At 66.1% G+C, this 56399-nt stretch carries 53 protein-coding genes and 1 pseudogene (1 of these 54 running past the window's edge); 23 read left to right on the top strand and 31 right to left on the bottom strand.

All coding sequences use genetic code 11. The annotated features are described in order from the left end of the window. From SSA01S_RS19800 to SSA01S_RS09460, 6 genes and pseudogenes are all read left to right on the top strand, one after another. Positions 1 to 1421: pseudogene (locus SSA01S_RS19800) on the top strand (helicase-related protein); the annotation flags it as partial. Positions 1422 to 1503: 82 nt separating this feature from the next. Further along, positions 1504 to 1824, top strand: a complete 321-nt coding sequence (locus SSA01S_RS09440) for a S4 domain-containing protein (RefSeq protein ID WP_170171255.1) — start codon at positions 1504 to 1506, stop codon at positions 1822 to 1824. A 29-nt stretch (positions 1825 to 1853) separates the two neighbouring features. Further along, positions 1854 to 2195 carry a ferredoxin FdxA gene (gene fdxA / locus SSA01S_RS09445; RefSeq protein ID WP_042486955.1) on the top strand — a complete coding sequence of 114 codons (342 nt, stop codon included), beginning with the start codon at positions 1854 to 1856 and terminating at the stop codon, positions 2193 to 2195. A 361-nt stretch (positions 2196 to 2556) separates the two neighbouring features. Beyond that, a complete protein-coding gene (locus tag SSA01S_RS09450) occupies positions 2557 to 3090 on the top strand; it encodes a CarD family transcriptional regulator (protein ID WP_042486954.1) in 534 nt (177 codons plus the stop codon). Between the two features lie 117 nt (positions 3091 to 3207). After that, positions 3208 to 3957, top strand: a complete 750-nt coding sequence (locus tag SSA01S_RS09455; protein ID WP_206378776.1) for a head GIN domain-containing protein — start codon at positions 3208 to 3210, stop codon at positions 3955 to 3957. Positions 3958 to 3998: 41 nt separating this feature from the next. Continuing rightward, positions 3999 to 4691, top strand: a complete 693-nt coding sequence (locus SSA01S_RS09460) for a GIN domain-containing protein (RefSeq protein WP_082795022.1) — start codon at positions 3999 to 4001, stop codon at positions 4689 to 4691. Here SSA01S_RS09460 and SSA01S_RS09465 read toward each other — a convergent pair. Beyond that, entirely contained in the window at positions 4654 to 5625 is a 972-nt protein-coding gene (locus SSA01S_RS09465) for an alpha/beta fold hydrolase (RefSeq protein WP_061780204.1), read from the bottom strand. The two genes, SSA01S_RS09460 and SSA01S_RS09465, sit on opposite strands and share 38 nt — an antisense overlap. Positions 5626 to 5744: 119 nt before the next feature. Here SSA01S_RS09465 and SSA01S_RS09470 point away from each other — a divergent pair, with 119 nt between their 5' ends. After that, complete coding sequence (locus tag SSA01S_RS09470) at positions 5745 to 8129, top strand: membrane-bound PQQ-dependent dehydrogenase, glucose/quinate/shikimate family (RefSeq protein WP_061780205.1); 2385 nt, start codon at positions 5745 to 5747, stop codon at positions 8127 to 8129. Between the two features lie 173 nt (positions 8130 to 8302). On the opposite strand, the gene SSA01S_RS09475 is transcribed toward SSA01S_RS09470, so the two are convergent. The 5 genes from SSA01S_RS09475 to SSA01S_RS09495 all read right to left on the bottom strand — a co-directional run bounded on the left by SSA01S_RS09475 (position 8303) and on the right by SSA01S_RS09495 (position 18905). Continuing rightward, positions 8303 to 9652 carry a family 43 glycosylhydrolase gene (locus SSA01S_RS09475; RefSeq protein WP_061780206.1) on the bottom strand — a complete coding sequence of 450 codons (1350 nt, stop codon included), beginning with the start codon at positions 9650 to 9652 and terminating at the stop codon, positions 8303 to 8305. Beyond that, complete coding sequence (locus SSA01S_RS09480) at positions 9652 to 11217, bottom strand: alpha-N-arabinofuranosidase (RefSeq protein WP_061780207.1); 1566 nt, start codon at positions 11215 to 11217, stop codon at positions 9652 to 9654. Before SSA01S_RS09480 ends, SSA01S_RS09475 begins: the two co-directional genes overlap by 1 nt. Before the next feature lie 56 nt (positions 11218 to 11273). After that, positions 11274 to 14468, bottom strand: coding sequence for a glycoside hydrolase family 2 TIM barrel-domain containing protein (locus tag SSA01S_RS09485; RefSeq protein ID WP_061780208.1), 3195 nt, complete (start codon positions 14466 to 14468; stop codon positions 11274 to 11276). A 27-nt stretch (positions 14469 to 14495) separates the two neighbouring features. Beyond that, complete coding sequence (locus SSA01S_RS09490; protein WP_061780209.1) at positions 14496 to 16052, bottom strand: tryptophan halogenase family protein; 1557 nt, start codon at positions 16050 to 16052, stop codon at positions 14496 to 14498. 75 nt (positions 16053 to 16127) lie between these two features. Beyond that, positions 16128 to 18905 carry a TonB-dependent receptor gene (locus tag SSA01S_RS09495; protein WP_240954511.1) on the bottom strand — a complete coding sequence of 926 codons (2778 nt, stop codon included), beginning with the start codon at positions 18903 to 18905 and terminating at the stop codon, positions 16128 to 16130. Positions 18906 to 19185: 280 nt separating this feature from the next. On the opposite strand from SSA01S_RS09495, the gene SSA01S_RS09500 reads away from it, so the two are divergent. Continuing rightward, the gene (locus SSA01S_RS09500) at positions 19186 to 20691 is read left to right on the top strand and encodes a glycoside hydrolase family 30 protein (RefSeq protein WP_061780210.1); all 1506 of its coding nucleotides are present in this window, start codon (positions 19186 to 19188) and stop codon (positions 20689 to 20691) included. Between the two features lie 30 nt (positions 20692 to 20721). Here SSA01S_RS09500 and SSA01S_RS09505 read toward each other — a convergent pair whose 3' ends face one another. From SSA01S_RS09505 to SSA01S_RS09555, 11 genes are all read right to left on the bottom strand, one after another. Beyond that, the gene (locus SSA01S_RS09505; protein WP_061780211.1) at positions 20722 to 21210 is read right to left on the bottom strand and encodes an MmcB family DNA repair protein; all 489 of its coding nucleotides are present in this window, start codon (positions 21208 to 21210) and stop codon (positions 20722 to 20724) included. Between the two features lie 86 nt (positions 21211 to 21296). Then, on the bottom strand, positions 21297 to 21914 hold the full coding sequence (locus SSA01S_RS09510) for a cell wall hydrolase (protein ID WP_240954512.1): 618 nt from the start codon (positions 21912 to 21914) through the stop codon (positions 21297 to 21299). Between the two features lie 191 nt (positions 21915 to 22105). Continuing rightward, positions 22106 to 22432 (bottom strand): DUF1491 family protein, encoded by a 327-nt coding sequence (locus SSA01S_RS09515; protein WP_061780213.1) that lies wholly within the window; start codon positions 22430 to 22432, stop codon positions 22106 to 22108. A 4-nt stretch (positions 22433 to 22436) separates the two neighbouring features. Continuing rightward, on the bottom strand, positions 22437 to 22895 hold the full coding sequence (locus SSA01S_RS09520; RefSeq protein ID WP_061780214.1) for a PaaI family thioesterase: 459 nt from the start codon (positions 22893 to 22895) through the stop codon (positions 22437 to 22439). Further along, complete coding sequence (locus SSA01S_RS09525; protein ID WP_058717315.1) at positions 22879 to 23349, bottom strand: PTS sugar transporter subunit IIA; 471 nt, start codon at positions 23347 to 23349, stop codon at positions 22879 to 22881. Before SSA01S_RS09525 ends, SSA01S_RS09520 begins: the two co-directional genes overlap by 17 nt. A gap of 64 nt (positions 23350 to 23413) precedes the next feature. Further along, positions 23414 to 24004, bottom strand: a complete 591-nt coding sequence (gene hpf / locus SSA01S_RS09530) for a ribosome hibernation-promoting factor, HPF/YfiA family (protein ID WP_042486939.1) — start codon at positions 24002 to 24004, stop codon at positions 23414 to 23416. A gap of 55 nt (positions 24005 to 24059) precedes the next feature. Then, a complete protein-coding gene (dnaQ, locus tag SSA01S_RS09535; RefSeq protein ID WP_061780215.1) occupies positions 24060 to 24755 on the bottom strand; it encodes a DNA polymerase III subunit epsilon in 696 nt (231 codons plus the stop codon). Positions 24756 to 24762: 7 nt separating this feature from the next. Beyond that, positions 24763 to 25356, bottom strand: a complete 594-nt coding sequence (coaE, locus tag SSA01S_RS09540; protein WP_061780216.1) for a dephospho-CoA kinase — start codon at positions 25354 to 25356, stop codon at positions 24763 to 24765. Further along, positions 25353 to 26165 (bottom strand): shikimate dehydrogenase, encoded by an 813-nt coding sequence (aroE, locus tag SSA01S_RS09545; RefSeq protein ID WP_061780217.1) that lies wholly within the window; start codon positions 26163 to 26165, stop codon positions 25353 to 25355. Before aroE ends, coaE begins: the two co-directional genes overlap by 4 nt. Next, positions 26165 to 26752, bottom strand: a complete 588-nt coding sequence (locus SSA01S_RS09550) for a Maf family protein (RefSeq protein ID WP_082795025.1) — start codon at positions 26750 to 26752, stop codon at positions 26165 to 26167. Before SSA01S_RS09550 ends, aroE begins: the two co-directional genes overlap by 1 nt. Then, a complete protein-coding gene (locus tag SSA01S_RS09555; protein ID WP_058717320.1) occupies positions 26749 to 27564 on the bottom strand; it encodes a pyruvate, water dikinase regulatory protein in 816 nt (271 codons plus the stop codon). Before SSA01S_RS09555 ends, SSA01S_RS09550 begins: the two co-directional genes overlap by 4 nt. A 318-nt stretch (positions 27565 to 27882) precedes the next feature. Here SSA01S_RS09555 and hemE point away from each other — a divergent pair, with 318 nt between their 5' ends. The 3 genes from hemE (at position 27883) to rho (ending at position 30907) form a co-directional block, all read left to right on the top strand. Beyond that, the gene (hemE, locus tag SSA01S_RS09560; RefSeq protein WP_061780218.1) at positions 27883 to 28905 is read left to right on the top strand and encodes a uroporphyrinogen decarboxylase; all 1023 of its coding nucleotides are present in this window, start codon (positions 27883 to 27885) and stop codon (positions 28903 to 28905) included. Next, complete coding sequence (locus SSA01S_RS09565; protein WP_061780219.1) at positions 28902 to 29363, top strand: CopD family protein; 462 nt, start codon at positions 28902 to 28904, stop codon at positions 29361 to 29363. Before hemE ends, SSA01S_RS09565 begins: the two co-directional genes overlap by 4 nt. Before the next feature lie 287 nt (positions 29364 to 29650). Further along, on the top strand, positions 29651 to 30907 hold the full coding sequence (gene rho, locus SSA01S_RS09570; protein WP_042486922.1) for a transcription termination factor Rho: 1257 nt from the start codon (positions 29651 to 29653) through the stop codon (positions 30905 to 30907). A gap of 258 nt (positions 30908 to 31165) precedes the next feature. Here the strand turns inward: rho and SSA01S_RS09575 are convergent, their stop codons facing one another. Continuing rightward, on the bottom strand, positions 31166 to 31660 hold the full coding sequence (locus SSA01S_RS09575) for an outer membrane protein assembly factor BamE (protein WP_082795027.1): 495 nt from the start codon (positions 31658 to 31660) through the stop codon (positions 31166 to 31168). A gap of 142 nt (positions 31661 to 31802) precedes the next feature. On the opposite strand from SSA01S_RS09575, the gene SSA01S_RS09580 reads away from it, so the two are divergent. Next, complete coding sequence (locus SSA01S_RS09580; protein WP_061780220.1) at positions 31803 to 32336, top strand: ubiquinol-cytochrome C chaperone family protein; 534 nt, start codon at positions 31803 to 31805, stop codon at positions 32334 to 32336. Further along, on the top strand, positions 32333 to 32860 hold the full coding sequence (locus SSA01S_RS09585; RefSeq protein WP_061780221.1) for a YceD family protein: 528 nt from the start codon (positions 32333 to 32335) through the stop codon (positions 32858 to 32860). Before SSA01S_RS09580 ends, SSA01S_RS09585 begins: the two co-directional genes overlap by 4 nt. Before the next feature lie 66 nt (positions 32861 to 32926). Here SSA01S_RS09585 and SSA01S_RS09590 read toward each other — a convergent pair whose 3' ends face one another. Both SSA01S_RS09590 and SSA01S_RS09595 read right to left on the bottom strand, forming a co-directional pair. Further along, complete coding sequence (locus tag SSA01S_RS09590; protein ID WP_061780222.1) at positions 32927 to 33460, bottom strand: SixA phosphatase family protein; 534 nt, start codon at positions 33458 to 33460, stop codon at positions 32927 to 32929. Then, positions 33457 to 36198, bottom strand: a complete 2742-nt coding sequence (locus tag SSA01S_RS09595) for an ATP-dependent DNA helicase (protein ID WP_061780223.1) — start codon at positions 36196 to 36198, stop codon at positions 33457 to 33459. The genes SSA01S_RS09590 and SSA01S_RS09595 overlap by 4 nt, the downstream gene beginning before the upstream one ends. A gap of 326 nt (positions 36199 to 36524) precedes the next feature. On the opposite strand from SSA01S_RS09595, the gene SSA01S_RS09600 reads away from it, so the two are divergent. Then, positions 36525 to 38099, top strand: coding sequence for a lysine--tRNA ligase (locus SSA01S_RS09600; protein ID WP_061780224.1), 1575 nt, complete (start codon positions 36525 to 36527; stop codon positions 38097 to 38099). A 106-nt stretch (positions 38100 to 38205) separates the two neighbouring features. Here SSA01S_RS09600 and SSA01S_RS09605 read toward each other — a convergent pair whose 3' ends face one another. Then, complete coding sequence (locus tag SSA01S_RS09605; RefSeq protein WP_061780225.1) at positions 38206 to 38907, bottom strand: dienelactone hydrolase family protein; 702 nt, start codon at positions 38905 to 38907, stop codon at positions 38206 to 38208. A 70-nt stretch (positions 38908 to 38977) separates the two neighbouring features. On the opposite strand from SSA01S_RS09605, the gene SSA01S_RS09610 reads away from it, so the two are divergent. The 6 genes from SSA01S_RS09610 to SSA01S_RS09635 all read left to right on the top strand — a co-directional run bounded on the left by SSA01S_RS09610 (position 38978) and on the right by SSA01S_RS09635 (position 44736). After that, a complete protein-coding gene (locus tag SSA01S_RS09610; RefSeq protein ID WP_042486898.1) occupies positions 38978 to 39202 on the top strand; it encodes a DUF6489 family protein in 225 nt (74 codons plus the stop codon). Between the two features lie 8 nt (positions 39203 to 39210). Then, the gene (gene mnmE / locus SSA01S_RS09615) at positions 39211 to 40497 is read left to right on the top strand and encodes a tRNA uridine-5-carboxymethylaminomethyl(34) synthesis GTPase MnmE (RefSeq protein ID WP_061780226.1); all 1287 of its coding nucleotides are present in this window, start codon (positions 39211 to 39213) and stop codon (positions 40495 to 40497) included. Between the two features lie 81 nt (positions 40498 to 40578). After that, positions 40579 to 42414, top strand: coding sequence for a tRNA uridine-5-carboxymethylaminomethyl(34) synthesis enzyme MnmG (mnmG, locus tag SSA01S_RS09620; protein ID WP_061780227.1), 1836 nt, complete (start codon positions 40579 to 40581; stop codon positions 42412 to 42414). Continuing rightward, positions 42411 to 43025, top strand: coding sequence for a 16S rRNA (guanine(527)-N(7))-methyltransferase RsmG (gene rsmG, locus SSA01S_RS09625; RefSeq protein ID WP_061780228.1), 615 nt, complete (start codon positions 42411 to 42413; stop codon positions 43023 to 43025). The genes mnmG and rsmG overlap by 4 nt, the downstream gene beginning before the upstream one ends. Next, the gene (locus tag SSA01S_RS09630) at positions 43022 to 43816 is read left to right on the top strand and encodes a ParA family protein (RefSeq protein WP_061780229.1); all 795 of its coding nucleotides are present in this window, start codon (positions 43022 to 43024) and stop codon (positions 43814 to 43816) included. The genes rsmG and SSA01S_RS09630 overlap by 4 nt, the downstream gene beginning before the upstream one ends. Next, positions 43813 to 44736 (top strand): ParB/RepB/Spo0J family partition protein, encoded by a 924-nt coding sequence (locus SSA01S_RS09635; protein WP_058715273.1) that lies wholly within the window; start codon positions 43813 to 43815, stop codon positions 44734 to 44736. Before SSA01S_RS09630 ends, SSA01S_RS09635 begins: the two co-directional genes overlap by 4 nt. Before the next feature lie 86 nt (positions 44737 to 44822). Here the strand turns inward: SSA01S_RS09635 and holA are convergent, their stop codons facing one another. The 4 genes from holA to SSA01S_RS09655 are packed head-to-tail and all read right to left on the bottom strand — an operon-like array spanning position 44823 to position 49331. After that, entirely contained in the window at positions 44823 to 45842 is a 1020-nt protein-coding gene (gene holA / locus SSA01S_RS09640) for a DNA polymerase III subunit delta (RefSeq protein WP_061780230.1), read from the bottom strand. 13 nt (positions 45843 to 45855) lie between these two features. After that, on the bottom strand, positions 45856 to 46383 hold the full coding sequence (lptE, locus tag SSA01S_RS09645) for an LPS assembly lipoprotein LptE (protein ID WP_061780231.1): 528 nt from the start codon (positions 46381 to 46383) through the stop codon (positions 45856 to 45858). After that, positions 46380 to 48881, bottom strand: coding sequence for a leucine--tRNA ligase (leuS, locus tag SSA01S_RS09650; RefSeq protein WP_061780232.1), 2502 nt, complete (start codon positions 48879 to 48881; stop codon positions 46380 to 46382). Before leuS ends, lptE begins: the two co-directional genes overlap by 4 nt. Before the next feature lie 12 nt (positions 48882 to 48893). Then, complete coding sequence (locus SSA01S_RS09655) at positions 48894 to 49331, bottom strand: DUF3576 domain-containing protein (RefSeq protein WP_061780243.1); 438 nt, start codon at positions 49329 to 49331, stop codon at positions 48894 to 48896. A gap of 242 nt (positions 49332 to 49573) precedes the next feature. Between SSA01S_RS09655 and SSA01S_RS09660 the strand changes: the two genes are divergently transcribed. Beyond that, positions 49574 to 50284, top strand: coding sequence for a hypothetical protein (locus SSA01S_RS09660; protein ID WP_244885651.1), 711 nt, complete (start codon positions 49574 to 49576; stop codon positions 50282 to 50284). Positions 50285 to 50312: 28 nt separating this feature from the next. Here the strand turns inward: SSA01S_RS09660 and SSA01S_RS09665 are convergent, their stop codons facing one another. Both SSA01S_RS09665 and SSA01S_RS19095 read right to left on the bottom strand, forming a co-directional pair. Further along, positions 50313 to 50801 (bottom strand): COG3650 family protein, encoded by a 489-nt coding sequence (locus SSA01S_RS09665; RefSeq protein ID WP_061780233.1) that lies wholly within the window; start codon positions 50799 to 50801, stop codon positions 50313 to 50315. After that, entirely contained in the window at positions 50789 to 51382 is a 594-nt protein-coding gene (locus SSA01S_RS19095) for a thiamine phosphate synthase (protein WP_334316365.1), read from the bottom strand. Before SSA01S_RS19095 ends, SSA01S_RS09665 begins: the two co-directional genes overlap by 13 nt. 22 nt (positions 51383 to 51404) lie before the next feature. On the opposite strand from SSA01S_RS19095, the gene SSA01S_RS09670 reads away from it, so the two are divergent. After that, positions 51405 to 52064 carry a YggS family pyridoxal phosphate-dependent enzyme gene (locus SSA01S_RS09670; protein WP_061780234.1) on the top strand — a complete coding sequence of 220 codons (660 nt, stop codon included), beginning with the start codon at positions 51405 to 51407 and terminating at the stop codon, positions 52062 to 52064. After that, positions 52061 to 52729 (top strand): HAD family hydrolase, encoded by a 669-nt coding sequence (locus SSA01S_RS09675; protein WP_061780235.1) that lies wholly within the window; start codon positions 52061 to 52063, stop codon positions 52727 to 52729. The genes SSA01S_RS09670 and SSA01S_RS09675 overlap by 4 nt, the downstream gene beginning before the upstream one ends. Positions 52730 to 52766: 37 nt before the next feature. Here the strand turns inward: SSA01S_RS09675 and ribA are convergent, their stop codons facing one another. The 4 genes from ribA to SSA01S_RS09695 form a co-directional block, all read right to left on the bottom strand. Beyond that, entirely contained in the window at positions 52767 to 53819 is a 1053-nt protein-coding gene (ribA, locus tag SSA01S_RS09680; RefSeq protein WP_061780236.1) for a GTP cyclohydrolase II, read from the bottom strand. Continuing rightward, positions 53816 to 54598: an exodeoxyribonuclease III gene (locus tag SSA01S_RS09685; protein ID WP_061780237.1), complete on the bottom strand. Its 783-nt coding sequence runs from the start codon at positions 54596 to 54598 to the stop codon at positions 53816 to 53818. The genes ribA and SSA01S_RS09685 overlap by 4 nt, the downstream gene beginning before the upstream one ends. Positions 54599 to 54986: 388 nt before the next feature. Next, on the bottom strand, positions 54987 to 55619 hold the full coding sequence (locus SSA01S_RS09690) for a LolA family protein (RefSeq protein WP_419836523.1): 633 nt from the start codon (positions 55617 to 55619) through the stop codon (positions 54987 to 54989). A gap of 65 nt (positions 55620 to 55684) precedes the next feature. Next, positions 55685 to 56399: the 3' portion of a carbohydrate porin gene (locus tag SSA01S_RS09695; protein ID WP_061780238.1), read on the bottom strand. It continues 686 nt past the right edge of the window; 715 of the gene's 1401 nt are visible here — the last part of the coding sequence; its start codon lies beyond the right edge, outside the window; the stop codon is at positions 55685 to 55687.

Genomic DNA, 56399 nt, shown 5'->3' on the forward strand with positions numbered 1-56399 from the left:
CCGCCATGGTCGCGCGGCTTTGGGCGGCGTGCGGCATTCCCGATTTCCGCAAGGTCGGCATCGACCCCCATGCCCGCTTCGTCTCGCGCGTGTTCGGCCATTTGTCCGAAGGGCTGGGCCATGTCCCGCACCAATGGTTCGCCGACGAGATCGCGCGGCTCGACACCATGGCGGGCGATGTCGAGACGCTGGCGGGCCGCCTCTCCGCGATCCGTAGCTGGGCCTATATCGCCCAGCGCGCCGACTGGCTGGCCGATCCGAAACACTGGGCGGAGCGGACGCGCGAGATCGAGGAGCGGCTGTCCGACGGCCTCCATGCCAGCCTGACCCAGCGTTTCGTCGACAAGCGGACGACCGCGCTGATCCGCCGCATCGGTGCGGATGCAGGCGCGCTGCCCGTCACCATCGGGCCGGAGGGTGAGGTGCTGGTCGAAGACCACCCGATCGGCCGGCTGGAAGGATTCCGCTTCACCGTCGAGTCGGGCGCGCGGGCCAATGACAAGCGCCTGCTGCTCGCCGCAGCCGAAAAGCGGCTGGGCACCGAACGCGCCCGCCGGGCTGAGGCACTGATCGCCGCTGCGCAGGAGGCGATCACGCTCCACGAGGACCGGCTGGTCTGGGACGGGCATGGCGTGGCCAGGCTGGTGGCGGGGCCCTCGCTGGGGCGGCCGGTCGTGCGGCTGGAGCGCGACCTCGACTGTCTGACCCCGCCGATGCGCGAGCGGGTGAAGGCGCGGCTGGAGACCTGGCTGGCGCGTTCGCTCGACCGGCAGGTGCCCGCGCTCGTCCGGCTGGCGGGACTGGCGCGCGAGGCCAAGGCGTCGCCTGCGATCCGCGCTGTCGCCGCCGCGCTGGAGGATGCGGGCGCCATCGCGCCGCGCCAGCCGCTGCGCCTGATGATCGACGCGCTGTCGCCTGAGGAGCGGCGGCGGTTGCGGGGCTTGGGCATCACCATCGGCACGCTCGATGTCTTCGATCCCCGGCTGCTCAAGCCCGGCGCGGCGGGTTGGCGGCGCACGCTGATGACGCTGTGGGGCCAGAGCCCGGCGCTGCCCCGGCCGGGCGCGACCATCCTGAAGCGCGACGAACCGGGACGGACCGTCGCCTCGGGCTTCCGCCCGCTGGGCGATCAGGCGGTGCGCATCGATCTGGTCGAGAGGATCGCGCGGGCGACGCATGATGCGCGGGGCGGGCGCGAGCCGTTCACCCCCGACGCGGCGCTCGCCACCTCGATCGGGCTGGAGGCGGCGACGCTCGACCGGCTGATGGGCGATCTCGGTTTCCGCAAGGTTCGTGCCGCAGAGGACGAGGCCCCGCGCTGGATCTGGCGCGGCCGTCCCCCCGCCCGCCCCGCTCCGCGTGTCGAGGCGCGACCGGGCAACGCCTTCGCCGCGCTCGCCGACTGGGGGCGGACATCGTGACGATAACTCACGGCCACCCCCATGAAGGCCGGGGTGATGGAAGATTGACGGATTTCTCCCATAGAAAGGAACGCTCCCGCCCATGACCACCCGCGCCTCTTCCCCTGAGTCGATGCGGCTCGACCGTTTCCTCTGGTGGGCGCGGATCGCCAAGTCGCGGGAGCGGGCGCAGGAAATGGCGCGCGACGGGCATTTCCGCATGGACGGCCGGGCGATCGACCGGGCCCATGCCCCGGTCAGGGTGGGCAGCATCCTGACCTTCGCACAAGCCGGAGATGTCCGCGTCCTGCGCGTGGAATCGCTGCCCCTCCGGCGCGGACCGCCCGCCGAAGGGCGCGCCTGTTACTGCGATCTGGTCACTTCTCCGGTTTCGGACGTTGACGGATCGCCATACGCGGCATAGCAGCACGCGTTCGTACCTTGGGAGTTGTCATGACCTACGTCGTCACCGATGCCTGCATTCGCTGCAAGTATATGGACTGTGTCGAGGTGTGTCCCGTCGACTGCTTCTATGAGGGCGAGAATATGCTCGTCATCAACCCGTCCGAATGCATCGACTGTGGCGTGTGCGAGCCGGAATGCCCGGCCGAGGCGATCCTGCCCGACACCGAAAGCGGTCTGGAGCAGTGGCTGGAGCTGAACAACACCTTCTCCGCCCAGTGGCCCAACGTCACCCGCAAGCTGGACCAGACGCCGCCCGACGCCGATGCGATGAAGGGCGTCGAGAACAAGTACGACCAGTTCTTCAGCCCGGAACCCGGCAAGGGGGACTGACCCCGATCATTCCTCCCCTTTAAGGGGAGGGAGACCAGCGAAGCTGGTGGAGGGGTGTCACCCCTCTCGATAGCGGGACACCCCTCCGTCGCGCTGCGCGCGCCACCTCCCCTACAAGGGGAGGAATAGGGGTCCACGCCGCGACGGCGCCGTCCTTCTCGCCCAATGGTTCCCGCAGCTTGCGGAGATGCTGGTAATTTTGTTGCGACCATGCTATATGGTTCCGCGACGGGCCTAGCTGTTTTTGCGACCGCCCGCCTTGATGTGTTCGACCCTTCCTTCCCGAGGCCGATGAGAACAGTGGACCCCATTCCGCTCGTCCGGCGCTCGCGCGAAGGCCTTTGACCCGGAAAGGCCCCCAATGGCTGCCAAGGCGCTCCACTTCGACGTCGGTGACTATGTCGTGTACCCCAAGCATGGCGTGGGCCGCGTTATCGAGCTGCAAAAGCAGGAAATCGCAGGGATGCAGCTCGAACTCTATGTGCTGCGGTTTGAAAAGGAGCGCATGACGCTCCGCGTTCCCACCAACAAGGCCGAGTCGGTCGGCATGCGCAAGCTGTCCTCGGACAAGACCATGCGCGAGGCGATGGAAACGCTGAAGGGCAAGCCCAAGGTCAAGCGCACCATGTGGTCGCGCCGGGCCCAGGAATATGAAGCCAAGATCAACTCGGGCGACCTGGTGTCGATCGCCGAGGTGGTCCGCGACCTGTTCCGTGCCGACGACCAGCCCGAGCAGAGCTATTCCGAGCGGCAGATCTTCGAGGCCGCGACCAGCCGCCTCGCCCGCGAACTCGCCGCGATGGAAGAGGTTGACGAGCCGCGCGCCCAGGAAAAGATCTTGGAAATCCTGCGCGCTGCTGCCGCCATCTATAACAAGGAAAAGCCCGCCGCCTGATCCGCGGTCGGTTCTCTCCGATACGAACAAGGGGTGGCTCCGATGGGGCCGCCCCTTTTCATTTGCAGGCGGATGACCCTGTAGTGTATTGATTGCACAATACACAGGAGAGTGTCCATGATCCGATCCTACCGCCTGCCCCTGATCGCTATCGCTGCCTTGGCTATCCCGACCGCCGCCTGTTCATTCAGTTGGTCCTCGGACGATGGCGATGCCGTGCCCGCGCAAGGATCGGGCAATGTCCGCACCTTCGCCGCGCGCGACTTCACCGGCGTCGACCTGCGCGGCAGCGATCCGGTCGAGGTCCGGGTCGGCGGCGGCTATTCGGTCCGGGCGGAGGGACCATCGGACACGCTCGACCAGTTGCAGATCACGCGCGACGGCGCGACCCTGCGCATCGGCCGCAAGAAGGGCACGCATTGGGGCTGGAGCAAGGGCAAGGGGGTCCGCATCCTCGTCACGCTGCCGCACCTGGCCGATGCGGGTGTCTCGGGTTCGGGCCGGATGACGATCGACCGGGTGGAAGGGCCGCGCTTCCATGGCGGCATCGCGGGGTCGGGCGATATGGTCATCGATGCGATGCGCGTCGGCCAGGCCGATATGGGCATCGCCGGATCGGGATCGATCACCGCCAAGGGCACGGCCGGGTCGCTGAAGGTGAGCGTTGCGGGATCGGGCGATTTCCAGGGTGCCGGGCTGCGCACGCGCCAGGCCAATGTCTCGATCGCGGGCTCGGGCAATGTCGCCGCGCGGGTCGAGGGCGCGGCCTCGGTCAGCCTGATGGGATCGGGCAGTGCCGATCTGGGCCCGCAATCGACCTGCACCGTCAGCAAGATGGGATCGGGTTCGGCGCGCTGCGGTCGCTGATCCGGGTTGCGGGGCGGGCGTGAGCGGGCGAGGATAGCGCCATGCTCCGTCCCGCCCTGTCGATCGTCCTCGCTACAATGCTTCCCCTCACCTCGGCACAGGCCGCCGAGCGCCGGGTCGACCTGAGCAGTTTCCAGAAATTGCGGGTCGAGGGGCCCTTTCTGGTGACGCTCACCACAGGACCGTCGCCGCGAGGGCTGCTGTCGGGCGAGACGGAGGCGTTGCGCGGGGTCGAGACGCGGCTGTCGGACGGCACGCTGGTCGTCCGGCGGATCGCTGGCGACGGCGCGTCGTCACGGGGCGGTGGCCCGGTCACCCTGACCCTCACCGCGCCGCCGCTGTCCGCGATCACCGTCATCGGCGGCGCGCAGGTGACGGCAGAGGAGATGCGGGGCACGGCGCTGAGCCTGTCGATCACCGGCGCGGGTGAGATTCGCGTCGACCGGACGGAGGGCGACCAGCTGAACGCGACGCTGCTCGGCCCCGCCAAGCTGACCATCGGCGGCGGGCGCGTGGCCAAGGTGCGGCTGCTCGCCAATGGCCCGGTCGCGCTGGCCGCCAATGGGCTGGAGGCGGGCGACCTGTTCGTCACGCTGGAGGGGCCGGGCGAGATCGGCGCGCGAGCGCGTTATACCGCGACGGTCACCAATGCCGGGCTCGGTCGCGTCACCGTCGAGGGCACGGCCAAATGCCGGATCATGGGTGGCGGGCCGGTGCGCTGCGGGGCGCCGTAACCACCCGCGCCAGAAAGGCATCGATCGCGGCGAACGCATTGGCGCGGATCGGATCGGCCTCGCGCAATATCTCATGCGCGCAGTCCTTGCCGAAGGCGACCAGCTCTCCCTTGGACAATCGCGCCGCCACCCGCCCCGCCGCGCGCGCGTCGACCAGCCGGTCCGCCAGCGCCACCAGCATCAGCACCGGCACCTCGATCCGCGCTAGCGCCGGATCGCCGCGCAAGGCCGCCGTCGCGCGAAACGCCTCCGCCACCCAGTGCCAGCTGGGTGATCCCAGGCACAAATCGGGCCAATGCCGCCGAAATTCCTGCTGATCCACGAAGCGCGCCAGATCATGGGTCAACCGCTTCTGCCGCGCCGCAGCCGCCGCCTCGGTCTCCAGCCTCCGCCAGGCGGGACGCAGCGGATCGCCGCGTCCGACCTGCCAGCGCGCGAACCGCGCCCCCGCCCATTGCCCGACCGGCGAGCGCAGCGCGATCATCGGCGCGGTCAGCACCACCGCATCGGGCGCGATCAGCTGCGCCGCCAGTGCGGACAGGGCGATAAAGCCCCCCATCGAATGGCCGAGCACGACATGCGGCCCTTCGCCTTCCGCAACCCAATCGGCATGAAAGGCGGCGAGATCGTCGGTCAGCCGCTCGAACCGGTCGATATGGCCGGTCCCGTCCCGGGTCAGCCGTCCCGACCCGCCCTGCCCGCGCCAGTCAAAGGCGGTGACGTCCCAGCCGCGCGCGCGAAAATCGTCGATCGCCTCGCGATATTTCTCGATCATGTCGGCACGGCCGGTCTGGAACAACAGGCGCCCGCGCCGAACCGTCCCCGGCTCACGCAGTCGATCGTACCGGCGATGCGTCCAGCCGTCGGGCGCGGTCCAGCGCGACAGGAAGGGCGCCAACGCCTTGCCAAGACCCTCCAGAGACCGTGTCGCCATGCCGTGTCCGCCTCCAGCCGCGGGAATAATAGCGTCGCGCGAACAGAAGAGCGAACCAAGCCCATCCTCACGCGTTCATCTGAGAGCAATATTTTGTTACAGTCATAGGGGGATCGCCCATGCGCGGTAGCGGCTCGGCGAAAAAATGGGGCGCGGCGATACTGGGCTGGGTGCTCGCCCTGCTTGGTGGGTTCTTCGCCGTCGCGGGCGGCTATCTCGCACTGCTGGGCGGATCGCCTTATTATGTCCTGACCGGGCTGGCGATGATCCTGTCGGGCGCGCTGATCGGGCGTGGCGATGCGCGGGGACGTTGGCTCTATGTCGCGATCTGGCTGGCGACGCTCGTCTGGGCAATCTGGGAAGTGGGGTTCGACCTGCTTCAGCTGGTGCCGCGTGTCGTCGCGCCGACCGTGCTCCTGATCCCGGTCATCCTGCCCTGGCTGATCGCCGCGATGCGCACGCCCAAGGCGCGAACTCGCGCCATGCCCGCCGCCCTGGGGATCATCGCGCTGATGCTGGCGGTGCCGGTGCTGAAAAGCCGTCCCGCCGAAGCGCAGGACCCGGTGCTCCCCGCCGCGCTGCCGGTCGCGGCCCAGGCGCCGGTCGGCGACTGGACCGATTATGGCGGCACTCTTTCGGGCCAGCGCTATTCCGCGTTGTCGCAGATCACGCCCGCCAATGTCGGCAAGCTGGAACTCGCCTGGACCCAGCGGACCGGCGACCTGCCCGACCGCGCGGAGTCGGTCGAGCATAAGCGCGAATATCATTCCGAGGCGACGCCGATTCATATCGGCGACACCCTCTATACCTGCACGCCGCATTCGATCGTCCAGGCGATCGACGCAACGACCGGCCGGACCAAGTGGAGCTGGAAGGATCAGGTCAGCCGCCAGGGCAACTCCTATCTCGTCTGCCGCGGCGTCGCCTTCTATCAGGCGCCCGAGGGCACGCCCTGCCCGCGCCGCATCTTCGCCCCCACCTTCGACGCGCGGATGATGGCGCTGGACGCCGATACGGGGAAGCCCTGCGCCGGCTTCGGCACCAACGGCGCGATCGACCTGCGCCAGAATATGGGCGTATCGGGCCCCGCCGACCAGATCAGCACTTCGCCCCCGGTGGTCGCGAACGGCCGGTTGATCGTCGGCGAGCGGATCGTCGACAACGTCAACCGCAACATCCCCAGCGGCGTGGTGCGCGCCTATGACCCAATCACGGGCGCGGGCATCTGGGCCTGGGACGTCGGGCGCTCTCAGGACGCGATCCCGCCGCTGCCGGCGGGTGAGACCTATACGCGCGGCACGCCCAATGTCTGGGGCGCGATGACCGCCGATCCGGCCAACGGCCTGGTCTATCTGGGCACCGGCAATGCCTCGCCGGATTACTGGATCGGCTGGCGGCGGCCGTTCGACGACCGGTTCGGCACCTCGATCGTCGCGCTGGAGATCTCCACCGGCAAGCTGCGCTGGGTGCGCCAACTGGTCCACCGCGATATGTGGGACATGGACATCCCCATCGGCCCGTCGCTGTTCGACTATCGGGCCCCGAACGGCCAGACGATCCCGGCGCTGATCCAGACGACGAAGATGGGCCAGGTCTATTTCCTCAACCGTCTGACCGGCGCGCCGATCACGCCCATCGTCGAGCGCCCCGCGCGACAGGATGGCGCAACGCCGGGGGTAAAGGTGTCGCCGACCCAGCCCTGGTCGGTCGGCCTGCCCTCCTTCACCCCGCCCGCCCCGACCGAAGTGTCGACCTGGGGCGCGACGCCGATCGACCAGCTCTTCTGCCGGATCGATATCCGCCGTGCGCAGGGGACGGGCATCTACCAGCCGACGGGGCTGAAGCCGATCATCGGTCATCCGGCGTTCGACGGCGTCACCGACTGGGGTGGGGCTGCACTCGATCCGGTGCGGCAGGTCTTCACCGTCAACACGATGGAGATGCCGTTCAAGATCTGGCTGATGCGCCGCGACGATCCGCGCGTGAAGAAATACATGGAGAAGAAGAAGGGCGGCGAGAATGCGCGCGAGCCCAATCTCCAGACCCAGTATAACACGCCCTATGTCGCGGTGGTCGCCGCTTGGATCGGGGTGTTCGGCGCACCGTGCAACGCGCCGCCCTGGGGCCATCTGACTGCGGTCGATCTCAACACGCGGCAGGTTGTGTGGAAAAAGGTGCTGGGCACCGCGCAGGACACCGGCCTGTTCGGCAGCCATCTGGGTGTGCCGATCAAGACCGGCGTGCCCAATCTGGGCGGCTCGATCATCACCGCCTCCGGGGTGGTGTTCATCGGGGCGACGACCGACCAGTATCTGCGGGCCTATGACCTGAAGAGCGGCAAGGTGCTGTGGCGCGCCCGACTGCCTGCCGGGGCGCAGGCGACGCCGATGACCTATCGCGGGCGGGACGGGCGGCAATATGTCGTCATCACCGCCGGGGGGCATGGCGCGCTGGGCACTAGGTATGGGGACTATACGATGGCGTTTGCCTTGCCGAAGGGGTGAGGCCTTTCGACTTCGCTCTGGCTGAACCGAGGTTAGGAGCCCCTTCCCTATCCTCGAGCCGCTCCCCTCCCGCAAGCGGGAGGGGATGGGGGAGGGAAAGGAGTCTCACCGAGACCAACGCTCGCGGCCTCGCCCTCCCCAAACCCCTCCCGCCTGCGGGAGGGGCTTAAAAATCAGAAGATCGACCATTCCAAGATCGCGGGCTCCCTCGCCTGCACCGTCATGCGCAGGAAGCGTGCCTTGCCCGGATGGCGCAGAGTGATCGGCGAACCGCTCACGCCCTTTTCCGCCGCGACCTGACGCCAGGTCTTGCCATCCACCGATGCTTCGATCCGCAAATCCTGTGGCTGGATCGCGAAGGCCGGGCGAATCTGGCTTTCGCGCAGGGTCCGCACCGCGCCCAGATCGGCGGTCAGCATCGGCGCCTGCCCCGGCTCGGGCCGCCAGGCGGTTGCGTAATTGTCGTCCGCCGCCAGCGCCACGGTGCCCTTCCCCGTCCAGCGCAGCCCGCGCGTCCGGTGCGCGGCAAAGGCCGGGATGACCGGATCATGGCTCGGCACCACCTTTTCCAGCGTGCCGTCGGCCTTCACGGTCAGCGGATCGATCGACACCTGTCGCAGCACCCGATCGCTGCCCATCACGAAGGGCAACGCCTGGCGGTGATAGAGGATGTACGACTTCCCCTTGTCGGCGAAGACCGCGTGATGACCGGGACTGATGATCTGCTTGGCCGCATCGGTTTCCAGGACCGGACTGTTCGCCGCCTCGGTAAAGGGCCCCATCGGCGAAGAGCCGACCGCATAGCGGACTTTGTACGTATCCTTGGTCGTGTTGCCGTCGCTGTACATCAGCAGATAGCGCCCCTTTTCCTTCACCATGAAGGGGCCTTCGAAATAATTGGCGGGCGTCACATTCTTGGGCTCGCCGTCGAAATGCACCATGTCGGGCTTCAGCTTCACGACGAAGCAATGCCCGTTGACCCAGTTCAGCCCCGATCCCCAATAAAGATAGGCCTGGCCGTCCTCATCAACGAACGCCTCGGCATCGATCATGTGATATTTCGGCGCGAAGTCGCGCGCGATCAGCGGCTTGCCGCCATTGGCATCGGCCCAGGGCCCCGCCGGTGAGGGCGCCGAGCCGACCCAGACCTCGCTGCCGACCGAGACATACATATACCAGCGGCCGTTCGCCGCCTTGACCACCGAGGGGGCCCAGACCTTCGCATCGCCCGAGGTCGGGCTGGTCGCGGCCTGCTTGGTCGGCCAGTTGGGCTGCGAGAAGGTCCAGTCGCGGCCATTGTCCGAGGTCCACAGGCCCAGGCGGTCATCGCCCCACGGATCGATCGTGGCGAAGATATACCAACGCCCCCCATCGCGCACGATGGAGGGGTCGGCGAAATAGCCCGGAAGCAGCGGATTGCCCGCCCCCGGACTGTTCCACGAAAGATCGCGCCGGGGCGCAGCGGACCCCGCCGCCCCGGTAAGAAGGACGGCGGCGAGCAGCGCTCCGGCGCGGGCCTTCATCAGCGCAGGTCCAGCATCACGACCGACTTGGCCGGGATCTGCACGGTCAGCGTGCCACCCGACAGCGCTGCGCCGTTGAACGGCTGCGGCGCGATCTGGTTGGGCGCGTCGAACGTGTTGTGCGCATCCATCGTCGCACCGGTCAGGATACGACCCGACACCTGGGCGGCATTCAGGCCGTCCAGCTTGACGGTGACGGTCGCGGGCTGGTTCGGATCGACATTGGTCAGGCCGACATGGACGACACCCGCCTTGTCGCGCACCGCCGAGGCGCTGACCGCCTTCATCACCCACTGGTCTTTATTGTACCAGCGCGACTGGACATCGACCGGCAGGACGGTGGCGTCCTGATAGTCCTTGTACATGTCGAACACCCAATAGGTGGGCGTCTTCACCATACGCGCGCCGTCGACCAGGATCATCGCCTGCAGCACGTTGACCATCTGCGCGATGTTCGCACCGCGCACGCGGTCGGCATGACGGGCGAAGATGTCGAGGTTCAGGCTGGCGACCATCGCATCGCGAAGCGAGTTCTGCTGATACAGGAAGCCCGGATTGGTGCCGGGTTCGACATCGTACCAGGTGCCCCATTCGTCGACGAGCAGCGCGACCCGCTTGCGCGGATCGTACTTGTCCATGATCGCCGAGTGCTTGGTCAGCAGCTCTTCCATCTTCAGCGTCTTGGACAGGGTGCGCGCCCAGGCTTCCTCGTCGAAGCCGGTGGCGGCGCCCTTCTTTTCCCAGGTGCCGGGGACGGTGTAATAATGGACGCCGATGCCGTCGAACGCGCTTCCGGCGTCGCGCATCATCACTTCGGTCCAGTTATAGTCCTCGCTATTGGCACCGCTGGCGATCTTCATCAGCTTTTCGCCAGCGGGGACCTTCAGGAAGGTCGAATAACGACGCGTCACGTCCGCCGCATATTCGGGGCGCATATTGCCACCGCAACCCCATAGCTCGTTGCCGATGCCGAACATGGCGAGCTTCCAAGGCTTGTCACGGCCGTTCTTGCGGCGCTCCTCGGCATAGGTCGATTTGGACGGGAAGGTCATATACTCGACCCACTCGGCCATCTCCGACGGTGCCGCCGAGCCGACATTGCCCGAGACATAGGCTTCCGCCCCGACCAGCTCGGTATAGTTCATGAACTCGTTGGTGCCGAAGCTGTTGTCCTCGGTCACGCCGCCCCAGTTGGTGTTGACCTTGGTCAGGCGCTTGGCCTGCGGACCGACACCTTCGCGCCAGTGATATTCGTCGGCGAAGCAGCCGCCCGGCCAGCGGATCACGGGAACGCGGATCGCCTTCAGCGCGTCGATCACGTCACGCCGATAGCCGTTGATGTTGGGGATCTTGCTGCCCTTGCCGACCCAGATGCCCGGATAGATGCCGGTGCCCAGATGCTCGGCGAACTGGCCGAAGATGTGACGGTCATAGGTCGCGCCGGGACGGTCGGCGTGCACCGCCACCGTGTCGCTGCTGCCCGCTGGTGCGACCTGCGCCGTCGCGGTCCCCGCGAACAGGGTGGCGACCGCCGCCGCGAACAGGAATTTCGTTGCCCTTTTCATGGATTCTCCTCTGCCTGATGCGGCATGATGGCTTATTGTCCGAGTAAAGAATAGCCCTATTGCGGCGCTGTCGCACGCGCAGGCGTCGCTTGGTCGGGGGTCGTGCCCTCGCCGGTGAAGGGTTCCAGGCGGAAGGCGACGCGGGTCGGCTCCAATGTCGTGCGATATTTCATGTGCGGCTGGCCGACATGGCTCCAGGTCGTATCGCCGCCGACGCCCCATTGCGCGGCATCGACGATCAGCGTCGTCTCACCATGCGGCACGATATCGGTCGACTTCCACGTCCCCGGCGCCCGGCGGTAAAGGTCGGTGTAGGGGAAGGCGAGCGCCTGCATCATCAGCGGCCGGGGGGCACGAACGCGGAGCCCCGCCCCCTCGCCCGACAGCTCCATCCAGCGTACATCGACCTTGTTGCCGGTATCCTGCGGCCGCATGTAATCATGGTTCTGCTCGGCGATGGCCCCGCGCCACAGCCCGATCGCGGCCGAGGTCTTGCGATCGACATAGCTTTCGTGCGGGCCACGGCCATACCATTCGACCGTCTTCATCGTGGTCGGCATGGTGTACCACAGGCCGATGCGGACGGGCGGCGGCAGGTCAGCCTTCAACGGAGTGAATTGCCCGTCGACATCGACCGCGCCATTGCCTGCCATTGTATAGCGCGTGACGAAGCGCGCCGCGCCCGCCCCCATCTCGTGATCGACGGTCACGCTCTGGTCCGGACCGATCGATACACTCCGGACCTGATAGCGGCCGTTCATCGTGAACCAGGGTGATTGCTGGGCGACAGTGCCGTTGGCAGTGTCGTTGTCGGTCTCGGCCCGTACGAAATTGGGCTGGCCGCCCTGCGCCAGCACCCGCCCGCCCGAGGCATAGCGCGTGATCAACCCGGTCTTGCGGTCGATGACCAGCTCCGCGCCACCCGCCGACAGGGTGACGCTTTCGGCGGTATCGCTGACCGCGACCTTGCCCTTGGCGGCGACCGGCATGGCGGGCGCATCACTCAGCGCGAACTGCTCCCAGCCGACGACATAATTGGCGGGCACCGCGCGGATGGTGCCCTGCTTGGCATGGGCGCGCACGGTCAGCAGATATTCCGCCCCCGGCTCCCGCGCGAATTTCGGGGCGAGCGCCACCGTCTGCACCTGCCCGGCGGCGGTGGTCAGCGCGGGCAGATCGCCCTTCGCCACCACGACGCCGTTCTTCTCCACCACCCAATCAAAGGTGAAGCCCGACAGGTCGATGAAATCATGCCGGTTGTGCAGGGTCAGGCGACCGGTCTTCGCATCATAACCGTCGAAGCGGATCGGCGACTGGACCTTCTGCACCTCATAAAGTTGCGGATTGGGCGTCCGGTCGGGCTGGTTCAGCCCGTCGCCGAACTCGATATCGCCGCCTGGATTGGGGCCGTACTCGCCACCGTCGCCCCAGTAACGCCGCCCGTCCTTGGTATAACGGTACATGGACTGGTCGACCCAGTCCCAAATGAAGCCGCCCTGCAGTTTGCGGTGCGCGTAGATGGTGTCCCAATAATCCTTGAAATTGCCGCCCGAATTGCCCTGCATATGGGCATATTCGCACTGGATCATCGGCTGGGTCCGCGTCGGGTCCTCGGCCCAGTCGACCATCTTCTCGATGTCGTCATACATGGGCGCATAGATATCGACATAATTGTTCGGCTGATGGCTCCAGTCGAGCGTTCCCCAGCCGAGATAGGAAATCAGCCGCGCCGGGTCGCGCCGCCGGATCGCCGCCGCCGCCTTCTCGAAATTGGGACCGATGCCCGCTTCGTTGCCCAGCGACCAGAAGATGATCGAGGGGTGATTCTTGTCCCGCTCAACCATGTTCATCACGCGGGAGACGTGTGCGCCCTCCCAGGCGGGGTCGAAGCCGATCTGGTACTTGTCGCGCTCGCCACCATGGCGGTTACCCTGCTCCATATAGGCGTGGCTCTCGATATTGGCCTCGTCCATCAGGTAGAAGCCGTACTCGTCGGCCAGCGCCAGGAAGCGCGGATCGTTGGGATAATGCGAGGTGCGGATGGCGTTGAAGTTGTTGCGCTTCATCAGCTCCAGGTCGCGGCGCATCGATTCTTCGGAGATGACGTGGAAGGTTACCGGGTCATGCTCGTGCCGGTTGACGCCGCGGATCACGATGCGGCGGCCATTGACCATGACCTGCCCGCCCTTGATCTCGACGGTGCGGAAGCCGATGCGTTGCGGCGTGGCCTGAACGACTTGGCCATTTGCATCCACCAGCTCGACCAGCAGCGTGTAGAGGTTGGGCGTCTCCGCCGACCAGCTGCGCACGCCGGGCACCGTCGCGTCGAGCATGGCCGAGGTCGCGCCCTTCGCCAGCGCCACCTCCCGCGTCACCACCGCCCGCTCGCCATCGAGCAACGTCATCCGCGCGGTCATCGCCTGGGGCAGCGCGGGCAGCGTCAGTTCGGTCGACAGCGTGCCATCGCGATAATTCTTGTCGAGGCCCGCATGGACGAACAGGTCGTCGATCCGCGCTTTCGGCACCGCGCGCAGGTAGACCGACCGCTCGATCCCCGAGACGCGCCAGAAATCCTGATCTTCCAGATAGCTGCCGTCCGACCAGCGATGGACGCGGATCGCCACGACGTTGCGGCCGGGTTTCAGGAACCGGGTGACGTCATATTCGGTGGGGAGCTTGGAGTCCTCGGAGTATCCAGCCTCCTGCCCGTTGATCCACACCCGGTAGGCCGACCCCGCCGCGCCGATCTGAAGGATCACGTCCTGCCCGCGCCACCCGTCCGGCAGGATGAAGTCGCGGCGGTACGATCCCGTCTCGTTGTCGTCATGCGGCACCAAGGGCCGGTTGGCCGGGAAGGGATAGGTGATGTTGTTGTACTTGGGCTGGCCATATCCTTCGGCCTGCCACATCGCGGGGACCTTGATGGTCTTCCACTGGGACACGTCGTAACCGGGCCGCTCGAACCCCTTGGGCGCGCCGTCGACCGAGGGGGAAAAGGCGAAGGACCAGTCGCCGTCGAGGCTCATATAACGGCTGGACTTGGCCCGGTCTCCGGCGAGCGCCAGCGCGCGGCTCTCATAGGGAAAGGCGGTGGCGCTGGCGGGGCGGGTGCCGCGCGCGTTGACCGCAGGATTTTCCCAATCGGGGCGGCTGGGATCGACCTGGACCGGGGCGACTTGCGGGCCGTCCTGCGCCATGACCGGGCTCGCCAGAGACACCACGGCCGCACCGGCCGCCAAACGCCACTTCATACCACTCCCCTTTGTTTTTTCCGCGCGTTACGCGCTGTCGGTCATGCTATAACCATGTTGTCGGAGAAATGCGTCATGATCCGGCATCAGCTCAAGTGATTTTCGCGTGACCAGCGCGATATGCGCCAATCGTGCCGCCGCCTCGTCGGCAGGCATGCCCAGCGCCACGGGGTCGAAACCGCGCGGGCTCAGCCCCTGCCCGTCCATCACCGCCAGCCAGCTCGTCTTGGTGAATAGCGCCTCGCCCTCGCGATAGATTCGCCCCGTCGCGCGGTAGATGGCGAGCCGGTCCTGCAGCGTTTCGGGCAATTCCATATCGCGAAGGCCGCGCCAATAGGGTGTGTCGTCGCGCTCGGTGGCGTGGAAGTGCAGGATGATAAAGTCCCGAATATCCTCATATTCTTCGGCCATCAGGCGGTTGTAACGCCGCCGGTCGGCCGCCTCGAACGCCCGCGTCGGCAGCATTTCGAGCAGCCGTGCGATGCCGACCTGAATCAGGTGGATGCTGGTCGATTCCAACGGCTCCAGAAAGCCCCCCGCCAGCCCCAGCGCGACGCAATTTCCTTCCCATAACCGCGTGCGTCGCCCGGTGCGGAAGCGGAGCATCCGCAGCTCGGCCAAGGCGACTCCGTCCAGACCGGAAAGCAGCCGCGCGGTCGCTTCATCGTCAGACAAATGCGCCGAGGCATAGACGATGCCGTTGCCGATGCGGTGCTGAAGCGGGATACGCCATTGCCATCCCGCACCATGCGCGGTCGAGCGGGTATAGGGCGTGAGCGGCTCGGTCCGCTGCGACGGCACCGCGATGGCGCGGTCATTGGGCAGCCAATGCCCCCAATCCTCAAACCCCACGCCCAGCGTTTCACCCAGCAACAGCGCGCGAAAGCCCGAACAATCGATGAAGAGGTCGCCCGCGATCCGCGTGCCGTCTTCCATCACGATAGCCTCGATCCGGCCTGGCTCGGCACTTCGCTCGACCTGGACCACACGGCCCTCGTGCCGGACGACGCCTTGCGCCTCGGCCCGGCCGCGCAGGAAACGAGCATAGAGCCCGGCATCGAAATGATAGGCATAGCCGATATGGCCCAGCGGCGTGTTGCCCGGACGCGGCGTGGTGAAACGGTTGGCCCGCGCCGCCAGCGTCGCCAGCGCATAGGCGTCGAGCGGCTCGGCTCGGCCCTGCTGCCTCATCCGCTGCCAGATCGCCTCGAACGGGATCGCCCCGAAATCATGGCCATAGGTGCCGAAGGGGTGGAAATAGCAATGGCCGGTCCGCCGCCAGTCGACGAACTCGATGCCCAGCTTGAAGGTGCCGTTGGTCGCCGCGACGAACGCCCGTTCGTCGATGCCCAGCAAGGCGTTGAAGGCCTGGATCGGCGGGATCGTCGCCTCGCCGACGCCGACGGTGCCGATCTCTTCGGACTCGATCAGCGTGATAGACGGGCCATCCCGGCCCAGCACCCGCGACAGCGCCGCCGCCGCCATCCAACCGGCGGTGCCACCGCCCAGGATCACGATCCGCCCGATCGCCGCAGGATCACCAGCCGAACCGCGAGGCTGAGAGGCGGTAGCGGTTCGTTCCATCACTCGTCCGATCGCACCGGTGTCACTAGAAAAGCGGCATGGGGACGGTGCAGCCCCCATGCCGAGTTGGGGACTTTAGTACAGGACCCGGATCGACGCACCAAAGCGCCGGTCGTTGAGCTGATATTGCAGCGGCGCGGAGGGCGTGCCGATATACAGCACGTTCATCCGGTTGTTGATGTTCACCGCGTCGATCGAAACCGCGAGATTCTTGGTCAGGTTGAGGTTCAGCGACGCGTCGAGCGAGGCGTACGGCTTGGCATATTGCGCCTCGCCATTGGCGCCGCTGCCCGTGGTCGCATCCAGATAGCTCGAGCGCCAGTTCCAGGCGACACGCGCGGTCACCGGTCCCTTTTCGTACAGGCCGATCAAATTGTAGCTGTGCTTGGACAGCTTCTCGAGCGGCAGCGACGAGGGGGCGTTGGGATTGTTGCCCGCGAACGGATTGGCGACGTTGGAGTCGACATAGGTGTAGTTCGCCTGAATCCCCAGACCGCTGAGCAGACCCGGCAGGAAGTCGAAGAACTGCTGATAGCCGATCTCCGCGCCCTTGACCGTGCCGCTGCCCGAATTGACGACGGTGTTCACGTCATAGGCCCGGCCGCCATAGGTGCCGACGATCCGGCCGCTGGCCAGGAAGCCATTGATCTTCTTGTAGAAGATACCGCCGGTCAGCGAGCCTGCGGGCGCGAAATACCATTCCGCCGTCAGGTCCAGATTGTCCGAATCGATCGGGCTGAGCCGCGGATTGCCCGAGCTGGCGCTGGGGCGGCCGGTCGCCGGATTGACTTGGTTCGGGTTGTTCAGCGTGATGTTGGTCGACAGCTGGTCGAAATTCGGACGCGCCAGCCCCTTGGAATAGGCGAAGCGCATCTGGAAATCGTCGGTCAGCCGGGCGCGCAAGTTCATGCTGGGCAGCACGCGAGTATAGCGGTTCTTCAGCGCCAGCGGCGCGTTGGTGCCGTCGGCATTGAACTGCGTGCCGTTGGACGTCAGGTCGGTGCGGATCAGGCGCGCTCCCGCACTGCCGTCGAAACGGACGCCGCCCGCCTCGAACGCGTAATCGGCCATGCCCCAGGCGGTATAGGTCTTTTCCGTCTGGTTGTTCAGGTCGCCGGGGGTGAAGGCATCCTTCGTCTTCGCGCCGAACAGCGCGTAGAGCGCCTTGGTCTGCGCCCAGACACCGTCACCCTGCGGGAAGGCCGGGTAGAGGATACCGCCCTTGACCGTGTTGCCGTCGAACCAGTTGGGCGACGGGCCCTTCATCGCCAGTTGCGGGAAGCGCGACAGCGGGATCAGCGCGGTACCGCTGGGCGCGTCCTGGCCCGGCGTCACGCCCTGATACAGGCCAACGCCGTTCCACGTCCCGCGCAGGTCGATGGTATTGCCCGCATAGCGCGCGCCGCCGCGTAGCTTCTGGAGCACGCCGCCCTCGAAATCATATTCGATGTCATAAGCGAGCGCGAGCGTATCGGCGTCGTTGCGCTGCAGCGAGTCGGCGATGAACGGCAGCGTATAATTGGCCGGATTGTTCAGTACCGTCGGATCGGTCACGTCCCAGCGCGGATATTTGCCGCGCAGGTCGAACACCACCGTCGACGGGTGCGGCGCGGTCAGCGCATTCTGGCCCGACCGGTTGTAAAGCGACAGGACGTGACCGTTGCGGTCGGCGTTATAATAGGACTTCAGATACTGGACGTCGAAGTTGACCTTCGCCCGCTCGGTCGCCTGCCAGCCGACATTGAAGGTGTAGTTCTGGCTGGCGCTCCACAGTTCTTGGTCGAAACGGCCGGTCTCGAAGGTCTGGGGCGAGAGCGCGCCGCTGGTCGCATAGCCATCCTTGTTGAAGGTGAAGGCCGCGCCCGGTGCCGCGCCAGTGCCATAGGAGGTGACCTGCCCGGCCGCATTGTACTGGTTCGAGCGGTTATTGAAATCGTAATAGTAGGCGCCGGTGCGGTTGAACCAGTATTTGGTGCCCTGATACTGCGCGGTCACCAGCACGTCGTCGCTGGCCCGCCACTGCACGGCGGCGGCGACGCCGAAGCGACGACGATCGCCGGTGTCGTCATAGATTTCAAAGCCATAGGGAATGCGCGCATTGGACGGCGCGTTGGCAATCGTACCCGGCTGCGCTTCCGCGAAGGGTCCGGCGAGCAGGCCGTCCTGGCGATACTGGCTCTTGGAATAGACCGCGTTGACCAGGATGCCGATCTCGCCGATCGAACTGTCGTACCGGTTGCTGTAGAGCCCGGAGATCGAGCCGCCGAACTTGTCGACCCGATCGTAATAATTGCCGCGCGCAGTTAGCGAGATGACTTGGCCCGCCGCATCGAACGGCTTGCGGGTGCGCAGGTTGACCGCGCCGCCGATACCGCCCTCGATGATGTTGGCGGGCGCGTTCTTGTAGACGTCGATGCCCGCGAGCAGTTCGGGGGGGATACCTTCCAAATCGAAGGCGCGACCGCCCGAGGCCGAATAGACCGCGCGGCCGTCGAGGAAATTCTGCACCTGGGTCAGGCCCCGTACGGTGACGGCGGGCTGGGTGCGATGGTCGAAGTCGGTCGCGCCCTCACCATAGCGGCGCTGGATCTGCACGCCGGTGATACGCTGCAACGCTTCGGTCGTGTTGGCGTCGGGCAGCTTGCCGATATCCTGCGCCTGCACCGAATCGACGATCTGGTCGGCGTTGCGCTTGATCGCCTGCGCCGAACGAAGGCTCTCGCGCACGCCGGTGACGACGATATCCTGATCGCTGGCCGAGGCCTGGGCGGCTTGGTCGGCGGTCAACGCCTGTGTGGATTGTGTGGCGGCCTGAACCTGGGCCATGGCCGGTGCGGCCCAAAGTGCGGCCATGGACGTGCCACACAGCAAAATAGTGCCGATCTTCATCGCGTTTCCCCCTCCTCTGATAGTCCACTCCGTCCCGCGGAATGCGATCGATTTATTGTCAGATAAATAGAAAAGGACCGGATCAGCCGCAACTAAAAAATGGCGCTTTCCTGTCATCACAGTGACTGGTCTGACAGGTTTTTTGCTTAGCTATTGAATTTTAACAGGCTTTTATCGACCTATTACAGGCATTGACGACCATGCACCGCCCTGTCTTATAGTCTGACGTAAAGGGGATAGGGTCATGGCGAAGGCATTGCATCGACGGCAGGGAAGAGCCCGCCGCCTGGCCGTTTTGCTGGCCATGGGCATGGCAGTGACGGGGGTGTCCGCTCAGGCACAGTCCCCATCGCCGCCACCGGCCGATCGTCCGGTGCCCGTGACCCTACGCCCCGCGATCGACCGCCCGTCGACCGTGTTCGAGGGCTGGGGCACAGCCCTCGCCTGGTTCGCGCATGTGACGGGCGGCTGGCCCGAGGCGGAGCGAACGCGGCTGGCCGATCTTTTCTATGGTTCTGACGGGCTGGGCTGGACGATCGCGCGCTACAATATCGGTGGCGGCAATGCGGCGGACACGCCCCCCTATATGAAGGTCGGGCGCGCGGTGCCCGGCTTCTGGCGGCAACCGGCGGGCGTGACGGGCAAGGACTGGTGGCGCGCCGACGATCCCGCCATGTGGGACTGGAGCCAGGACGCCAACCAGCGCTGGTGGCTCGACGCCATAACCGCCCGCGTAAAGCAGCCGATCTTCGAGGCCTTTTCCAACTCGCCGCCCTGGTTCATGACGGTCAGCGGGCGCGTGTCCGGCGCGGAAAAGGGCACCGACGATAATCTTCGCCCCGGTCAGGAACAGGCTTTCGCCACCTATCTGGTCCGGGTCACCGACGAGTTGCAACGGCGGCATCACCTGACCTTCCGCACCCTGTCGCCGGTCAACGAGCCCAACACCAACTACTGGTTCGCCACCAATACCCAGGAGGGTGCGCACTGGTCTCCCGCGCGTCAGGCGCAAATGATCGACGCAACCGCCGCCGCGCTGAAGGCCAAGGGGCTGTCCACGGTCGTCTCGGCCCCAGACGAAACCGCCTCGCATCTGTTCGTGGAGGACTGGGCCGCCTATCCGCCCGCCACCCGTGCGGTGATCGGGCAGCTCAACGTCCACAGCTATGGCACGGTCCACCAGACCGCCGTGCGCGACATTGCCCGCGCCTCTGGCATCAAATTGTGGATGAGCGAGAATGACTCGCCGCTGTCGGGCGACCCCGAGGACCTGACGGGCATGGCGACGCCGCTGGCCTTTGCGGAGCATGTCGTCGGCGACCTGAAACGACTGGAGCCCGCCGCCTGGGTCTTCTGGCAGGCGGTCGAGGATCTCAGCACCCGCAAGGGTGAGAAAGGGTCCAACTGGGGCATCGTCAAGGCCGACCTGATGGGCCCGGCGGACCAGCCCCATGCGATCCACGTCACGGGCAAATATTGGGCGATGGCGCAGTTCAGTCGCTATATCCGCCCGGGCGACCGGCTGGTGCCGGTGGACGACATGGACACGGTGGGCGCGCTGTCACCGGATGGACGGCGGCTGGTACTGGTACACGTCAATGCCGGACTATCGCCACGACCGCTGACCGTCACGGTGCCGGGGCGTTGGCAGCGGCGGATGATCGTGACCGATGCCGGGCACAAGGCAGCGGAAGTGGCAGGGAATGTCGCACCGCCGCAGTCGGTCGTGACGTTGGTTCTGACGCGGTAAGATAAAGGCGGGCGCGCGCCCTACCCCCATTCACATCCCCGCATCGGGATCGGTCAGCCCGATCATCCGCCGCCCGGCCCGCCTCGCGAAATTCAGCGTTGCCTTCTTCCGCACATGGGGAGGAAGCGGCACACTATGCGCCTCGCGCACGATTGCCGCGTCATAGCGGTCCGCAACGATGATCCCCGTCCGCTCGGGCAGGAACGCCGCGCTGTCGAGCGGCGACCAGTCGAACCCGGCGGGCACCGCCCAGTAGAAGCGGTCGCAATGCGCCAAATAATCCGGCCATTTGCCGTCGCCCAGCATATCGGCGCGCGACACCTTGATCTCGACGACGACGACTTGTCCCCGCGCGTCGAGCGCCATCAGGTCGGCGCGGCGGCCGCCTTCCAACGGGACTTCGGGGATGGTGATCAGGTCGTGGCGGAGCAGCATCCGGGTCACGCCCCGCGCGACATCGGCGGCGCAGAGTGGCGATAGCGGATCGTCGACACACGAAGCGGGCGGCATGTCCAACATGCCACCCGCTTAGAACATTTGACGAACATTTGCAAAGCCCTGCGGGGCTCAGGCAAAAAACAGGCCCCAAATCAGGGCCATGACCGTCAACGATAGAAGATGTGGTTACCGATCGCGGCGACCTTCTGCACCCGCACGCCCGGACGGTTGCCCGGCGTGTTGAAGTACAGCGCCTTGCCGGCGGTGCTGTCCCACGCCTGGGCCAGCGCGACCTTGGCGACCGCAACGGCGGTGCGATAGGCACTGCGCGATGGGCTGACCGACGGGATTTCGCCGCCACGCACGAAGCTGAACTGGCCGCGCTGCTTGATGACGTTGCAGACGTCGGTGGGGAAACGGCCCGACTTGGTGCGGTTCAGGATGACCTGGGCGACGGCAAGCTGACCCGCCAGCGGTTCACCGCGACCTTCGAAATAAATGGCACCGGCCAGACAGCGGAGCTCTTCGCTCGACGCGATCTCGTCCTGGTCGGCCACGGCGTCGGCCAGCGAATCATATTCGCTGTCGTCATCGCCTTCGGAAATCTGGGAAAAATCGGGGAGCGCGGACATGGTGGCCCGGGCGCTCTGGGGAACCATCGCAACATCGGCGACGTTGATCCCGGAAACAGTCATCGCACTGACTGGAGTGGCAGCAGCACCGGCAACGTTGGTCGCGAGGCTGGGGGTGCTGGTGGCGAGAAGACCCGCCAGAGATAGAGCCATGGCAGCGGACGCCGCGACTCGCTTGAAAACGGTCATTCACTCAAACAGACATGCGGTTGGATCACGGACCCGAGCATTGCCCAAAGGCGCTCGTCCGGGCTTCCCCCCGACTGCGTAACCCACCGGATCGCACCCGATAAGCACAACGCGAAATTACGATGGGGGGCTCGTGGCCGATCCGGCCGCGTTCGTCAATGTTGCAGGATCGTTTCAGCGGTGAACCGTTCCGCCGCAGCGCCATCCAGTTCGATCACCCACAGATCGGGATCGCGCGCCCGACGCCGCTGCCAATAGCTTAAAATATCGTTTGCAGGAGTCGAGTCGATCAGGGTGGTTCGACCGTCGGGACCGATGCCGCGTTCCATCACGCGCTCGCGCCGGTCGGCATCGACGATAATCACCAGGATGCCACCACCCTGTGGATCGCCCTTGGCCAGCACCATGCCCATGCCACCGCTGTCGTTCATCCGGCGGAGCAGAGCGGCAACCAGCATATGGCTGGGCAGGCGGTCGTCCATCGTATCAGGCGGTCCGATACCCTGGCAGTCCGGCGAGCGCGATCTGCGAGCGCATGAAGGTGCCGGTGCCGCGTGCGACTTCCTCGCCCTGCGCATCGATCAGCCGTGCGTCGGCGACGAACACCCGCCGCCGCCCGCTGACCCAGCGCCCCTCGGCCACCACCTCCCCCGCCTTCATCGGGCGGGTGAGCAGCAGGTTGAACTGCGTCGTCAGCAGAAAACGGTCGGTGACCAGGCTGTTGCAGGCATAAAAGGCGGCATCGTCGAGCATCTTGAAATAGCTCGTGCCATGCGCCGCCCCGGCCGCGTGATAATGACGCTCGTCGACGCGAAAGCGTATCCGCGCGATACCGGGTTCGGGAATGTCCAGCGTCGATTCAAACAGTCGGTTGATCGGGGCCTCGGCATAGAGCGTCTCGAGCGCCCGGAAATGCGCGGCCTCGCCCTCAGGCCGCGGCGTCACGCGCCTCGTCCTGGGTCAGCAGCGCCCAGATCGCATCGGGCGAGCCCGCCCCGCGCAACTTGGCGACGAAACCCTTGTCGCGCAGCCGCCGGGAAACACGCGCCAGCGCCTTCAGATGCGCGGACCCCGCATCGGCGGGCGAGAACATCGCAAAGACCAGATCGACCGGCATGTCGTCCACCGCCTGGAAATCGACCGGCTGGGCCAGCCGCGCAAAGACACCGACGATCTGCTCCAGCCCCGCCACCTTGCCGTGCGGAATGGCGATCCCCCCGCCGAAGCCGGTGGAGCCCAGCTTTTCGCGCTCGGTCAGGACATCGGCCAGCAGCTTGGCATCCTGTCCCGCCGGCCCCGCCGCAGCGGTGCCGAGAGTCTGGAACAGGCTCTTCTTGTTCGCGGCCGTGAGTCCGGCCAGCACCGTGTCGTGGCGCAACAGATCGCTGAAATCGTTCATGGTCTTTCCGAAGCGCCCCCGCGCGGCCCGGCTATTAGCGGCCCGCGCGGAAGAACGATAGAGCTTATCCGGCCGTGCCGCCCCGTTGCGGCTCGACCCAGCCGATGGTTCCATCACCCCGGCGATAGACCATATTATACGAACCGGTCCCCGAATTCTTGAACAACAGGGCCGCAGTATTGCGCAGGTCGAGCATCATGACCGCATCCGAGACACTGGCATCGGGAATATCGACGCGGGTTTCGGCGATGATCAGGGGCGCATCGCCCGCTTCGTCCTCATCGACCTGTTCGGCGAAGAGGGTATAGCCCGCGTCATAGGCCCCGGCCTCGGCCAGCTCGATCGCCTGACCCTGGTTACGATCCTTCAGGCGGCGCGAATAGCGGCGCAGCTGCTTTTCGATCTTGGTCGCAGCGCCGTCAAAGGCAAGATGCGCGTCCTGCGCATCATGACGGCCCTTCAGGACCAGACCACGGGTGACGTGCATCACGATATCGCATTTGAACCCGACATCATGCGGGCCCTTGCCGAACGTCACCTCGGACGAGATGGCGCGGGCGAAATATTTCTCGGCGATACCCTGAAGCCGGTCCGTCACATGGGTCCGCAGCGCGTCGCCCGTTTCGACCTGATGACCAGAAATCCGGATATCCATCGTCTTCTCCTTGATGCACTCTGATGGGACGGTCCTTTTGGCCTGTCCCGTGGCGTCAACCGGACGCCTCGGCCCCCCAAACCGGATCTTTTATATCCTTTAGAAACGCCGCATGGGCGGCAAGTTCCGCCTCGCTCGGCCGGAAAGTGCGCGGCGGGCGGACCTTGGCGGGCGCGCGGGCGACGATCACCGGCCCGCTTTCCTCGACGGAGTCGGCCAGCAGGCCCAGGCCGATCTGCCGCCCGCCCATCAGCTCGACATAGACCTGCGCCAGCAGCTGCGCGTCGAGCAACGCGCCGTGCAGCACACGGTGCGAACGGTCGATGCCATAGCGCGAGCAGAGCGCATCGAGCGTATGCTTGGCGCCCGGGTGCTTGCTGCGCGCGATCGCCAGCGTATCGACCATGCGCGTCTTTTCATCGACCGGCGGAAAGCCCAGCGCGCCCAGCTCGCCATTGATGAAGCCGAAGTCGAAGGTCGCGTTATGCGCGATCAGCGGCGCGTCGCCGATAAAGTCCAGGAACGCGGCCACGCCCTCGGCAAAGACCGGCTTGTCCTTCAGGAACGCATCCGACAATCCGTGGACCGCCTGCGCCTCGGCCGGCATCGACCGTTCGGGATTGAAATAGGCGTGATAGGTGCGACCGGTTTCGACCCGGTTGACCAGTTCGACACAGCCGATTTCGACCAGCCGGTCGCCTTCCGAAAATTTGAACCCTGTCGTTTCGGTGTCGAAAACGATCTCTCTCATGACCTGACTATCGGCCTTCGGAGTCCCGCATGCAAGTGATGAGCGCGCGGACTTTTTCGCGGGTTTCGCCCAGTGGAATGTCGGTCGCGATGACATGATCGGCACGCGCACGCTTTTCCACATCGGGCAGCTGACGCGCGAGAATCGCGGCAAATTTCTCTTTGGTCATGCCGGGTCTTGCCAACACCCTTGCCTCTTGCACCGCCGGTTCTGCCGAAACCACCAACACCTTATCCACAGCCTTATCACCACCGGTTTCCAACAAGAGCGGCACGTCCACCACCACCAGCGGAGCGTCGGCATGGACCGTCAGAAAGGCCGTGCGTTCGGCCTGGACGGCGGGGTGCACGATCGCCTCGAGTCGGCGCATCGCGGAGTCATCGCCCAGCACCGCCCGGCCCAGCGCCGCCCGATTCACGCCATCGGGACCAGTCGTGCCGGGAAAGGCCGACTCGATCGCCGCGACCAGTGCTCCACCGGGCCCCTGCAAGCGATGGACACAGGCATCGGCGTCGAACACCGGCACCCCCTCGTCGCGAAACATCTGCGCGACGGTCGACTTGCCCATGCCGATCGAGCCGGTCAGCCCCAGCACGATCATCCGAGCAGAATCTTGCGCAGTGCCGCATCCCGCTCGCGCGGCGGCGCGGCCCCGAAGAACCGCTCGAACGCCACCGCCGCCTGGCCGATCAGCATTTCCAGCCCGTCGATCGTCGCCAGTCCCCTCGCCCGCGCCGCCGCCAGCAAGCCGGTTTCCAGCGGCGCATAGACGATGTCATAGACCACGGCCTCAGGCGGAAGCTCCGACAGGTCCAGGTCGAGCGGCGGCTGGCCGGTCATCCCCAGGCTGGTCGCGTTGACCACCAGAAAACCGGGCGGGACAGCCTCCCCGATCGGCAAGGCCTGCCCCTCCAGTCCAAAGGACGACAACAGGCTCGCGCCCTTTTCCACATTGCGGTTGAACAGGGTCACCGGCCCCACACCGATCTCGGCCAGCGCGTACAGCACCGCGCGCGCCGCCCCCCCCGCCCCGATCACCGTCACCGGCTTGCCCGCCAGATCATAGGGCTTCAGTGGTGCCGCAAATCCCGCCGCATCGGTGTTGGTCCCGACCAAAGCGCCGTCCGCGTCGCGAAACGCGGTGTTGGTCGCCCCGATCGCGGTCCGCACATCCTCGCGATCCTCGACATGATCCAGTGCGGCGATCTTGTGCGGCACGGTGATGTTGCAGCCGCGCCAGTCCGGGTCATGCTTCCGCTCGGCGAAATAGGCAGGCAGCGCGTCCGGGGTGACGTGGGTGGCGCGATACTCCGCCTCGATCCCCAGCGCGTTCAGCCAGAAACCGTGGATTTTCGGGGACTTGCTATGGCTGATCGGGTCGCCGATCACCTCGGCATAGGGCTTGGCCATCAGGCCGCCATCCAGCCGCGCTCACGCAAATAGCCGAGCACCGGGAGCAGCGGCATGCCGAGGATGGTGAAGTGACTCCCCTCGATCCGCGAGAAGAGCTGCACCCCCGGCCCCTCGATCCGGAAACAGCCGACGCAGCCCGCGATTTCGGGCCATTCCTGATCCAGATAGCGGTCGATAAATGCGCCCGAGAGCGGGCGGACATGGAGTTTCGCACGCTCGACATGGCGCCAGACCGGGCGGCCATGTTCGGCAACCACCGCCGCGCTCCACAATTCATGGCTCCCGCCGCTCATCCGGGTGAGATGCTCGGCCGCCTGTTCGCGGCTCTCGGGCTTGTCGAGCAGGGTGCCGTCGGCGAGCGCCACGATCGAGTCCGATCCCAGCACCGGCACCGGCCCGGCATTCGCCGACACCTTCACCGCCTTCATCTCGGCCAGCGCGTCGGACAGGTCGCGCGGGGAAGCCCCCGCCATCGCTGCCTTGACGCCCGCTTCGTCGACCCGCGCGGGCAGCGCTTCGTAGGCGACCCCGGCGGCGTCGAGCATCGCCCGGCGCGAGGCGCTTTGCGAGGCCAGGATGATCATGCGGGCTTCCTTTGATTCACGAGCGAGATGATCGCGGCCGCCGTCTCCTCGATCGAACGGCGGGTGACGTCGATCACCGGCCAGTCATTGTCGGCGAACATCCGGCGCGCGAAGGTGAGTTCGCGGTTCACCGCCTCCTGCTCGACATAATCGGTGTCGGGCGCCTGGTTGAGCGAGAGCAGGCGATTGCGGCGAATGGCGATCAGCCGGTCGGCACTGGTGGTCAGCCCCACGACCAGCGGCTTCTTCAGCGTATAGAGCGAGGGGGGCGGGGGGCTTTCGACCACGATCGGGATGTTGGCGGTCTTGTACCCGCGATTGGCGAGATAGATGGAGGTCGGCGTCTTGGACGAGCGGCTGACCCCGGCCAGCACGATATCGGCCTCCTCCCATTCCTCCCAGGCGATGCCGTCGTCATGCGCGATGGTGAACTGGATCGCATCGACGCGGGCGAAATAGGCCGCGTCCAGGACATGCTGGCGACCGGGCCGCATCTTGGCCTGCACGCCCAGCAGCCCCGACAGCGCCGCATTGACCGGATCGAGCGGCGCGACCGTCGGCAGGCCCAGCGCGTGGCACCGGCTTTCCAGCACGCGCCGCGTCACCGGGTTCACCAGCGTATAGATGACCAGCCCCGGATTCTGCGCGATCTCCTGCAGGATGCGCTCCAGATGGCTTTCGGTGCGCACCATCGGCCAGAAGTGCCGGACGGTTTCCACATCGTCATATTGGGCCAGCGCCGCCTTGGCGATGTTCTCCAGCGTCTCGCCGGTGGAATCGGACAGCAGATGCAGGTGGAGGCGCGTCGTCATGGCCGGACTAATGACTCTGTGGATAACATGTCACGAATCGGTAGCGTAACTTTGCCGACCGGCCAAGCGGCGGACCGGCGGTGGATAACGACCGATTCGTCCACATCGAATCCCACAGGCCCGATTCTTTTCCACAGCCTGTGAGTTATGGGGGCGATGAATCCGAATCCCGTTGAATCGGCGATTCCCCATGAGTCAACGTGTTGGCATAACGGGGAGAGCCGCATAATCCCGACAACCAACGTGCCAACCACTTCAACAATCCATTCTTAGAATCTTCTTTAATAGAAGAAGGGGGGTCCCCTGACCGACGTTTCGATTCGAAAATCGCTGCTTTCCGTGTTGAAGGGTGAGCGGCTGGCGACACCCCCCATGTGGCTCATGCGACAAGCCGGACGCTATCTGCCCGAGTATCGCGAGCTGAGGGCGCAGAAGGGCGGGTTCCTGGCACTCGCCACTGATCCGGAAGCCGCGGCGGAAGTGACGTTGCAGCCGATCCGTCGCTTCGGCTTTGACGGGGCGATCCTGTTCTCGGACATCCTGATGGTCCCCTGGGCGCTGGGCCAGGATCTGAGCTTCGGAGCGGGGGAGGGGCCGCGTCTGGCACCCGCGCTGGTCGATCATGCGCTGAATGCCCTCACACGGGCCCCTGAGCGGCTCGAGCCCGTCTATGCCACCGTGGCGCGGGTGAAGGCCCAGTTGCCGCCCCAGACCAGCTTCCTGGGCTTTGCGGGCTCTCCCTGGACGGTCGCGACCTATATGGTGGCGGGGCAGGGGTCGAAGGACCAGGGCGAGACGCGGCGTTTCGCCTATGCCGACCAGGCGGGGTTCGGGGCGATCATCGATGCGATCGTGACCATGACCATCGACTATCTGGCGGGACAGGTCGAAAACGGGGTCGAGGCGGTGCAGCTGTTCGACAGCTGGGCGGGCTCGCTGTCGCCAGCGCAGTTCGAGCGCTGGGTGATCGCGCCCAATGCCGCCATCGTTCAGGGTTTCCGGGCGCGCTGTCCGGGCGTGCCGGTGATCGGCTTCCCCAAGGGCGCCGGGGGCAAGCTGCCCGCCTATGCGCGGGAGACGGGCGTGGACGCGGTCGGGCTGGACGAGACGGTCGATCCGGTCTGGGCCGATACCTCTCTGCCCGAAGGTCTGCCGGTGCAGGGCAATCTCGATCCGCTAGCGCTGATCGCCGGCGGCGAGGCGCTGGACGGCGCGGTGGATCGCATCCTGGCGGCCTTTGCCGAGCGGCCGCATATCTTCAACCTGGGCCATGGCATCCTGCCCGACACCCCGCTCGCGCATGTCGAGCGGCTGATCGCCCGTGTGAGGAACAACCGATGATCGGACTATTGGGGGCCGCCTATGAATGGGTGAAGGCGGCGCATATCATCTTCGTGATCTTCTGGATGGCCGGGCTGTTCATGATGCCGCGCTATCTGGTCTATCATCAGGAGGCACTGGTCGCGGGCGATGCGACGGACGCCGCGCGCTGGGTCGAGCGCGAGGGCAAGCTGCGCTCGATCATCCTGACACCCGCGATGATCGCGGTGTGGGTGCTGGGGTTGCTGCTGGCGGGCTCGCTCGGGCTGTTCTCGGGGGTGCCCGGGTTGGGCTGGCTGCACGCCAAGCTGGCCTTCGTGCTGCTGCTCAGCGGCTATCATGGCTGGATGGTCGGCTATGCGAAGAAGCTGGCGCGGGGTGAGATGAAGCTGACCGGCAAGCAGTTGCGCATGATCAACGAAGTCCCCGCGCTGGCCGCGACGGTGATCGTCGTGCTGGTGGTGATCAAGCCGTTCTGACCCCTTATCCCTTCTTTCTCCCCTCCCGCAGGCGGGAGGGGTTGGGGGAGGGGAAAGCCACAGGCAATAGTCTCGGTGAGACTCCTTGCCCTCCCCCATCTCCTCCCGTCTACGGGAGGGGCGTGAGTCTCATGGGGCGTTGGGTATTCCCCATTGACTTGGGGTTCCCCGAATCCTAACTCGCAAGATGTACGGCGCGGTCCTCGCGTCGGGTACGCTTCCTTATCGACAGCCTCGTTTCGCCGCGATCCTCGCCGACCGACGCCCTCCGACCATCCGGACCGATCATGCATCTGAAAGACCTCAAGAAGAAAACCCCCGCCGACCTCGTGCAGCTGGCCGAGGAATTGGGGGTCGAGAGCGCGTCCACGCTGCGCAAGCAGGACCTGCTGTTCGCCATCCTGAAGGAGCAGGCGGAGAAGGGCGACCAGATCATGGGTCTCGGCACGATCGAGGTGCTGCCCGACGGTTTCGGCTTCCTGCGCTCGCCGGAAGCCAATTACCTCGCTGGTCCGGACGATATCTATGTCTCGCCCAACCAGGTGCGCAAGCACGGCTTGCGCACCGGCGATACGGTCGAAGGTGAGATCCGCGCGCCCAAGGACGGCGAGCGCTATTTCGCGCTGACCAAGCTGACCAGCGTCAATTTCGACGATCCGGAAGCGGTCCGCCACCGCGTCAATTTCGACAATCTGACGCCGCTCTATCCCGAGCAGAAGCTGATCCTCGACCCCGCCGACCCGACCCAGAAGGACAAGTCGGCGCGCGTCATTGATATCGTCTCGCCGCAGGGCAAGGGCCAGCGCACGCTGATCGTGGCACCGCCGCGTGTGGGTAAGACGGTGATGTTGCAGAACATCGCCAAGGCGATCACCGACAACCACCCCGAAGTCTTCCTGATCGTCCTCCTCATCGACGAGCGTCCGGAAGAAGTCACCGACATGCAGCGCTCGGTGCGTGGCGAGGTCGTCTCCTCGACCTTCGACGAACCCGCGCAGCGCCACGTCCAGGTCGCCGAGATGGTGATCGAAAAGGCCAAGCGCCTGGTCGAGCATAAGAAGGATGTCGTCATCCTGCTCGACTCGATCACCCGTCTGGGCCGCGCTTACAACACGGTCGTGCCGTCCTCGGGCAAGGTGCTGACCGGCGGTGTCGACGCCAATGCGCTCCAGCGGCCCAAGCGCTTCTTCGGTGCGGCGCGCAACATCGAGGAGGGCGGTTCGCTCTCGATCATCGCCACCGCGCTGATCGATACGGGCAGCCGCATGGACGAAGTGATCTTCGAAGAGTTCAAGGGCACCGGCAACTCCGAAATCGTCCTCGATCGCAAGGTCGCCGACAAGCGCATCTTCCCGGCGATGGACGTCGGCAAGTCGGGCACACGCAAGGAAGAGCTGCTGGTCGAGAAGGACAAGCTGTCGAAGATGTGGGTGCTGCGCCGCATCCTCATGCAGATGGGCACGATCGACTCGATGGAGTTCCTGCTCGACAAGATGAAGAACTCGAAGACCAACGAGGATTTCTTCGACTCGATGAACCAGTAAGGGCGGGCAGGGGGCTCGGGCCCCCGACGCTACGGTTTGATGGGTTCGCCGGCGGCAAACAGGCCCGCTGGCGAACCCATTTTCGTTTTGGGGCGTTAGCAGGCCCGATCCCACCCCCTTTCGGGATCGTGCCGGTCCAAGCACGGCACGGCCGCGTCGTTGCTTAACACGCGACGCGGCCAAACGGGGTCTTTCTATCGTTAATGTCCATGGCCTTTCCCGCTCGGCGGGGCTCGGCGATGGGGAAGGGATCAGCCCTTACGGTCGGGTGCGTCCGCCGCCGCCCTGGCCGGGTGCGCCACCGGCGCCGGGGGCACCCACCGCGCCGATATTGCCGAACAGATCTTGGAAGAAGCCGCGCTGGCGGCCCAGGGTCGGCGTCGTCTTGCCATAGGGCGAGATGTCGGCGACCTGATCCAGACCGGCACGACGGATCGTCGTGACGTTGCCCGCCTGGTCGAAGCTGATCTGCAGCGTGATCTGCGACGAAGGCTGGGGCAGGGTGTAGCCCAGGTTGCGGCTGTCCCGCGCGACATAATACCAGTCGCCGCCGTTGAACTGGCTGGTGATCGTCGGCGTGCCCAGCGTCTGGAGCACCGACTGGCGGTTGTCGACGCCCGGCTGGATCGAGTTGACGAGATCGACATCGACCACATAACCCTGATGCGACCGCAGGGGCGTACAGGCGGACGCGGCCAGGGCCATCGCCAGGCCGAGCCCGAGGGCACGGGTGGTAGGAACGCTCATCATCATCTCCGGGCCGGGATCGCGGCCGCACAGGCGGGTATACAGGCGGTCGATCCGCTCGACCGTCACCCCCTCGATATGCCAAGGGAAAGGCGCACACAAGCAATTCGCGCTGGCATTGGTCGCGCGGGGAGAGAGGGAGGGGCGCATGGCCTTGGGCTGGCTGAAACAGGGTATCGCGCGCTATTTCGGTCGCGACGGGAACGAGGCGCTGCCGCTCTACAATGCGGTGGTGCTGCGCGCGCGCGAACCGCACTGGTATCTGGACGGCGCGGTGCCCGATACGGTCGATGGCCGGTTCGACATGATCGCTGCCGTGCTGTCGCTGGTCCTGATCCGATTGGAGGCCGAAGACGCGGGCGCTGGCCCAGCGGCGCGCATCACCGAACGCTTCGTCACCGACATGGATGGGCAGCTGCGCGAACTGGGCATCGGCGACATCGTGGTCGGCAAGCATATCGGCCGGATGATGGCGATGCTGGGCGGTCGCCTGACCGCCTATCGCGAGGGACTGGCCGGGGATGACGCCAGTTTCGACGCGGCCCTGGTCCGCAACCTCTATCGCGGCGAGGCGCCGGACGCGCCGAATGCGGTTTCCCATGTTCGCGGCGCGCTTCGCACCCTACATGAGCGGCTGGCGGACGTTTCGCTCGCCCGCCTCACCCTTGGAGAATTGCCGTGACCCCCGAATGGAGCCGCCCCGAAAAGATCGACACGATCGGCGAGCGCGAAAAGCCGGTGTCGATCGACACCACCCCCGACGAACGCCGGGCGCTGGCGAGACGGTTCGGGTTGCTTTCGGTGGACGCGCTGTCGGCGGAACTGGTCGTGCGGCGCGATGCGGCGGGTATCCTGGTCACCGGCAAAGTGCGCGGGTCGGTGGTCCAGCCCTGTTCGGTGACCGGCGATCCCGTGCCCGCCAAGGTCGACGAGCCGGTCGCGTTGCGCTTTGTCGAACCCTCTACTCATGGCGGCGACGAGGAAATCGAGCTGTCCGAGGATTCGCTCGACACGATCGAGATCGAGGGCGGCACGATCGACCTAGGCGAAGCGGCAGCCGAAACCATGGCCCTGTCGCTCGATCCCTTCCCGCGCAGCCCGAACGCGGCGACGGTGTTGAAGGAAGCGGGGGTTATCAGCGAGGACGAGGCTCGCCCGCTCGGCGCACTGGCTGGGCTGAAGGCGAAGCTGGAAGGCAAGGGATAAGCGCCATCCTTTTCTTCATTCCTTCCCTGCAAGGGGAGGAATAGGATGTGGGCAATCGGCAGGGCTTCACGGAGCATCCGGCCCCAGCGTCGGGTCGAGATCGCGCGGCCGGATGAACGCCACCAGCGTCGCGCTATGCGACCGTGCCTCGGTCCAGGCCGCGATGGGCAGCGTCATTTGCGCTACCGTCGCGGTCGGATATTTGTCCTCCACTCGCTCACGCAGCTCGCCGTCCAGGGTCAGGTCGAGGACCAGATCCTCCAGCCCCGGATTATGCCCAACCATCAACACATGCTCTGCGGTATCGGGCAGCGCATGGACCTGATCGAGCAGGCTGGCGGCGGAGGCGAGATACAGCGCCTTGTCCCATACCGGCTCCAGTCGGCGGCCGTAACCGCCCCATACTTCGTCCAATGTTTCCATCACCCGGATAGCGGGGGAGGCGAGGATATGGTCGAACGCGAACGCCAGCGATTTTAGCTCCCGCCCGATCATCGCCGCGGCGCGCCGCCCCTTGGCGTTGAGCGGCCGGTCGAAGTCACGCGCGACCGGATCGTCCCAACTTGATTTGGCATGGCGAAGGAGCGTCAGCGTCTTCATCGGATCGAAGTCTCCGGGGCGGCGGCTGGCAGGATGTCGCTCCCTCCATGCCCGATCCCCGCGTCGGAGGAAAGCCGCCCCGCCACCCGCGCGACGGCTTCGTCGAGTGTCACCCGTGAAATCGCGACACCGGGCGGAAAGGCGTCGAGCAGCCGAGACGGCATGGCAGCGGACAGCAGGACGAAGGCGCCGCGATCGTCGGCGCGCCGGATCAGTCGCCCGAACGCCTGGGCCAGCCGCGCGCGGACGATACGGTCGTCATAGGCGCTGCCGCCCCCCGCCAGCTTGCGCGCGGCGTGTAGCACGGTGGGCTTGGGCCAAGGCACACCCTCCATCACCACCAGCCGGAGGGACGAGCCCGGTACGTCCACTCCGTCGCGCAACGCATCGGTGCCGAGCAGCGAGGCGGAGGGATCGTCGCGAAAGATATCCACCAGCGTGCCGGTGTCGATCGGATCGACATGCTGTGCGTGCAGCGCCAGCCCGTCGCGCGCCAGCCGGTCGGCGATCCGGCCATGCACCCCGCGCAACCGGCGGATCGCGGTGAAGAGCCCCAGCGTCCCGCCCTTCGCCGCCGCGATCAGCCGGGCATAGGCATTGGCAAGTTGCGGAATGTCGCCACGCTTCACATCGGTGACGATCAGCACTTCCGCGCGCGTCGGATAATCGAACGGGCTCTCCGCGACGAAATGGGCGGGACCACGCGCCAGATGCGGCGCGCCCGTCCGCGCCTCCGCCACGTCCCAATCTCCCCCGGCCCGCAAGGTCGCCGAGGTAACGAGCGCCCCATGCGCAGGCTTCAGCACGATCTCGGCAAAGGGGCGGGTGGGGTCGAGCCAGTGGCGATGCAGGCCGATATCATATTCGCGCCCCTCGACCCGATCGACCGCGAGCCAATCGACGAAATCGGGATCGACCGGCCCACCGATCCGCGCGAGCAGCGACAGCCAGGCGGCGACCGTTTCCGCGCGCCATGCGATTGAGGCGATGGCGCCTTCCACCCGCGCGCGTGCCTGGCCGTCGAGCCAGTCGGGCGCTTCCTGCAACACCGCCTCCAACCGCTGGCCCAGCGTCACCAACGGCCGCAGCAGTGCATCGAGCGCATGGGCGGCAGGTCCGGCGGCTTCGATCAGCGCGGGGGAGGGATCGGCCAGCTCGGTCTCCAGGCCATAACCGGCATCGCCCGGTTGTTCGGCGCGGGCAAAGGCCAGGCCCCGTACCGCTGCGAGCAACGCCTCTATCGGACCGAAGGGCTGGCCCTCCGCCAATCGCCCCAGCCAGCCTTCGCTTGCCAGCGCGTGCGCCGCCTGCACCGCATCGCCGATCGCGCGGTTACCGCCTTCGTCATAGCTGGCGACATCGGACAGCCGCGCCGCGAGGCCCCGGCGACGACCCCGTGATCCGGCTTCGGGGCCGAGTATCCAGCGGCGCAGCTCGATCGTCTCCGAACCCGTCAGCGCGGTGGCGAACATCGAGTCCGCTGCATCGAACAGATGATGGCCCTCGTCGAAGACGTAGCGGGTCGGCCGCGTCTGAGTCTCGCGGCCACGTGCGGCGTTGACCATGACCAGCGCATGGTTGGCGATGACGATATCGGCCTGCACCGACGCCCGCGCCGCATGTTCGATGAAGCATTTCCGGTAATGCGGGCAGCCCGCATAGACACACTCGCCGCGCCGGTCGGTCAGCGCGGCCGACCCGTTGCGGCGGAACAAGGTGGTCAGCCAGCCGGGCAGGTCACCCCCGACCATGTCGCCATCGGTGGTATAGGCCGCCCAACGCGCAACCAGTTGCGCCAGCACCGCAGCGCGTCCGGCGAACCCGCCTTGCAGCGCATCCTCCAGATTGAGCAGGCACAGATAATTCTCACGGCCCTTGCGGGTGACGACACGTTCCTTGCGCAGCACGGCATCCGGGAAGATGCGCGCGGTTTCCCCGCTCAACTGGCGTTGCAGCGCCTTGGTATAGGTGGATATCCACACCGCGCCGCCCGCCCGCTCAGCCCAGAGACTGGCGGGGGCGAGATAGCCGAGCGTCTTGCCGATGCCGGTCCCCGCCTCGGCCAGCACCATGTTGGGCGTGTCGCGCACCGCGCGCGGGGCGAAGGCAGCGGTGACGGCGGCGGCATAGGCGCGCTGCCCCGGGCGTTCCTCGGCCCCGTCACCGGTCAGGCGTCGCAGCCGCTCCTCCGAGTCCTGCGGCGGCAGGTCGATCGTGCGTGGGGCGGGGCGGGGGGCGTCCTCCTCCCATTCCGGCAGAGCGCTGAACAGCCATCGCTCGTTGCGCTCGGGGCGGGTGAGGCGTGGGCCGATCAGCGGTGCCCAGGGCCAGCGGAGTCGAGCCAGGCTCTGCGCGGCGGTCCAGGCGCCTTCGCGTTCGGGCCATGCGCCGTCCGGCATGGCGAGAAGCTTTTCGGTTGCCCGAAGTAGAAAGACGGCCACGTCCGCATCGTTTTCCGGCGGCTCCAATCCACAGGCGCGGGCGAGGCCGTGCGGCGTTGGGACGGCGAATTGGGCGGGGCGCAGAAAGGAGAAGAGTTCGAGGATGTCGAGCCCGGACAGGTCGGCATAACCCAGCCGCTGGCCGATCAACGGCGCGTTGAGCAGGATGACCGGCGTTTCGGACGCCAGACCGATCGCTTCGCCGCGCGAGACGGCACGGGTCTGCCCCCCGGTAGAAATCCACACGCCGCTATGGCTGGCATGAAGGGCGGGGTGGGGGAGTGCGGTCACTGTCATGATATCGGGGAGTGGGAACAGGTTGGCAACGGGGGATGGGGGAATTGAAGCGACCTATTGAGCAAATAGCTCTCGGCGATGCCCTCCCCAAACCCCTCCCGCCTGCGGGAGGGGCTTACCGCGTGAGGCGCGCTTGTCCTTTCAACTAGGCACTCCCCTCCCGCAGGCGGGAGGGGATGGGGGAGGGAAGGACAAGCAATACCATCCTCTCTGTTCCACGTGGAACAACTCACCCTGTGGATAACTCTGTGCATGAGCAGCGAGCAGTCCGTGGAAATCGCAAAATGCATTGTGCATCACGCCCTGTCTTGCCACATGGCAACCCTATGACAGACGAACTCCGCTCCACCGCTTTCGAGTCCAAGGCCTGGCCCTATGAGGAGGCTCGCAAGCTCCTCAAACGCTATCCCGATGGCAAGCCGGGCGGTGCGCCGATCCTGTTTGAAACCGGCTATGGCCCATCGGGCCTGCCGCATATCGGCACGTTCAACGAAGTGCTGCGCACCACCATGGTCCGCAATGCCTTCCACGCGCTGTCGGATCAGAAGACCCGGTTGATCGCCTTTTCGGACGATATGGACGGCCTGCGCAAGGTGCCGGACAATGTGCCGAACCAGGAGCTGCTGCGCGCGCATCTCGGCAAGCCGCTGACCCAGGTGCCCGACCCGTTCGAGAAGTTCGACAGCTTCGCCGCGCACAACAACGCGATGCTGCGCCAGTTTCTCGACCGCTATGGCTTCGATTACGAGTTCGCCTCGTCGACGGAATACTACACGTCTGGCCGGTTCGACGATGCGCTGCGGTTGGTGCTCAAGCACTTCCAGGGCATTCAGGATGTAATGCTCCCGACGCTTCGCGCCGAGCGCCGTGCGACCTATTCGCCGGTCCTGCCGATCAGCCCCAAGTCGGGCATCGTATTGCAGGTCCCGATCGAAGTGGTCGATGCCGAGGCGGGCCTGATCGCTTTCGAGGATGAGGGCGAGCGGATCGTCCAGTCGGCGCTGGGCGGCCTGTCCAAGCTGCAATGGAAGGTCGACTGGGCGATGCGCTGGGTCGCGCTGGGCGTGGATTACGAGATGGCGGGCAAGGACCTGATCGACTCGGTCACCCAGTCGTCGAAGATCGCGCGGGTACTCGGCGGCCGTCCGCCCGAGGGCTTCAACTATGAGATGTTCCTCGACGAGCATGGCGAGAAGATCTCCAAGTCCAAGGGCAACGGCCTCAGCCTCGACCAATGGCTGACTTATGGGCCCGAGGAGAGCCTGGCCTTCTTCGCCTATCGCGAGCCGAAAAAGGCCAAGCAGCTGCACATTGGCGTCATCCCGCGCGCGGTGGACGAATATTGGCAGTTCCGCGTGAACTATCCCAACCAGTCGCTCAAGGAGCAGCTGGGCAATCCGGTCCACCATATCCATGACGGCAAGCTGCCCGAGGGCGAGTTGCCGGTGACGTTCGGGCTGCTGCTCAACCTAGTCGGCGTGATGGGCGAGGCGACCAAGGAGCAGGTCTGGGGCTATCTCGCCAATTATGTTCCGGAAGCGTCGGCGGAGAAATATCCCGAGCTTGACCGGCTGATCGACCATGCGCTGGCCTATGCCCGCGATTTCGTCGCGCCGACGCTCCAGCGCCGCGCGCCTGAGCCGCATGAGACCGACGCGCTGCGCCAGCTAGATGCACAACTCGCGGCGCTGCCCGAGGGCGCGACGGCCGAGGACATCCAGAACATCGTCTATGAGATCGGCAAGACCGACGCCTTCCCGTCGCTGCGCGACTGGTTCAAGGCGCTGTACGAGACGCTGCTGGGTTCGGCGCAAGGACCGCGCATGGGCAGCTTCATCGCGCTTTATGGTGTGGATAACAGCCGCAAACTGATCGCCGAGGCGCTGGCCAAGGCGGCGTAACAAACACCCTCACCCTTCCGGCGCTTCGCGCCTCCCTCCCTCTCCCAATGGGAGAGGGAAGGGGCCCGCCCGCAGCGCGGGTGGGAAGGGTGAGGGTGGTTTCTGTTTAGCGGAGATGTTCCGCGAAGAATGCCATGGTGCGTTCGTCCGCCAGCTTGGCGGACTCATCCGAGCGCCGCTGACCGAACTCGGTCGCAAAGCCGTGATCCTCACCGGCATAATCATACAGCGTGACCTTGGGGTGATCGTCCAGTCCCTCATGCATCCGCGCTTGCGCGTCCTTGTCGACGAAGTGATCCTCCTGCGGAATGTGGAGCAGGACCGGGTTGGCGATGGCGTGCTTCTCGTTCAGCAGGCCGTCGATGCCGACGCCATAATAGCCGACACTGGCATCCACATCGGTCCGCGCGGCGGTCATGAAGGCCAGGCGCCCGCCCAGGCAATAGCCGACGACGCCGACCTTGAAGTCCGCGCCATGCTCGTCGCGGATCGCCTTGATCGTCGCCTCGATATCGCGAATGCCGCCGTCCTGGTCGAACTTCTCCATCAGGTCGAGTGCCTGTTGCATCTCGTTGGGGATGTCGGGGTCCAGCTCGATGCCGGGGGCGATCTTGTGGAAAAGATCGGGGGCGACGGCGAGATAGCCCGCCTCGGCCAGCGTGTCGCACTTGCGGCGGATGCCCGCATTCACGCCGAAGATTTCCTGGATGACGATGATCGCGGCGGTCGGCTGACTCTCCGGCTCGGCATAATAGGCGTTGAATTGGCCTTCGCCGTGGGGGGCGGCGATGGTCTTGGTGGCAGTCATGCGGGTCTCCTGTGGTCGTCGCGACGATAACGCCTTATGCCTCACTTGGTCGCGTGAGGAGAATGGCACCGTGAAAGTGAATGTGGAAATCGACTGCACGCCCGAAGAGGCGCGTCGCGCCATGGGCCTGCCCGACCTGACGCCGATCCATGAACGCTATGTCCAGATGATGCTCGACACGATGCAGTCCGGCGTGAAGCCCGAGATGATCGAGGCGATGATGCGCAACTGGGCGCCGATGGGCGAGGCGAGCATGACCATGTGGCGCCGGATGTTCGAGGGGCAGAAGGGCTGACCTTGGGGATGACCGACACGATCTTCGCCGTCTCCAGTGGACAGCCGCCCGCCGCCATCGCGGTAATCCGGGTGAGCGGTCCGGCGGCGTTTGCGGCGGCCGAGCGGCTGGGTGGACGTTTGCCTGAGGCCCGTCGTGCGAGCCTGCGGACGTTGAAGGATGCAAGCGGCGCGGTGCTCGATTCGGCATTGCTGCTGTGCTTCCCTGGCCCGGCGACCGCAACCGGCGAGGATCTGGTCGAACTGCATTGCCATGGTGGTCGCGCAGTAGTCGCGGCGGTCGAGCGCGCCTTGGCCGAACGTCCGGGCGTTCGCCGAGCCGAGCCGGGCGAGTTCACCCGGCGCGCATTGCTCAACGGCCGGATCGATCTGGCCGAGGCGGAGGGGCTGGCCGATCTGCTGGAAGCGCAGACCGAGCGACAGCGCCGTGCTGCGATCGGGGCGGTCGAGGGGCGGGTGAGCCAGGCTGTGCGTGGCTGGATGGACCGGCTGGCGATGCTCTCGGCGATGGTCGAGGCGATGCTCGATTTCGCCGAAGAAGATGACGTGCCGCTCGATCCGGCGGCGGTGTCGCGGATCAAGAGCGACATGCACGAACTGGCCATCGTGATGCTGGAGGTGGTCGAGCGGCCGCCGGTCGACCGGCTTCACGACGGTATCCGGGTGGTGCTCGCCGGGCCGCCCAATAGCGGTAAGTCGACGCTTCTCAATCTGCTGGTCGAGCGTGAGGCGGCCATTGTGTCACCGATCGCGGGCACCACCCGCGACCGGATCGAGGCGAGTGTGCTGCGGGGCGGGGTGGCCTATGTGCTGACAGACACCGCCGGACTGGCCGAAGATACCGATGACGTGATCGAGGCGATCGGCGTCACCCGCGCGCAGGAGGCGATCCTTCAGGCGGACATCCTGTTATGGATGGCCGACACGCCTCCGCCGCGCGGCGATGCGATCTGGCTCCATTCGCGCGCCGATCTGCCGGGGAGAGGGGGGCTGCCCGAGGGGCGACGGTTGGCCGTGCGGCGTGATGAGGTTGCCAGTGTAGCCAGCGTCTGGGACGCGATTGCGGATACCGCGACCGCACTGTTACCGCGCGAAGACGCGATCGGGTTCAAGCGGCACCAGCAGGAGCAATGCCGCCGCGCCGCCAATGCGCTGATCGCTGCGCCGACCGACGACATCCTTTTGATGGCGGAGGAATTGCGGGTGGCACGACAGGCGCTGGCGGAAGTGCTGGGCGTCAGTGCGACCGAGACGATGCTCGATGCACTGTTCGGACGCTTTTGCCTCGGCAAGTAATTGTTCCACGTGGAACGTTAAGCATAGAATGTTGGTGGGGATCGCTTTGACGCTACCCGGTCCTTGCGATAGGGCGGGAGCATGTTTGATGTCGTAGTGATCGGTGGTGGTCACGCGGGAACCGAGGCCGCTGCGGCGGCTGCGCGCCGGGGTGCGCGGACGGCCCTTTTGTCCTTTGATCGTCATGGCCTGGGCGCCATGTCCTGCAATCCCGCCATTGGCGGATTGGGGAAGGGCCATATCGTGCGTGAGGTCGATGCCTTTGACGGGCTGATCGGTCGCGCGGCGGATATGGGCGCGATCCATTACCGCATGCTCAACCGCAGCAAGGGTACGGCGGTGCAGGGACCGCGCGTGCAGGCGGACCGGCGGCGTTATGCCGGGGCGATCCAGTCCATGTTGGCGGCGCAACCGAACCTCACCATCGTCGAGGGCGAGGCCGAGGCATTGGTCCTTGAAGCCGATCGGGTTGCGGGTGTGCAGCTGGCCGATGGCGCGATCCTGTCGACCCGTGCGGTGGTGCTGGCGACGGGGACGTTCCTGGGCGGGCGACTGTTCCGCGGCGAGGAGCGGCACCTGGGCGGCCGGATCGGCGAACGAGCGGCGACCCGGATGGCCGAACAACTCCGCGCGCTGGGCTTGCCGATGGCACGGATGAAGACCGGCACGCCGCCACGTCTCGACGGTCGCACCATCGACTGGGCCAAGCTGGACGAGCAGCCTTCCGACACCGATCCTTGGACCATGTCGCCGATGACGGCGGCCCGACCGCTGCCCCAGATCGCCTGCGCGATCACCCGGACGACCGAAGAAACCCATGCGATCATCGCGGCGGCCTTCCACCGCTCGCCACTGTTCACTGGCGCGATCGAGGCGAATGGCCCGCGTTACTGCCCGTCGATCGAAGACAAGATCAAGCGCTTCGCCGACCGTGACAGCCATCAGATATTCCTGGAGCCGGAGGGGCTGGACGATCCTTTGGTCTATCCCAACGGCCTGTCGACCTCGCTGCCGACCGATGTGCAGGAGGCGATGATCGCCTCCATGCCGGGGTTGGAACGCGCGGTCATCACGCTGCCGGGCTATGCGGTAGAGTATGATCATATCGACCCGCGCGCGCTCGACGCCCGGCTGGCTTTGGGCGCGCTTCCCGGCGTGTTCTGCGCCGGCCAGATCAACGGTACGACCGGTTATGAGGAAGCGGCGGGGCAGGGGCTGATTGCGGGGCTCAATGCTGCGGCGCATGCCTGTGATTTGTCGCCGGTCATTCTCGACCGAGCGTCGAGCTATCTGGGCGTGATGATCGACGATCTCGTGTTGCAGGGCGTGACCGAGCCTTATCGCATGCTCACCGCGCGGGCCGAGTATCGCCTGTCGCTGCGAGCCGACAATGCGGAAACGCGGTTGGGTGGGATCGCCGAAACTGCCGGGTGCCTGTCGGCGGAGCGGTTGGCACATCGTCGGCGGCGGCAGGAGCAGCAGCAGATGTTGCGGGAGCGACTGTCCGTGGTCCGCACCGCATCCGATCTCGCGCGCAGCGGGGCGGCGATCGCACAGGATGGCGCACGGCGGACGGCCTATGAATGGCTGCGCTTTGACGGCGTGACGCTGGCGCATGTCGCACCCGACGCGGCCGAGGGTTGCGATCCGGCAGTGGTGGCCGAGACGCTGGAGGATGCTCGCTACGCTCCCTATGTCGAACGCCAGGCCGAGGAGGTGGCGCGACTGCGCGCCGATGAGCAGATCCTGTTGTCGGCTTCGCTCGATTACGCCGCCATTCCTGGCTTGTCGCAGGAGATGATCGACAGGCTGAGCCTGGCGCGCCCCGCGACGCTGGCGGCCGCGTCGCGTATTCGTGGCATCACCCCGGCCGCTTTGTCGGCCGTCCTCCTTCACGCCCGAAAGGTGGCGGCATGACCGAAGAACAAGCGCGTGACTGGGTTGTCCAGCGATATGGCGAAGAGGCCGCAGAGCGGATCGACTATTTTCTGAACCTCGTGATCGTCGAGAATGACCAGCAGAATCTGATCGCGCCCTCGACGATCGCGACCATCTGGGCCCGCCACGCGCTCGATTCGGTTCAGCTGATCCCGCTGGCCGACCGCGCGGATGGGCAATGGGTGGATATCGGCACGGGGGGTGGGTTCCCCGGCATGGTCGTTGCGCTCGCCTGGCCCGGCCGCATGGCGCTGGTCGAACCACGCAAGCGCCGCGCCGACTTCCTACGCGAATGTGCCGAGCGGCTGGGGGTGGCGGACCGCGTGACGGTCTACGCGTCCAAGATCGAGGCGGTGGACGTGAAGGCCGATGTTATTTCGGCGCGTGCGGTGGCAACGGTCGAAAACCTTTTGCGCGCAGCCGCCCACTGCGGCAAACAGGATACACGGTGGCTGCTCCCGCGCGGCCGTCTGGACGAGCGCGAAATCAAGACCCTCAAGCGGCAATGGCGCTTCGTGTTTCACGTGGAACATAGCATCACCTCGGCGGAATCGTCGATCGTGATCCTCGACCGAGTAGGGGCCCGATGATCTGCGTTGCCATTGCGAACCAGAAGGGCGGGGTGGGTAAGACCACCAGCGCTATCAACCTTGCCACCGCTCTGGCGGCGACGGGTCTGAACGTGTTGCTGATCGATCTCGATCCGCAGGGCAACGCTTCGACGGGACTGGGCATTCCCAATAGCCAGCGTGTCTTCTCCAGCTATCATGTGCTGCTGGGCGAGGCGCGGATCGACGATGCGGTGGTGCATACCCAGGTGCCGCGCCTGGACGTGGTGCCCGCCACCGTCGATCTGTCCGGCGCTGAGCTGGAGCTGGTCGATTATGAGAATCGTACCCACCGGCTGGATCACGCATTGCGGCGGACGCAGGGGCATTGGGACATCGTGCTGGTTGATTGCCCGCCCTCGCTGGGGCTGTTGACGATCAACGCGATGGTCGCATCCGACTCGCTGTTCGTACCGCTGCAATGCGAGTTCTTCGCGCTGGAGGGGCTGTCGCAGCTGCTGACCACGGTCGAGCGGATTCGCGCGCGATTCAATCCGGGGCTCGCGATCCTGGGCGTGGCTTTGACGATGTACGACCGGCGCAACCGGCTGACCGATCAGGTGTCAGCCGATGTGCGCGCCGTTTTGGGAGGTGTGGTGTTCGATACGGTGATTCCGCGCAACGTCCGGCTGTCGGAGGCGCCCAGCCACGGTTTACCTGCGTTGATCTATGACCATCGCTGCGTCGGCAGCCAGGCCTATATCGCACTGGCGCGGGAGCTGATCGCGCGCCTGCCGCTCGGCACGCCCCAGCCCGGAGCAGCGGCGGCATGAGCGAGGAGACGACCACCAAGCGCCCGCGTCCGGGTCTGGGGCGCGGGCTGGGCGCTTTGCTCGGTGACATCGCGCGTGAAGCGCCGATCCGGCCGGGCGACCAGCCGACGCCCGGTGGCGTGCGGATGCTCCCCGTCGGCTCGCTGTCGCCGCACCCGGACCAGCCGCGCCGTCATTTCGAGGAAGCGGCGCTCGACGAACTCGCCGCCTCGATCGCGGCGCGCGGGCTGATCCAACCGATCGTCGTCCGCCCGCATGGCAAGGACTATCAAATCGTCGCGGGCGAACGCCGCTGGCGTGCGGCGCAGCGCGCACGGCTGCACGAAGTGCCGGTCGTGGTGCGTGACTTCGACGATGCGCAGACGCTCGAAGTCGCGCTGATCGAGAATATCCAGCGCCAGGACCTGAACGCCATCGAAGAGGCGCAGGCCTATCAGCGGCTGGCGGGAGAGTTCGGCCACACGCAGGAAGCGCTGGCCAAGATCGTCCACAAGTCGCGCAGCCATGTCGCCAATCTGCTCCGCCTGCTCGAACTGCCCGATACGGTGCAGGCCCAAGTGGTCACCGGTGCGCTCTCCATGGGCCATGCCCGCGCGCTGCTGGGCGCGGACGAGGTCGAATCGCTGGCCGATCAGGTCATTGCGCGCGGTTTGAGCGTTCGCGAGACCGAGAAGCTGACCCGCGAAGCCAAGGGCGGCGGACGCAAGGCGGCCGAAGAGCGTGGCGAGAAGGGGCCGCGGGCCTCGGGACAGGATGCGGCGGACGCCGATATCGCCGCGCTGGAGGGCCAGCTCGCCGATCTGCTCGGCCTGTCGGTGCGGATCGCGCATGGCGAGAAGGGAGGGACGCTGACCCTCAGCTACTCGACACTCGATCAGCTCGATATGGTGTGCCAGCGGCTGACCGGTGAGGGCATTTGAAAGCGGGACGCCGGTCTGTTTCGCAGACAGGCGCAGTTGGCGTTTGATTTTTGATAGGGCGGGGCGGGGGGCCTAAGAACAATCCCCTAGCCTCGCCGCGCAATTCCCTGCGCAATGATGGTCGCTTCCGATTCGGCCAGCACCGCCCCGGCATTGCCCGGTGCCATGACCGCTCGTTCGGCAGCGCGAATCCGGGCCATCGCCCGCGCCAGCATCGCTGGGGTCCAGCGGCGCAGGGCCCGGGCGGTCTTCGCTTCGTCGCGGAAGAAGACGCGGTGGCGTTTCATCACCGCTTCGACCGGTTCGCCCGCATCGATATCGGCGCGCATTTCCGCAAGCGCGACCAGACGGCGGGCTAGGGCGCGTAGCCAGGGGATGGGCGAGGCTCCGCCTTCGTCGAGCAGGGCGAGTTCACCGCCCAGATCGCCGACCCGGCCCTCGACCACAGCCTCCACCGCGTCGCCCATCTCGACCTCGCCCAGATCGGCGCCGATCGCGTCCATCGCGGCATGATCGACTTCGCGCGATCGGTCGGGTGCCGCGTCGAGATAAAGCGACAGCTTTTCCAGCTCGCGCGTCATCACCGATCGATCGGCGGCTGCCGCCTCGACCAGCCGCGCTGGGACGCCCGCCGCAAGCCGCAGGCCCATCTCGCCGCCAAGCGTGACCGCCAGCCGCTCGGCGTCTGCCGCTGTCGGCGCATAGCAGCCGAATGCCATGGCGCGGGGTGAATCGAGCGCGAGCTTGACGATCTTGGCGGTCGTCTTGACCGTGGGGGCGATGGCAACGACGGGATTGCCCGCCGACTCGGCTTCCAACAGCGCGGTGAAGGCCGCCAGACCCTCTTCGCCGACGCTGGCGATACGGATATGGCGCGGGCCGCCGAATAGCGACATGGACGCGGCCTCGTCGGTCAGGCGGGCCGGATCGCTCTTCAGCGTGGCCGAATCGAGGTCGATCCGTTCGGCATCCTGGCCCATCGCCTTGGCCAGGATTCGCGCCAGCTCGCTGGCCCCCGCTTCATCGGGACCGTGGAGCAGATAGAGGCGGATATCGGCGGAGGGACGCCCCAGCGCCTGGCGAATCTGGTTGGCGTTGGCTTTCACGGCTGGGGCGCCGTCACGGCCGTGCGGGCGCCATCGCCTCACCAGGCCGCGACCGGGCATAGGTGGCGAGTCGCGCGACGATTTCATCCGCGACGATCACCGACAGCCGCTCCAACGCGGTGTTTTCCGCCGCGATGGTCGCATATTCGGAGCGGACCACGTCGATTCCCGCGTCCGATCCGGCGGTGGCGTCGACCAGCACCGCGTTGCTCGTCTGATCGACCAGCTGATAGCGTGCGCGCAGGATACGGCGTTCGCGCACCACCGAGTCGTCGCGCCGCACGCCCAGGCCGCGAATCTGGTCGTCCAGCTTCACGTCGAGGCGGTAACGCGCATTGCCGGTCTTGCCGCCCAGCCGGTCGTTCAGCGCATTGGCCATCAGCCAGCCCGCCTTACCCTGAATCGGTGCGACCTCGATCTGCGACAGGGCATTGGCCACCGGGCCGGAGCCGCCGCCCGCATAAAGCGGATGCAGCCCACAGCCCGACAGACCCAGCGTCAGTGCCAGACCGGCAGCGATCAGGGGGAGGGCGCTCTTCATGCGACGATGTTCATCAGACGGTCGGGCACCACGATTACCTTTTTCGGGGTTGCACCGTCGAGCGCGCGGACGATCTTGTCCGACGCCAGCGCGGTCGCCTCCAACTGGTCCTTCGGCAACCCCTTGGCGACGGTCAGCGTGTCGCGCAGCTTGCCGTTGACCTGCACCGCGACGGTGACTTCGTCCTCGACCAGCAGGTTTTCGTCGACCACCGGCCAGGCGGCGTCGGCGATCAGGCCGTCCTGGCCCATGCCGGCCCAGGCTTCCTCGGCCATGTGCGGGACCATCGGTGCGACCAGCAGCATGGTGGTGCGGATCGCCTCGTTACGGGCGGCCGACGGCTTGGCCTTTTCGATGGCGTTGACCAGCTCGTACAGCTTGGCGACGGCCTTGTTGAAGGCCAGCGCCTCGATATCCGCCGCGACGCCCGCGATGGTCTGGTGCAGCTTGCGCGAGAGGGCCTTGTCCTCGCCGTCGGCGGCTTCCGAACCGTCGAACAGACGCCACAAGCGCTGGACGAAGCGCCACGAGCCCTCGATGCCCGATTCCGACCAGGGCAGGTCGCGCTCGGGCGGGCTGTCGGACAGCATGAACCAGCGTACCGCGTCCGCGCCGTACTGATCCACGATCGGCTCGGGATCGACGGTGTTCTTCTTGGACTTGGACATCTTCTCGACGCGGCCGACCGTGATTGGCTGGCCAGTCGCGATCTCGATACCGTCACGGATTTCGCCGGGGGCGAGCCAGCGGCCGTCCGAGGACTTGTAGCTCTCGTGCGTGACCATGCCCTGCGTGAACAGGCCCGCAAAGGGCTCCGCCACGTCGATCAGGCCGATATGCTTCAAGGCGCGGGTCCAGAAGCGGGCATAGAGCAGGTGCAGGATCGCATGCTCGACGCCGCCGATATACTGCCCGACCGGCAGCCACTGCTTCACCACCTCGGGATCGAACGGGCGATCCTTGGGCTGGCTGGCGAAACGGATGAAATACCAGGACGAATCGACGAAGGTGTCGAGCGTGTCGGTCTCGCGCCGGGCGGGCTTGCCGCAATTCGGGCAGTCGACATGCTTCCACGTCGCATGGCGGTCGAGCGGATTGCCGGGGACGTCGAAGGTCACATCCTCGGGCAGCGTGACCGGCAGCTGGTCCTTGGGCACCGGCACCGCGCCGCAATCCTCGCAATGGATGATCGGGATCGGCGTGCCCCAGTAACGCTGGCGGCTGACACCCCAGTCGCGCAGGCGGTACACGGTCTGGCCCTGGCCCCAGCCCTCGCTTTCGGCGCGGGCGATGACGGCGGCCTTGGCGGCCTCGACATCCATGCCGTCGAGCGGGCCGGAGTTCACCAGTTGCCCGGCACCGGTATAGGCGGTATTGCCCTCGAACACCGGTGCGGTGACCTCGCCATCGGCGACGACGCGGGTGACGCTCAGGCCGTATTTCCGCGCGAAATCCAGGTCGCGCTGGTCATGCGCGGGCACGCCCATGACGGCACCCGTGCCGTAATCCATCAGCACGAAGTTCGCGATGTAGACGGGCAGGGTGATGCTGCTGTCCATCGGATGCTGCATCCGATAGCCGGTCTCGAAGCCCAGCTTTTCCTGGGTTTCCAGCTCGGCCGCCGTCGTCCCGCCCGCCTTGCAGCGTTCGATGAACGCCGCCGCTTCGGCGTTCGTCTCGGCCAGTTCGCGCGCGATCGGATGGTCCGCCGCGATCGCGACAAAGCTCGCGCCGAAGATGGTGTCGGGCCGAGTCGAATATACCTCGATCGGCGTCGCGAAGGGCGCGACAGGGGCGAAACGGAACTGGAGGCCCTTGCTGCGGCCGATCCAGTTTTCCTGCATCAGCTTCACCTTGTCGGGCCAATGCTCAAGGGAGGTCAGGCCCTCCAGCAGCTCGTCGGCGAAGTCGGTGATCTTCAGGAACCACTGGTTCAGCTTGCGCTTCTCGACCAGCGCGCCCGAGCGCCAGCCGCGCCCGTCGATCACCTGCTCGTTGGCCAGCACGGTCATGTCGACCGGGTCCCAGTTAACCGCCGATTCCTTTCGATAAACCAGCCCGCCGGCATACAGGTCGAGGAACAGCGCCTGTTCATGGCCGTAATAATCGGGCTCGCAGGTCGCGATCTCGCGCGTCCAGTCGAGCGCGAAGCCCAGCCGCTTCAGCTGCGCCTTCATCGTCGCGATATTGTCGCGGGTCCAGCCGCCCGGATGGACGCCCTTTTCCATCGCGGCATTTTCGGCGGGCATGCCGAACGCGTCCCAGCCCATCGGGTGGAGCACTTCATGGCCGATCATCCGCCGATAGCGCGCCAGCACGTCGCCCATCGTATAGTTGCGGACATGGCCCATATGGATGCGCCCCGACGGATAGGGAAACATCTCAAGAACATAGGACCGCGGCTTGGCGCTGTGGTCGTCGGCGGCGAAGGTGCGCCGCTCCTCCCAGATCCGCTGCCAGGTCGAATCCGATTTCAGGGCATTGTAACGCGAGGCCATTCTGGTCGTCTTTTACTTCGTGGTGACCGAGGCACGGCGCAGGTCGCGCGCCTTGGTGAGGATGATGTCTTCCAGCTTCTGGATGGTGGCGGCCTGCACGGGCGCCTCCACCCACTGGCCACCGCGATTGACCTCGCGCAGGGCGGTCACGCGCAGCGCGTCGGCGCGCAGGTCCTGATCGAGGATGGTGACGGTCACCTTCATCCGCTCGGTCGGGATCTGCGGATTGACGTACCAGTCGGTGACGATGACGCCACCGTTGGAATCCGTCTCGGCGAGCGGCATGAAGCTGAGCGTGTCGAGGCTGGCGCGCCACAGATAGGAGTTCACGCCGATCGTCGTGATCTTCGAGGCGGCGAGATCGGCCTGGGGGCGATCCTTCTTGCCGGCACAGGCGCCGAGCGACAGGGCGGCGAGTACCGCGAACGCGGTGGCGGAACGGCGAAGCATCGGCATTGTCCTGACTGGGAATAAGGGTTGGCTATAGCCTCTACAGGGGCCCCGCCACCCCGGCAAGCGGTCCGGGTAATCCCGGGCGAATCGTCTGGGATCGGGGTGGGACGGCGTGATTCTGTGGAGGATGCGCAACAGTCGGACAAGATTCGCCATCGCGGCCGTAACAATGGGATCGCTCGCACCTGATTCCGTGTTAGGAGCGATCCCATAAAGGGGCCTTAAACAAGGGGTGTAGCGTGTCGTTCGGGCGTGTGGTGATCGGAATCGCAATCGGGGCGCTTGTCGCCGCGACGGCGATGGTCGCGCCCGCCATCGGCGCGGTCGAGCAGACCAGCCGCACCGCACCCAAGCGCTCCTCGCTCAGCCTGATGCGTGGTGGGTTCACGCCCGCCTCCGCCGATCCCCGGCTGGCGGCGATCTTCGCCAAGAGTGGGCTGGAGGCAGGCGATCTGCGCTTCACCCCGGCGGAAAGCCAGCGTGGGACCGGCCGTCCGGTCTCCGTTGCGGTGCGCGCACGAACCAGCCGTACCAACGAAGAGCGGATCGCGGCCAACACCGCGCCGACCGTCGGCTTGGCACCGATCTCCTATAATCTGGGCGTCGCGGTGGGTTGGAAGCGGGTGGCGCTGTCGGGTGATATCGCGCGGGTCGATCTGGCCGGGCTGCCGGGCAGCCGTGAAACCGCCGATGTCGCGGTCAGCTACACCGCCAATCGCTTCACCGGCCGTGTGAAGGCCTCGACCGATCGTCCGATTGATGGTGCGCCCAAGCTGGTCGACGTGCCAGCCAATTATTCGCTCGATATGGGCGGGTCCTATGCGCTGACTCGCAACCTCGATGTGACGGCGGGGGTCCGCTATCGCTCGGATCGCGACCGTCTGGCGCGGATGGACGACGATCGCCGCAACAGCCAGGCGGTCTATCTGGGCACCGCTTTCCGCTTCTAAGCGCCGTCGCCGGACGACAGCCGGTATTTCACTGCGATGGGCGTAATTTCTCGGCAGCGATGACGGTCCTGCCATGATCGAGCCCCTTTATCGGCTGGGCTGGCGCCATGCTGGGATTGGTGGGATAGGTTTGCCCGTTGAAGCGCAGCCGCGCGCGATAACCGGGCAGGATACCGCCACCGGCGACCAGCACGCTCAGATCATGCCAGCCATGCGACGCGCTGGAAAGGACCCGGATCGGCGGACGCGTGATGCTGATGGCCGAAATCCGACGATAGCCGTTTGGGCGAAGTGCCAAAACGTAAAGCCAGCATCCGCCGGAACCGCAAAAATCCGGCTGTCCTCTGCCATCCGTCGACGCGATGGCATAGACCAGCGCTTCCGGGCGGCCATCCCTGTTCAGATCCGCCAACGCATAGTCGTAGCGGGTCAGTTTCTTGTCCCGGATAAAGTCGGCAAGGCCTTCGGGGATCGGCGCATTTATTGCCATCGCCATCGTCAGGATCAACGCAAACATCGCCCTATTCCCCCCGATATGGTTGTGGGATCATCGGACGATTCGCATGACGAACCCCTGACCCGGTTAGACGAATGCTGCCCCCATGCATCGATCGCCGCCCAGCCGTGAAAGCGGCCGCGCAAGATGCGAAATCGAGCCGCATCCATTCCGCCCAGCGCGATTCGCGGTAGGCCCAGACCATGCCCGATTCGAGCTGCGCGCGCCAAACCCAATGCGGGAGCGCCGGGGTGCGACCGAGTGGGATAGAGGGGCGACACGAACAGCAGGTCTGCACCCGCCTTCCAGCCTTGGATCGCTTCTGCCCGATCATGCGCGGACCAGCTTCGCACACCGGTCGTCCGCCCGGCTTTGTGCACCCCGTCGCCGGGCAGGCCTCCTCCCGCCACCAGCAGCATCAGCCGCCGCGCCTTGGCGATTCGCCACACTCGCCGGTGAATCGCGCGCCGTTCGGCCGGGGGCGTTGCGTGATGGCGGAACACCACGCCCGATCCCGGCGGCAGCGCGCGGAGCGCGGCCCAGAGTCTATCGCCCAGCCGCTCGTCGGTCATCAGCCATGTCACGGGGTATCGGTCGGCCATCGCCCGGACTATAGCGCGGAGCATGACCGACGACAGCGTTTCCCGCCTCCATACCGTCTCTGCCGAACTTCAGCGCGCCGCGAAGCTGGGCGATCATGCCACCCCGACCCTGATCGCGGTGTCGAAGACGCATGACGCCGACACGATCCGCCCGCTGCTCGAGGCCGGGCACCGCGTGTTCGGCGAAAATCGCGTGCAGGAGGCGGCCGCCAAATGGCCCGCGCTGTGCGACGCGTATGCGGGCGTCGAACTCCACCTGATCGGCCAGCTCCAGTCGAACAAGGCCGCCGATGCGGTCGCCCTGTTCGACGTGATCCACACCGTCGACCGCCCCTCGCTGATCGCCGCGCTGGCCGAAGCGATGGACAAGAGCGGCAAGCGGCCCGCCTGTTTCCTGCAGGTGAATATCGGCGAGGAGGAGCAGAAGGGCGGCTGCGCCATCGCAGAGGCGCCCGCCATGCTGGCGGAGGCGCGCGCCGCCGGACTGCCGATCATCGGTTTGATGGCGATCCCTCCGCATGGGGTGGACGCTGCCCCCTATTTCGCGCTGCTCGCCAAGATGGCGCGCGAACTTGGTCTCGAAAAGCTGAGCATGGGCATGTCCGAGGATTATGAGGTCGCCGCCATGCTGGGGGCCAGCCATGTCCGCGTCGGCAGCGCGCTGTTCGGGGCGCGCGGATGAGCCGCTTTGCCGCACTGCTGTTCGATTTCGACGGCGTCCTGATCGACAGCGAATATGAGGGCAACCGCCATCTCGCCGAATGGCTGAGCGCCAACGGCCATCCGCATAGCCCGGAAGAGGCGATGCACCATTATATGGGGCTGGCGGGCAAGGACTTCATCGCCGCGATCGAAGGGCGGATTGGGCAGTCGCTGCCTGAAAGCTTCTACCAGGCGCGGCGCGATGAGGATGTGCGCGCGATGGAGGAGGGCATTGCGGCGATTGCCGGGGCAGTCGATTTCGTCCGCTCGCTGCCGGCCAATTTCCCCCGCGCGGTGGTGTCGTCCAGCCCGACCGTCTGGCTCGACCGGCATCTGCGCCATCTCGGCCTGCGTGAGGCGTTTGGCGAGCATGTCTATAGCGGGCGCGAGCATGTGACGCGCGGCAAGCCCGCGCCCGACCTCTATCTGTTCGCGGCCGATCGGCTGGGCGTCGACATCGCGGATTGCGCGATCCTGGAGGATTCGCCCGTTGGTGCGACCGGCGCGGTGGCGAGCGGGGGGCATGTCATCGGCATGTGCATGGGCACGCATTGTGCGGTCGGGCATGACCAGCGGCTGCGCGCGATCGGTGTGGCTGCCATCGCGCAGGACTATACGGACGTGCGGCGCGAACTGGGGCTCTAACGCGTCCGCACCGCCCAGTTCGGCGCGACCGGTCGGGTCAGAGCTGGTGGCCGGTCCGGTCGCGCTTGGTCGCCAGATAGCGTTCGTTATGCGGATTGGGCGGCAGGCTGTGCGCCACCCGCTCGATCACCCGCACCCCCGCCGCGTCCAGCCCGGCGACCTTGGCCGGATTGTTGGTTAGCAGCCGCACCTTGTCCTGTCCCAACAGGGTCAGCATCCGCGCCGCCACGCCGAAGTCGCGCGCATCGATGGCAAAGCCCAGCCGGGTATTGGCGTCGACGGTATCGAACCCCTGATCCTGTAGCTGATAGGCGCGCAGCTTGTTGACCAGGCCGATCCCGCGGCCCTCCTGGCGCAGATAGAGCAATATGCCCCAGCCCGATGTGGCAATGGCATGGATCGCGGCATGAAGCTGCGGCCCGCAATCGCATTTCAGGCTGCCGAGCACATCGCCGGTCAGGCATTCGCTGTGCAGCCGCACCAGCGGCGGCTGGCCGTTCGGCTGGCCGATCAGCAGCGCGACATGCTCGCCCGCTGCATGGGGCGAGCGGAAGGCGACGATCTCGGCATTTTCCGCGCCCGCGACGGGCAGGCGGGCACGGGTGGCGATGGCCAGCGCCTCGGCATTCTCATGCGCGGCGATGTCGGCCAGCGAAACCTCGGCCTCGACACCCGTGCCGCCGACGAAGAAGGCGGGCAGCATTCCGGCGATCCGCGCGAACCGGATCGCCGCCGCCGCGACCGCCGGATCGGGCAGGGGGAGGGCGCGAAACGGTCCTTTCAGCGGGGTCGCCAGGTCGAATTGCGGATCGGCTAGCGCGGTGGCGGCGGCGAAGTCGACCCAGGGCGCGCGCTCGACCAGCACGGCGGCGTCGGGATCGGCGGCCTCCAGCTGGTTGGTCAGCTTCAACGTCGCCGCGCGTCCCGCCGAGATGAGGACGGGCGCCAGGCCTTCGGGATCGAAGGCGGCGAGGCGCAGCGGATCGGCCGTCTCGACCGCCAGCAGGGACTGGCCCGCAATCGCGATCGGCCAACCCCGGCGCAGCGCATCGATCGCGCGCGCCGCTGCCTTGGAGTCGGGATGGCTCAAAAATCGAATTCCGTCATGATCGGGATATGGTCCGAGGGCTTCAGCCAGCTGCGGCACCCCTCGAACACCTGATGCGCCACCGCCTTGTCGGCCACGTCGCGCGTCGCCCACATATGGTCGAGTCGCCGCCCGCGATCCGATGCCGCCCAGTCCTTCGCGCGGTAGCTCCACCAGGTATAGAGCCGCTGCGGCGCGGGGATGAAGTGACGGCCCAGATCGACCCAGTCGTTCGACGCCTGCAACTTGCCCAGCGTCTCCACCTCGATGGGGGTATGGCTGACCACGTCGAGCAACTGCTTGTGGCTCCACACATCCGACTCGAGCGGGGCGATGTTAAAATCGCCGGTCAGGATCGTCGGGCAGTCCAGCTGACCTGACCAGTCGATCATGCGGCCGAGAAAATCGAGCTTCTGGCCGAATTTCGGATTCTTCTCGCGGTCGGGCACGTCGCCGCCCGCCGGGATATAGACATTCTCCAATCGTACGCCGTTTGGCAGGCGGATGCCGACATGCCGCGCCTCGGCATTGGCCTGCCAGTCGAGGCGGTCGTCCTCGGCGATGGGTACGCGCGCGACGATCGCGACGCCGTGATGCATCCGCTGGCCGTGGATAATGATGTGGTCGTAGCCCAACGCCCGGAACAGGTCGAAGGGGAAGTCGTCATCGACGACCTTCGTCTCCTGGAGGCACAGCACGTCGGGCGCGGCTTCCTTCAGGAATTGCTCGACGATGGCGGCACGGAAACGCACCGAATTGATGTTCCAGGACGCGATTTTCACGCGAAGCGATGTAGCGGGGGCAGGGGGGTGAGACAAGATTACGTGGGGCTCAGCAGCCACGCTGTATATTTCTTTGCACCCCGGCGGAGGCCGGGGCCCAGTTGCGGTGGATCATCGGGGGCGCGACGTCTTGGCCTCCCACGCCACGTGATGCGCGCCACCAACGACATGGCGACTGGGCCCCGGCCTTCGCCGGGGTCAAAAGATAGAAAAAGGAAAGGCCCTCGCTCCGGGGGCATGGAGCGAGGGCCGACCTAGCGTTCGTCACGCAGGCGGGATGAGGGTGCTCATTCGAGCAACAGGGGGGAATCTCGAAGGCCCCTCAACCGCAACGCCTTGATAGGCCAGCGAACCTGTCGCCCGGATGAATGAAACGGCCCGCGACCGTTCAGTTTCGGCCCGAACGCCTCTGCGGGTCGTTGAAACGGAACGCTTTATCGTCGACCGGTACGCCGAATCGCTGGTTCGACAAGCGGATCGTCGTGCGGTTGTTCTGGCTGTCGAGCGCGACCCAGCCCTGCATCATCAACCCGCCCGGCGCGGAGGCGTCGCGGGCGAAGACCAGGGTGATCTTGCCATATTCGGGGTGCTTGGGATCGTTCGCCTCGACCGAGACCAGGCGCGAATCGGCGCTGGGCACGACCTTGGCATAGCGGGAAATGTCGCGAGTCGGGTCGAGCAACACGCCTAGCGGTGAGTTCTTGATCGGCCAGCGCTGCTTCTGCCCGACCGAATAGTCGAGGAACCACAGACTGCCGCCATCCGCGACGATCAGCAGCGGTACGCCCTTTTCATATTGGAAGCGGATCTTGCCCGGCTTCTTCATGGTCAGCGTGCCGGTCAGCACCTTGCCCGCCCGGTCCTGCTGAGTGAAGTCGGCGGTCATCGTCTGCACCGATTGCAGGTGACGCTGCACCGCCGCCAGGTCGCCGCTCGCCTGGGCCATGACGGGGACGGGGGCGGCGACCATCGCCATGGCGGTCGGCGCCATCAGGGCGGTCGCCATCATCGAACGGATCATATCAAACTCCTTTGGCGCGCCTGTCCTTGCGCGCCGCCTATTGAACGGGTCGTGAATCGCGCATGTTACAGGGTGAAGGCGGCCTTCAGCCCGACGATGGTGACGTCCTCGGCCTCCGAATAGCCGCCGGGATGGTGGACGAACTGCACATTGGGTCGCATCTCCAGCCATTCGGCGGGGTGGATGCTGTAATAGACTTCCGCTGCATATTCGGAGCCCTGCACGGCGGGCCGCGTCGGATCGAGTCGCTGGCCGTCCGCCACCCGGTTGTTCACATGGGTGCGCGCCACGCCGAACCCCAGCACGTCGCCCGGCACGGCGGGGACTAGCCCCTTATAGAATAGGCCGGCGGCGACCTGGTTGTCGGTGACGCTGGTCGCGCGGTCGGCCTGGGTCGCGTTCAGGAAGACGCTGAGGCCGTTTTCAGCTTTGCCATCCTTTGTCTCGCCGGTCAGCTGCTGCTGGATGTTGACGTACACGCCGTAGCGGCTGCTGCGCTCCAGCGGGGCCAGGCCGGTGATCGCGATGGGACGGCGGTTGACGTCGAGGAACACGTCCGCCGCATCCGCCGTCGCGACCCAGCCGCCCAGCTTGTACGACCCGATCCGCCCGGCGCTGGCATTATTGATCCAGCCCACCTCGGCCGGGACCAGCACGCCTGTCGCGCCCTTGAAGTGGCCGATGAAGAAATCATTGTCGAGGTTGCGCGGGTTGATCTCGTACACCGCGCCCTGGACATACAGGTCGTCGCGCGGTTCGTAGCGCAGCCGTGCGCCCCAC

The sequence above is a fragment of the Sphingomonas sanguinis NBRC 13937 genome, from assembly GCF_001591005.1.
GTDB classification, from domain to species: domain Bacteria; phylum Pseudomonadota; class Alphaproteobacteria; order Sphingomonadales; family Sphingomonadaceae; genus Sphingomonas; species Sphingomonas sanguinis.

Bases quoted from the DNA above. Each gene is read 5' to 3' on its own strand.
- SSA01S_RS09440 (WP_170171255.1), top strand. From the start codon at position 1,504: ATGACCACCCGCGCCTCTTCCCCTGAGTCGATGCGGCTCGACCGTTTC.
- fdxA (WP_042486955.1), top strand. From the start codon at position 1,854: ATGACCTACGTCGTCACCGATGCCTGCATTCGCTGCAAGTATATGGAC.
- SSA01S_RS09450 (WP_042486954.1), top strand. From the start codon at position 2,557: ATGGCTGCCAAGGCGCTCCACTTCGACGTCGGTGACTATGTCGTGTAC.
- SSA01S_RS09455 (WP_206378776.1), top strand. From the start codon at position 3,208: ATGATCCGATCCTACCGCCTGCCCCTGATCGCTATCGCTGCCTTGGCT.
- SSA01S_RS09460 (WP_082795022.1), top strand. From the start codon at position 3,999: ATGCTCCGTCCCGCCCTGTCGATCGTCCTCGCTACAATGCTTCCCCTC.
- SSA01S_RS09465 (WP_061780204.1), bottom strand. From the start codon at position 5,625: ATGGCGACACGGTCTCTGGAGGGTCTTGGCAAGGCGTTGGCGCCCTTC.
- SSA01S_RS09470 (WP_061780205.1), top strand. From the start codon at position 5,745: ATGCGCGGTAGCGGCTCGGCGAAAAAATGGGGCGCGGCGATACTGGGC.
- SSA01S_RS09475 (WP_061780206.1), bottom strand. From the start codon at position 9,652: ATGAAGGCCCGCGCCGGAGCGCTGCTCGCCGCCGTCCTTCTTACCGGG.
- SSA01S_RS09480 (WP_061780207.1), bottom strand. From the start codon at position 11,217: ATGAAAAGGGCAACGAAATTCCTGTTCGCGGCGGCGGTCGCCACCCTG.
- SSA01S_RS09485 (WP_061780208.1), bottom strand. From the start codon at position 14,468: ATGAAGTGGCGTTTGGCGGCCGGTGCGGCCGTGGTGTCTCTGGCGAGC.
- SSA01S_RS09490 (WP_061780209.1), bottom strand. From the start codon at position 16,052: ATGGAACGAACCGCTACCGCCTCTCAGCCTCGCGGTTCGGCTGGTGAT.
- SSA01S_RS09495 (WP_240954511.1), bottom strand. From the start codon at position 18,905: ATGGCCGCACTTTGGGCCGCACCGGCCATGGCCCAGGTTCAGGCCGCC.
- SSA01S_RS09500 (WP_061780210.1), top strand. From the start codon at position 19,186: ATGGCGAAGGCATTGCATCGACGGCAGGGAAGAGCCCGCCGCCTGGCC.
- SSA01S_RS09505 (WP_061780211.1), bottom strand. From the start codon at position 21,210: ATGTTGGACATGCCGCCCGCTTCGTGTGTCGACGATCCGCTATCGCCA.
- SSA01S_RS09510 (WP_240954512.1), bottom strand. From the start codon at position 21,914: ATGGCTCTATCTCTGGCGGGTCTTCTCGCCACCAGCACCCCCAGCCTC.
- SSA01S_RS09515 (WP_061780213.1), bottom strand. From the start codon at position 22,432: ATGGACGACCGCCTGCCCAGCCATATGCTGGTTGCCGCTCTGCTCCGC.
- SSA01S_RS09525 (WP_058717315.1), bottom strand. From the start codon at position 23,349: ATGAACGATTTCAGCGATCTGTTGCGCCACGACACGGTGCTGGCCGGA.
- hpf (WP_042486939.1), bottom strand. From the start codon at position 24,004: ATGGATATCCGGATTTCTGGTCATCAGGTCGAAACGGGCGACGCGCTG.
- dnaQ (WP_061780215.1), bottom strand. From the start codon at position 24,755: ATGAGAGAGATCGTTTTCGACACCGAAACGACAGGGTTCAAATTTTCG.
- coaE (WP_061780216.1), bottom strand. From the start codon at position 25,356: ATGATCGTGCTGGGGCTGACCGGCTCGATCGGCATGGGCAAGTCGACC.
- aroE (WP_061780217.1), bottom strand. From the start codon at position 26,165: ATGGCCAAGCCCTATGCCGAGGTGATCGGCGACCCGATCAGCCATAGC.
- SSA01S_RS09550 (WP_082795025.1), bottom strand. From the start codon at position 26,752: ATGATCATCCTGGCCTCGCAAAGCGCCTCGCGCCGGGCGATGCTCGAC.
- SSA01S_RS09555 (WP_058717320.1), bottom strand. From the start codon at position 27,564: ATGACGACGCGCCTCCACCTGCATCTGCTGTCCGATTCCACCGGCGAG.
- SSA01S_RS09565 (WP_061780219.1), top strand. From the start codon at position 28,902: ATGATCGGACTATTGGGGGCCGCCTATGAATGGGTGAAGGCGGCGCAT.
- rho (WP_042486922.1), top strand. From the start codon at position 29,651: ATGCATCTGAAAGACCTCAAGAAGAAAACCCCCGCCGACCTCGTGCAG.
- SSA01S_RS09575 (WP_082795027.1), bottom strand. From the start codon at position 31,660: ATGATGATGAGCGTTCCTACCACCCGTGCCCTCGGGCTCGGCCTGGCG.
- SSA01S_RS09580 (WP_061780220.1), top strand. From the start codon at position 31,803: ATGGCCTTGGGCTGGCTGAAACAGGGTATCGCGCGCTATTTCGGTCGC.
- SSA01S_RS09590 (WP_061780222.1), bottom strand. From the start codon at position 33,460: ATGAAGACGCTGACGCTCCTTCGCCATGCCAAATCAAGTTGGGACGAT.
- SSA01S_RS09595 (WP_061780223.1), bottom strand. From the start codon at position 36,198: ATGACAGTGACCGCACTCCCCCACCCCGCCCTTCATGCCAGCCATAGC.
- SSA01S_RS09600 (WP_061780224.1), top strand. From the start codon at position 36,525: ATGACAGACGAACTCCGCTCCACCGCTTTCGAGTCCAAGGCCTGGCCC.
- SSA01S_RS09605 (WP_061780225.1), bottom strand. From the start codon at position 38,907: ATGACTGCCACCAAGACCATCGCCGCCCCCCACGGCGAAGGCCAATTC.
- mnmE (WP_061780226.1), top strand. From the start codon at position 39,211: ATGACCGACACGATCTTCGCCGTCTCCAGTGGACAGCCGCCCGCCGCC.
- mnmG (WP_061780227.1), top strand. From the start codon at position 40,579: ATGTTTGATGTCGTAGTGATCGGTGGTGGTCACGCGGGAACCGAGGCC.
- rsmG (WP_061780228.1), top strand. From the start codon at position 42,411: ATGACCGAAGAACAAGCGCGTGACTGGGTTGTCCAGCGATATGGCGAA.
- SSA01S_RS09630 (WP_061780229.1), top strand. From the start codon at position 43,022: ATGATCTGCGTTGCCATTGCGAACCAGAAGGGCGGGGTGGGTAAGACC.
- SSA01S_RS09635 (WP_058715273.1), top strand. From the start codon at position 43,813: ATGAGCGAGGAGACGACCACCAAGCGCCCGCGTCCGGGTCTGGGGCGC.
- lptE (WP_061780231.1), bottom strand. From the start codon at position 46,383: ATGAAGAGCGCCCTCCCCCTGATCGCTGCCGGTCTGGCACTGACGCTG.
- leuS (WP_061780232.1), bottom strand. From the start codon at position 48,881: ATGGCCTCGCGTTACAATGCCCTGAAATCGGATTCGACCTGGCAGCGG.
- SSA01S_RS09655 (WP_061780243.1), bottom strand. From the start codon at position 49,331: ATGCTTCGCCGTTCCGCCACCGCGTTCGCGGTACTCGCCGCCCTGTCG.
- SSA01S_RS09665 (WP_061780233.1), bottom strand. From the start codon at position 50,801: ATGTTTGCGTTGATCCTGACGATGGCGATGGCAATAAATGCGCCGATC.
- SSA01S_RS19095 (WP_334316365.1), bottom strand. From the start codon at position 51,382: ATGGCCGACCGATACCCCGTGACATGGCTGATGACCGACGAGCGGCTG.
- SSA01S_RS09670 (WP_061780234.1), top strand. From the start codon at position 51,405: ATGACCGACGACAGCGTTTCCCGCCTCCATACCGTCTCTGCCGAACTT.
- SSA01S_RS09675 (WP_061780235.1), top strand. From the start codon at position 52,061: ATGAGCCGCTTTGCCGCACTGCTGTTCGATTTCGACGGCGTCCTGATC.
- SSA01S_RS09690 (WP_419836523.1), bottom strand. From the start codon at position 55,619: ATGATCCGTTCGATGATGGCGACCGCCCTGATGGCGCCGACCGCCATG.